The sequence below is a fragment of the Stenotrophomonas forensis genome (genome assembly GCF_028752115.1).
Lineage (GTDB): Bacteria > Pseudomonadota > Gammaproteobacteria > Xanthomonadales > Xanthomonadaceae > Stenotrophomonas > Stenotrophomonas forensis.
In genome coordinates this window covers 3289893-3345538 of record NZ_CP082270.1, presented here as the reverse complement: position 1 = coordinate 3345538, position 55646 = coordinate 3289893, and the positions used below count along the sequence as shown (strand labels likewise).

The window sequence follows — 55646 nt, the reverse complement described above, 5'->3', positions numbered from 1 at the left end:
GAGCAGTGAGAAAGGCATGCATCAGTTCAGGCTGTCGGCCAGGGCGCGCACGCACTGCTTGGCATGCCAGAGCACGTTGCCGATGACACAGCGGTGGTCGCACGCGATCATCAGCAGGCGCGGTTGCTTTCCGGGAATGGCGAGCATCAGTACCTTGCCGTCGGCGGCATCGAGGATCAGCGTGTCGAGCTCACCGAAGTGCAGTTCGCGGCCCAGTGCACTGGCCAGGCCGAGCATCGAGCTGGTCATCGCGGCCAGGCGATCGGCGACATGGCCCTGCGGGCCGGCCTGGGCCAGTGCGAAACCATCGGTGCTGGCAACGACGAGGGCCTGGATGCCGGTGACGTCGCGTACCAGCGCGTCCAATGCCGAAGTGCGGTCGATGTCATGCATGGGTGACCGCCATGGCGTTGCATTCGATCTGGCTCATCAGCAGATCCATCGCGGTGATGGCCTGTGCCATGTCGCGTGGGTCCAGTGGCAGCGCCGGCAGATGCGGTGCATGGTCCTGCAACCAGTCCTGCCAGTGCGGCTGTACCGGATCATCGGTGCTGCCGCATCGGGTGAAGCCGATGACCACCGGCATGCCCGGCGCGCTGTCTGCGATGGCTCTCAGGTGCTGCGCAGCCAGCGTGCTGTCCACGCCGGCGCTGCCATCGATCAGGACGATGGCACCTTCGGCACCGGCCAGCAGGATCGGCCAGATGTATGAAAAGCGCTCCTGCCCGGGCGATCCATACAGGCGCAGGCGGTCACCGCCGGGCAGGTCGATGTCGCCATAGTCCATGGCCACGGTGGTGTACTGCTTGCCCACGGCGGGGTCGGTATTGCGGGCCTCGGTCACCACGGCCTTGCCCCGGGTCAGGGTCTGCACCAGGGTGGACTTGCCTGCGCCGAGGGGGCCCATCACTACGATCTTGTGCTCACGCACGGTCTGCACTCCAGCGGATGCGAAGTTGTCGCCACAGATTGACGAGGCCGTCGGTGGGCGAGGGGCGCACGGGCGCGTCCTCGCCCACGACGGGAAAGGCGTAGGCGGTGAGGAAGGCCGCATTGAAGAATGACTGCACGCTTCGGCGTGGCAGGTCGAGGATGGCGCAGCACGCCTGCACGGATGCGCCCTGCTTGATCAGCAGCGCACACAGCCGGAAGTGATCGGGACGATGTGCCAGGATGCGGAAGTCCGGCCAGCGCCGAAGACGCAGCTTTGTTCCTTCGTGCAGGGGCGACATCGGTGCGCCGTGCCCGGCGGTGGCCAGGGCGATGTTCCACAGCGTCAGGCGCAGTGGAATGTTGCTGGATACCGTCGCACGCTGCACGAACACATCCTGCGTCACCGGCACCAGGCTGAGCGCAGGGTCCGCATCGCCCAGCAGCTTCTGCAGCAGCGTCAGCGTGATCGGCGCGGGTGCAGTGGTCATCATCCGATCGTTCCTGGCATCCAGCCAGCACACGGTGGCGCCGTCATGGATGATCGCGGCATGGGCCGGGCGTCGTTGCTGCGCGCCGTCGCTTGCAAGGTGCAGGCGCAACTGCTGTACGAACGGTAATGCGGCCGTTGGCAGGGCTGCCGGCGCCAGCGGTTCTGCTGCAAAGGGCTCTTGCAGATCCTCAAAAGGTCGACGACGGAAACGGACCATGGGGTGTCCAGTGCAGCGAGTGATCGGAGGTGACTATGTAAGCGGCGCTCCCGGTTTTCTGGAATGAAACTATTGGGAAAATTGCAGCGTCATTCGTGTTTATGCAGTTCGCTGCAACTAATGGAATTGGCCGGTTGATGCTGCTGCGATGACATCAATTGCAGTGCGTGATTGTTAAGTTGACGTGGCCTGGAATGATTACTAGCGTCTTCGCTGCGCACTGCGGCGTGACTATTGACGGGTAATCAGCATGCTCACTCGAATTGCCATTGCGGATGATCATCCACTGGTCCTGCTTGGCACGCGCATCGTGATCGAGGCCGGTGGCCGCCATCGTGTGGTGGCCGAGGCGCGATGTGCGGAAAGCCTGCTGGCGGTGCTGGCCGAAGAACCGGTGGATCTGGTGGTGACTGATTTTTCGATGCCCGATGGTGGCCGCTCGGACGGCCAGGCGATGCTGCAGGCGTTGCGTCGCAATTACCCCAAGGTGCCGGTGATCCTGGCCACGATGGTCACCAATGCCACCACCTTGAACATGGCCATGCGCACCGGAGTGCGTGGGCTGGTGTGCAAGGGCAGTGGCGTGGATGGCATCCGCAGGGCGGTCGACACGGTGTTGAGCGGAGGGATCTACCTGGACCCCGAATTGGCGCACTGCCTGCAGGATGCCGGGCGCGAGCGATCGCTGTCGGTGCTGTCACCGAAGGAACTGGAAGTCCTGCGGCTGTATGTGTCGGGGCCCTCGATCACCGAGATCGCCGCGCAGTTGCGGCGCACGGTCAGTACCATCAGCCGGCAACGCATTTCCGCGATGAGGAAACTGGGCATCAGCAATGACGCCGAACTGTTCGCCTATGCGTTCGAGGAACGGCTGGGCAATGCCAGTGGCATGGGCAGCGGGGCCGAGAACGGCGGTCCATGAGGCCACGTCGGTCCAGTCAGGTCCGGTTGGGTTGTTTGAATGGGGGAAAAACTGCCGTTACGTTTCCCACTGTGCGGCGCGCCGCGAATCCCGGATGCTTGCGCCATCGTATTCATCTGGAGATCTCGATGGGCAAGGCACTCAGCTGGCGCACCCTGGCCTGCACCCTGCTGCCAATGCTGGCGGCCGCAGGCGGCGCCCAGGCGCAGAGCTATGGCTACGGCTATGACGATGACCGCTACGGCGGCCGCGAGGGCGGCGGCATCGTGCGCTGCGAATCGATCAAGAACCGCAGCAACGAGTGCCGCCTGGACGGCCGGGCGCGGATGATCCGCCAGCTGTCCGGATCGCCCTGCGTGGAAGGCGAGACCTGGGGCCAATCGCGCAACGGTGTATGGGTCACCCAGGGCTGCCGTGCGGAGTTCGTCGGCGAGTACCGGCGGGGCGGCTGGGGTGGCGGCCGAGGCAACGGCTGGGGCAACAATGGCAATGGTTGGGGTGGCGGTGAAGTGATCACCTGCCATTCCAATGGGCATCGCCAGGAATACTGCGATGCGCGTATCCGCCGTGGCGTGCGCCTGGTCCGCCAGGATTCGCGCAGCGCGTGCATTGAAGGCCAGACCTGGGGTTGGGATCGCCGTGGCATCTGGGTGAGCGACGGCTGCCGTGCCCAGTTCCAGGTGAATTGAGCGTTCCTCTCGAAAATCAGAATAATCTGATACAGCTCACATTTTGAACGTCGTATCGTCTGCGATCAGGGGCACCTCCGCGTGCTCCTGATTCGTCGCGACAATGCGCGCCGCAATCGGCATGCCTGTCCCGCCCCCGTCGATACGCTGTCTCAAGGAGTGAGCCGCATGTTGATCCGCCTGCAATGCGAGCAGCGCCAGTGGCGCGTGCTGCACCCGGATCGGCCGGAGCCGATCGATTTCCGCGATGGTGCCCGCGCCTTCGATTTTGCGGAAACCCTCGCACGCCTGCACTTCGTCGACACCGGGCAGCGCGCAGCCGTGCGCGTGGAGGCCAGTGGCGCCTTCGTGGAAGCGGTCAGCTACGGCTGAGCGCGCGGCGCGCCAGATCATTTTGCCGGCGCGTCATCCACGCAGGGCGTGGATCGGTCTCCGTTCCCCTGTAGATCCACGCCATGCGTGGATCCACCGGGCCTGCAGCGGCCTCAGCCTGCCGCGCTGAGCGGCGCGCTGCCCACGGCCAGCTCGGGCCAGCGCTTCAGCACGGCAGCGCGGATGCCCGCCGCGTCGATGCCGGCTTCGGCCAGCAGGTCCTCACGGCTGGCGTGGTGCTGGTAGCTGTCGGGCAGGCCGAGGTGCAGGATCGGGCGCAGCACGCCTTCGGCATTGAGCAGTTCGCCAACGCCGGAACCGGCGCCGCCGGCCACCACGTTGTCCTCGATCGTCACCAGGCCTTCGTGCCCGGCGGCCATGGCCAGTACCAGTTCGCGGTCCAGCGGCTTGATGAAGCGCATGTTGACCACGCTCAGGCCCAGGTCGCGGCCGACCTGTTCGGCGGCGGCCACGGTGCTGCCGAAGGCGAGCAGGGCGATACGGCTGCCCTGCAGGCGCAGCTCGCCCTTGCCGATCGGCAGCGTGGACAGGTCGGTACCGGCGGCAACGCCGGTGCCGGTACCGCGCGGATAGCGCACCGCGGCCGGGCCCGGATGCTGCAGGCCGGTGCTGAGCATCTGCCGGCATTCGGCTTCGTTGGACGGCGCCATCACCACCAGGTTCGGCACGCAGCGCAGGAAGCTCAGGTCGAGGTTGCCGGCATGGGTCGCGCCATCCGGGCCGACCACGCCGGCGCGGTCGATCGCGAACAGCACGTCCAGGTCCTGGATCGCCACGTCATGCACCAGCTGGTCGTACGCGCGCTGCAGGAAGGTCGAATAGATCGCCACCACCGGCTTGCCGCCCTGGGTGGCCATGCCGGCAGCGAGAGTGACCGCGTGCTGTTCGGCGATGGCCACGTCGAAATAGCGCTGCGGGTATTCCTTGCTGAAGCGCACCAGGCCCGAGCCTTCGCGCATCGCCGGGGTGATGCCGAACAGGCGCGGCTCGGCGGCGGCGGCGTCGCACAGCCAGTCGCTGAACACGTCGGTGTAGGTCGGCTTCCTGGCACCGGTCTTGGCCACCAAGCCCTTGTCCGGATCGAACGGGCCGACCGCGTGGTAACCGATCTGGTCGCCCTCGGCCGGCTCGTAGCCCTTGCCCTTGGTGGTCATCACGTGCAGCAGCTTCGGGCCCTTGGAGGCGCGCAGCGTCTTCAGCGTGGACAGCAGCGCCGGCATGTCATGGCCATCGATCGGGCCGGTGTAGTGGAAGCCCATTTCCTCGAACATCGTGGACGGCACGAACATGCCTTTCCAGTGCTCTTCCCAGCGCTTCACGAAGCGGGCCGGGTTGTTCTTCTTGTCGCCGAGGATCTTCTTGCCGCCTTCGCGCAGTGCGTTGAGCGTGCGGCTGCCGGTGGCGCGGCCGAGCATCTTGGTCAGGCCGCCGACCGCCTCGGAGATCGACATGTTGTTGTCGTTGAGGATCACCAGCAGGTTCGGCTCCGGTTCCATGCCGCCAGCGTGCATCAGCGCCTCGAAGGCCATGCCGGCGGTCATCGCGCCGTCACCGATCACCGCCACGACCTTGCGGTCGTCGCCTTCGGACTGGCGGGCGATGGCCATGCCGAGCGCGGCCGAGATCGAGGTCGAGGAGTGGCCGACGCCGAAGGTGTCGTATTCGCTCTCTTCGCGCTTCGGGAACGGCGCGACGCCGTCCTTCTGCTTGACGGTGTGGATCTCGTCGCGGCGCCCGGTGAGGATCTTGTGCGGGTAGGTCTGGTGACCGACGTCCCAGACCAGCTGGTCCTGCGGCGTCTGGTACAGGTAGTGCAGGGCCACGGTGAGTTCGATCACGCCCAGGCCGGCAGCGAAATGGCCGCCGCTCTTGCCGACCGATTCGATCAGGTAGGCGCGCAGCTCGTCGGCGACCGCCGTCAATTCGGATTCGTCGAACGTGCGCAGGTCATCCGGTGTCTGGATGCGCGCGAGGCGGGGATAGCGGGCAGAGTCGATCATCGTGTTCGCACTTTTTCTGAACGCCCATTTTCGCCCTCAAACGGGGGTGGGGCAAGCAAACGCCGCCGCCCGTGACAGGACGGTGAGGGTTGCATTTTCGGCCGTTCAGGTGCTCAGTTTCGATCGCTTCGGCAATTGCGCCTTCAGGAAGGCCATCTGGTCGGCCAGGATGTTGCGGTTGGACAGGATCAGGTGCTCGATCCAGCTGGGCCGGTAGGGCACGGCCAGCAGGGGCATTCCCGCCTGCTGCGGGGTGCGGTCGCTCTTGCGCGAGTTGCAGTGGAAGCAGGCGGTGACCACGTTTTCCCAGCAGTCCAGGCCACCCTTGGACAGCGGCATGACGTGGTCGCGGGTGAGGGTAGGGCGGTTGAACTGCTGGCCGCAGTACATGCACAGGTGCGCATCGCGGGCGAACAGGGCCGGGTTGGTCAGGTTCGGCGTGGGGTCGATCGCGCGGGAGCGGGCGTGGCCGCGGGCGGCGATGATCGGGTGCAGGTCCATGCCGCTCTGCAGGCCGCTGAAGCGGTTGGTGCCGCCGTGGATGTGCAGGCAGGGATCGCCCAGCGTCCAGGCTACGGCTTCACGGGCGTAGAGGCAGGCCGCATCCTGCCAGGTGATCCAGTCCAGTACGCGTCCGTGGGCATCCAGCGAGAGCAGCCGGACCGAACCGGGGCGATGCAGCGGGGTGACGTTGGGCGATGCCTCGGCGCCCGGAGCAGAAATCGGAGCTCCGGCTTCGATCAGACCCAAGCGTGTAGTGTCTGTCTCCATCGGGAGAACAGCTTATACCTGAATTGTTGCGTTTTGGGTATCGCCACTTGGGCGATACCCAAAACGCAACAATTCAGGTCCGCGCATTCCTCCTAATCCCCGCGCCGTTGGCGCGCCCCCTTTAGCAACCCAGCCCGCCGTTGGCGCGCTGGGTTGCCCGCGCATTCTTCCTAATCCCCGCGCCTGTCGGCGCGCCCCCTTTAACAAAAGGGGGCTTTTCTCCAGAGAGATGATCGAGGGTCGCCAGGTCGCGGTCGGATCCATTTCCGCAGGAAAGGTCTCAGACCCCTCATCCACGCATGGCGTGGATCTACTGGTGGGATGGGCTCAGGCGCCGAAGCGCTCGTCGTCCATCGCCATCAGCGGGGCGGCGCCGGCCTGGATGGCGGCAGCGTGGCTGAGCGTGCGCGGCAGCACCCGGGCGAAGTAGAACCGAGCGGTCTCGCGCTTGCCCTGGGCGAAGGCGGCGCCGTGCGCGCTGGCATCGGCGGCGGCCACGCTGCGGGCCCACCAGTAGGCCAGCACCACGTAACCCGAATAGAACAGGTAGTCGTAGCTGGCCGCACCCAGTTCGTCCGGGTTGGCGGCTGCGCGCTTCAGCACGTCCATCGTCAGCGCGCCCCACTCGGCGGCCTTGGCGCGCAGCGGGCCGATGAACTCGGCCAGCGCCTCGTTGCCTTCATGTTCCTTGGCGAACGCTTCGATCTCGGCCAGCATCAGCTTCAGGCCGGCGCCCTGGCTGGACGCGGTCTTGCGCCCGATCAGGTCCAGTGCCTGGATGCCGGTGGTGCCTTCGTACAGCGTGGTGATGCGCGCATCGCGGGCCAGCTGTTCCATGCCGTGTTCGCGGATGTAGCCGTGGCCACCGAAGCACTGCAGGGCGTTGTAGGTGTTCTCGATGCCCCATTCGGTCTGGCAGGCCTTCGAGATGGGCGTGAGGAAACTCACCAGGGTGTCGGCGCGCTCGCGCTCGGCGGCGTCTTCGGCGTGGTGGGCCACGTCGATCAGGGTGGCCGCGTGCAGGGCCAGCAGGCGGCTGCCTTCGACCAGCGACTTCACCGTCAGCAGCATGCGGCGCACATCCGGGTGGACCAGGATCGGATCGGCCGGCTTGTCCGGGAACTTGGCACCACTGAGCGCACGCGACTGCAGGCGCTCACGGCTGTACTTCAGCGCGTTCTGGTAGGCGCGCTCGGACAGGCCGATGCCCTGCAGGCCGACGCCCAGGCGTGCGGTGTTCATCATGGTGAACATTGCCTGTAGGCCCTTGTGCGGCTGGCCGACCAGATAGCCCTGCGCGCCATCGAAGTTCATCACGCAGGTGACCGAGCCCTTGATGCCCATCTTGTGCTCGATCGAGCCGCAGCGCAGCGCGTTGCGCTCGCCGACGTTGCCGTCGCGGTCGACCTTGAACTTGGGGGTGACGAACAGCGAGATGCCCTTGGCGCCCGGAGGGGCGTCGGGCAGCTTGGCCAGCACCAGGTGCACGATGTTGCCGGTCAGGTCGTGCTCGCCGGCGGTGATGAAGATCTTGGTGCCGGTGATGGCGTAGCTGCCGTCGGCGTTCGGTTCGGCCTTGGTCTTGAGCAGGCCCAGGTCGGTGCCGCAATGCGGTTCGGTCAGGCACATGGTGCCGGTCCAGCGGCCTTCGATCAGCGGCTTGAGGAAGGCCTCGTGCTGCCACGCTTCGCCATGCTGCTTCAGTGCTTCGATGGCGCCGTGCGAGAGCAGCGGGAAGTTGCCCCATGCCAGGTTGGCGGCGTTGATCATTTCGTTGAGCGGTACGCCCAGGGTATGCGGCAGGCCCTGGCCACCCAGGTCCGGCGAAGCGGTCAGGCCGGTCCAGCCGCCATCGACGAACTGGTCGTAGGCCTGCTTGAAGCCGGGCGGCGTGGTCACCTCACCGGTGGCCTGGTCGAGCACGCAGCCGATCTCGTCACCCACGCTGTTGAGCGGGGCCAGCACGGTGGCGCTGAAGCGCCCGGCTTCTTCCAGCACGGCATCGACCACGTCGGCGGTGGCGTCGGTGAAGCCCAGGCGGGCGAACAGGGGTTCGACCTTGAGCACGTCGTGCAGGGCGAAACGGAGGTCGGAAAGCGGGGCGGTGTAGCTGCTCATCGGTACGTCTCGATTTGATCAGGGGCAGGGGAGCGGCGCCGGGCGCCGCGGCGGAAGCGGGGATTCAGCGCAGCACGCCGGGCAGGCCGGGGGCCTGGTTGAGGGTGCTGCGGCTGCTGATGTCGAAGCTGCGCTGCTTCTTTTCCTGCGGCGTGGCGGCCACCGTTCCCTTCAGGCCGTAGGCCAGGGTGCGGTTGCCGGCCAGCGCGTCGGCCACGATCAGGCGCGCGGCCGAGCTGGGCACAAGGTCGACATTGATGACGTCGGCCGAGGTGCCGCCGATGGAAATGCCCGGCCTGGCCTGCAGGGTGCCGGCTTCGCTGTCGCCAACGGTCAGTGCCAGCGAAACGTCATCGAAGGTCATCGGCATCGAGCTGAAGTTCTGCAGGCGCAGGGCCACGGTCCAGTTGCCATCGGCGCGCACGGTCAGTTGCTGCAGGCTGGCCGCCGGTTCCGAAACACGCTTGACGATGCCGTTGTTGCAGGCAACAAGGGCGAGGGTGCACAGAACGATCAAGGCGATACGGAAACGGTGGAGCATGGGCGCAAGTCCTCTGGAGGGGGTGCGTTGGGATAAGCATACTACGGCGTATGGTTGTTTGGATCGCCGGTGACGACCCGCCGCAGAGGGTAGCGCGTGAAGATGGCGGCCGGGCGTGCGCGGCGCCGGATCGTCCACGTCGGGTGCGCGGCTCGCGCCGCGGTTCAATCGGCAGGCGGTTCGCGCAGCGGTGCCATCTGGCGCAGCGGGCCGAGGTCGTAGCCCATGGATTCGGCCGTTGCCTTGAGCTGTTCGAACCGCGCGCGCTCCATTTCCGGCACGCGCGAGAGAATCCATAGGTATTTGCGACCGGGTTCGCCGACCAGGGCCCACTGGTAGTCCGGGTCCAGCGCCAGCACCCAGTAATCGGCCCAGACCAGCGGTACCCAGCTCAGCCAGTCCGGCACGAAGCGCACCTGCAGTTGGCCGGGGTGGCCGGGTACCGGGCGCGCCACGCCTTCGGCAACCACGCGCTCGCCTTCGCCGTTGCGGCAGGCATTGGTGACGCTGATCCGGCCGTCGCGGCGCAGCCCGTAGTTGGCGGTGATCTCGCCGACGCATTGCTTCTGGAACGAGACCGGCAGGTGCGCGATCTCGTGCCATTGGCCGGCATAGCGATCGATGTCCAGGGTATCGACCGCGCGCACCGGCTCGACGGCGAGCGCAGGGGCGGCGGCCAGCAGCAGGCAAGCGAGCAGGGCGGGGCGCAGGTGCATCGACAGGCTCCAGGCAGGAGTCTGGAGCGTAGGTGGCGCGGCAGGTGCCGGTGTAAATGTTTCGTCAATCCAGCGCTGGCGTCCCCATGCGGGCACGTTGCATGGAAGGAAATCGAAGACAAAAAAAGACCTGCATTTCTGCAGGTCTCTGAAAATGGTGGCCGAAGACGGAATCGAACCGCCGACACGGGGATTTTCAATCCCCTGCTCTACCAACTGAGCTACTCGGCCAAATTGTGTGGCAATCGCGATCACCTGCGATTTCCGGAAAAAAAGACCTGCATTTCTGCAGGCCTTCGAAAGTGGTGGCCGAAGACGGAATCGAACCGCCGACACGGGGATTTTCAATCCCCTGCTCTACCAACTGAGCTACTCGGCCACATGTTTCGTTGCAGCGAGGTCGCTGCCAAGGAGGCGTATAATACGGAGGTCGGTTGTCTTCGGCAAGGGTTTTGCCAAGAATTCTTCACATTGCCGTCTGCGCGCGCGCAAGTGCTTGATCCTCCGTTGTGGGGGCGGGGCGGGCCAATCGATCATCGCCTGCGGTGGAATTCAGCAGGTCGCCGCGATCGCTAAAGCTGCAAGGACAAGGGGTGCGCCGGACGCGCACGGGTCCGGGCAATGGAACGCTGTTTTCGTGGCCGCCACGGGCGGTCGCTGCGGCGTAGTGTCGGCAGTCCTTTCCCGATGCTGGCCACAGCAGAGACCGCCGCCATGTCCGATTCCCCAACCACGTCCCGCATCGTGCTGGCCTCGCGTCCGCAGGGCGCACCGAGCGCGGCGAACTTCCGCCTGGAGCAGGCCGCACTGCCGGCATTGGCGGAAGGAGAGGTGCTGCTGCGCAATCGCTACCTGTCGCTGGACCCGTACATGCGTGGACGCATGGACGAGGGTCCTTCGTACGCGGCGCCGGTGGCGGTGGGTGCGGTGATGGAAGGCCAGACTGTGGCGGAGGTGCTGCAGTCCAACGCCGAGGGCGTAGCCACAGGTGAGCTGGTGCTGGCGCCGGGTGGCTGGCAGACCCACGCGGTGCTGCCGGCCAGGGCACTCGGGCGTCGCCTCGATCCGGCCGGGTTGCCGTTGAGCACGGCGCTGGGCGTGTACGGCATGCCGGGGTTCACTGCGTATTCCAGCCTGCATGAAATCGCCCGGCTGAAACCGGGTGAGACGCTGGTGGTCGCTGCCGCAACCGGGCCGGTGGGCGCAACCGTCGCCCAGCTGGCCAAGCTGCAGGGCGCGCGCGTGGTCGCCATTGCCGGCGGCGAAGCCAAGCGCGCCTATCTGCAGACGCTGGGCGTGGACGTGGCGCTGGATCATCGCGCCGCTGATTTCGCCGCGCAGCTGCGCGCGGCGGTGCCCGCGGGTATCGACGTGTACTTCGAGAATGTGGGCGGGCATGTGCTGGATGCGGTACTGCCGCTGCTCAATGACTTCGCCCGCATTCCGGTGTGCGGCACCATCGCCACCTATAACGATCGCGGCATCGAGCAACCCGGCCCGGACCGGCTGCCGGCACTGTTCAGCCAGATCCTGCGCCAGCGCCTGATCGTGCGGGGTTTCATCGTGCACGACTTCAATCACCTGTGGCCGGACTTCGAACGCGAGATGCCGCAATGGCTGCGCGAGGGCCGTATCCAGTACCGTGAGGATGTGGTGGATGGACTGGAGAATGCGCCGGAAGCGTTCTTCGGACTGCTGAAGGGGCGCAACTTCGGCAAGCTGGTGGTGAAGCTGGATTGAGTGTTCGCCGGGCATGGTCCGGCGCTGTCACAGGGCGTGCCGACCAGGGTCGGCACCCACGTCAGGCAGTCGAGGCCTTTTCCCGGCGCAGCAGTTCGCGCTTGCGCGCGACGCCCCAGGCGTAACCGGACAGGTCGCCATCGCGGCGCACCACGCGGTGGCAGGGCACCGCCACCGCCAGTGGATTGCTTGCACAGGCCCTGGCCACTGCGCGGCTTGAGCGCGGTGCGCCGATGCGCGCGGCGATGTCGGCATACGACGCGGTCTGCCCGCGTGGAATCTGCTGCAGCGCCTGCCAGACCCGCTGCTGGAACGCGGTGCCGCGGATATCCAGCGGCAGCGTGGTGCCACGCGTGGGGTCCTCGACCAGGCCCACCACCTGCGCCACCAGTTGTTCATAGCCGCTGTCGGCGCCGACCAGTTCGGCCTGGCGGAAACGCTGCTGCAGCGACTGCAGCAGTGTCTCCGGATCGTCGCCGAGCAGGATTGCGACCACGCCGGTCCCGCTGCTGGCCACCAGCACGCTGCCCAGCGAGCTTTCGGCAAGCGCGAAGTGGATGACTTCGCCGCGACCACCTGAGCGCCACTGCTTCGGGGTCATGCCCAGCAGGCGCGGGGCGTTCTCGTAGAAGCGCCCGCTGGAACCAAAGCCGGCGTCGTGGAAGGCATCGGTGATGCGCTCCTGTTGCTCCAACCCGGTGCGCAGGCGGTCGGCGCGCAGCGCGGCGGCGTACTGCTTGGGGGTCAGCCCGGTGGCCTGCTTGAACAGGCGATGCAGGCGCGTCGGGCTGCAGCCGGCAATGCCGGCCAGTTCCTGCAGCGAGGGTTCGTCGAGGCTGGCCTGCAGGTGGCGGCAGACCCGTTCGACGCGGGCGTCGAGGGCGGTAGTGGCGGTGCTGTCCATGACCAGATTCTGGCATGTGCCGGTTCTGCGGAAACTCCGTTTCCTGCACCGATCGACGAAGCCCGGAAACGGAGTGTTGGCGGGCCGAAGGCGCGGCATCGTGGCGGCCACTTCACAACCGGTACCACGACCATGCGCCTGAACAACAAGATCGCTCTCATCACCGGTGCCAGCGCCGGCATTGGCCGCTCCAGCGCGCTGCGGTTCGCCGCCGAAGGCGCGAAACTGGTGCTCAACGCGCGGCGGCTGGAACCGCTGCAGTCGCTGGCCGAGCAGATCCGTGCTGCGGGGGGCGAGGTGGTGGTGCATGCCGCCGACGTGGCCGACCCTGACACCGCGCAGGCGCTGGTCGATCTGGCCCGGCACTCATTCGGCGGCCTGGACATCGCCCTCAACAATGCCGGCATGCTCGGCCCCGGTGTACCGGCCGCGGAATTCCCGGTGGATGCCTGGCGCGAGGTGATGGCGACCAACCTGGATGCCGCCTTCCATGCTGCTCGCGCGCAGCTGCCGGCATTGCTGGCACGTGGCGGCGGCTCGCTGGTGTTCGTCGGCACCTTCGTCGGCCATACCGTGGGCTTCCCGGGCATGGCGGCCTATGCGTCGAGCAAGGCCGGGCTGATCGGTCTGAGCCAGGTGATCGCCGCCGAATATGGGGCCCGTGGCGTGCGCAGCAACGTGCTGCTGCCCGGTGGCACCGATACCGAGATGGGCCGCCAGGCTGCGCCCAGTGGCGACGCGCGTGACTTCGTGCGCTCGCTGCACGCGCTCAAGCGCCTGGCCGAGCCGGAGGAGATTGCCAACGCGGCGCTGTTCCTGGCCAGCGATGAAAGCAGCTTCGTCACCGGCACCGCGATGCGCGTGGAGGGTGGGGTGTCGATTACCCGCACCTGAGTGGAGTCATTTGCGGCTGCACGCGCTGTTGGCGCAGGGCTGACCTGCTGATTACCCGGCGATCTCTAGGGTAGGGGTAGCGTCGGTGTCCCGCCGGCGAAGGAGCGATGGATGAGCGAGCGCGAGAAAGACCAGGGCGACCCCAGGCAGGGAGTGCAGGAAAGCCGCCAGGACAAGAAGCAGGACGATGTGGCCAGGCAGCGGCCGGGGCAGCGCGACCAGCAGGTGCGCGATGCGCATTCGCGCGACCCGAAGCGCAAGGATGGCGGGCAGGATCCCGCCTGAACGGGCCACTGAAAAGAAAAAACCCGTAGATCGCAGGATCTACGGGTTCTTCCGAATAGTGGTGGAGCCAAGGAGGATCGAACTCCTGACCTCGTCATTGCGAACGACGCGCTCTCCCAGCTGAGCTATGGCCCCACGGCAGGGCTTCAGTGTAGCGCTGCCCGCCGGGCTTGCCAAGCGCGGGGCCGGGACGGCCGTAACGTTGCGTCTACGGCCGCCCCGGCCTTCAGGACAGCGCCCGGCGCAGCAGCACGCCCGCGCGCTGCGCTGCCACCCGGGTGGAGGCAGCCACTCCGCCAAGATGGACGCAGGCATGGATCATTCCGGGCAGCCTTTCCAGCGTGCAGTCGACGCCCGCAGCTTGCAGGCGCCGCGCGTACTGCTCGGCCTCGTCACGCAGCGGGTCGTGCTCGCAGCTGAGCACCGAGGCGGGGGCCAGCCCCTGCAGATCCGTGGCGTGGGCCGGCGAGGCCAGTGCCGGCGGCGCATCCAGGTCGCCCAGATCGCCCAGGTAGGCCTGCCAGCAGCGTTGCATCAGCTCGGCGCTGAGGTAGAAGCCATTGGCGTACTCGCGGTAGGAGTCGCTGCCCATGCTGGCATCCAGTGCCGGGTACAGCAGCAGCTGGTGGCGCGGCTGCGGCAGGCCGAGATCGCGCAGCAGCAGGCAGCATGCGGCGGCCAGATTGCCGCCAGCGCTGTCGCCACCGATCGCCAGCCGTTGCGGGTCCAGTCCCAGACGCCCGGCATTGGCCTGCAGCCACTGCCAGGCATCGGCAACGTCGTGCAGCGGTACCGGGAAGGGATGTTCCGGCGCGAGCCGATAGCCGACGGCGACGATCACCCAGCCACTGCTATTGGCCAAGGCGCGGCAGGGGCCGTCATAGACCGCCAGCGAACACTGGAACCAGCCACCACCATGGGCGAACAGCAGGGCGGGTGCCGGTCCATCGGGCAGCCCATCCGGTGTGTACAGGCGTAGCTCCAGGGCATGACCGTCGCGCGTGGTCAATGTGTGTTCGATCACGTGTGCGACCGCTTGGGGTGCTCCCTGCAGTTGCGGCAGTGTGCTCTCGCTGATCGCGCGCAGCGCTCGCAGATCATCCGGCAGCGGATGCGCGGCAACGGCGTCGACGAACTGCTGCAGTTCCGCTTCAAGCGGCATGGCGTGCCTCCTGCAGGAACGGCAGCAACTGCGCCAGGAACGCCTGCGGCGCTTCCTCCATGATGAAGTGGCCGCAGCCCGGCACGATGCTGCCGCGCACGTCGTCGGCATGTGGCAGCAGGGTCAGCATCGGCGCATCGCCGGTGGCATGTTCGGCGCCGATCGCCAGTACCGGCATCGCTAGCCGACGCTGCGCACGCTGCTTGTTCTGCCGGATCGTTTCCGGAATCGCGCGGTACCAGGCGAAGCCAGCCCGCAGCGCGCCGGGACGGCTGTAGGCGGCGATGTAGGTATCGGCAGCGACGGCATCGCGACGGTACGACCAGCGATCGAACATGAATTCCAGGTAGGCGCGCTCGCGGCCGCTGATCAGCGCTTCGGGAAGATCGGCGACCTGGTTGAACATGAAATGCCAGAGGAAGATGTTGTCGGCCGGTGCGGCGAATATGCCCGGTTCCGGGGCCAGGCCCGGAATCACCGCCTCGGTGACCGCCAGTTGGCGCACGGCCTGCGGCTGGTCGCTGGCCAGCGCATAGGCGATCCACATGCCGATGTCATGGCCGACCACCTGGTAGCGGTCGTGGCCCAGCGCCTGCATGGTCTGGTGCAGGACGGCGGCGGCGCTGCCAGTGTCGTAGCCGTGTGCGGGGCGATCGGATTCGCCGATGCCGGGCGGATCGACGGCGATGGCTTCGAAGCCGGCCTCGGCCAAGGCGTGCAGCACATGGCGCCAGGCGTACCAGGTCTGCGGCCAGCCGGGAATCAGCAGCACCGGTTCACCGTGGCCGGCGGACACGCAATGCACACGCTGGCCGTCGATGCGCAGGTAGTGGTGGCGCAGGGCGTCGTCGCCGGCAGTGCCGGCGGGAAGGGAAGAAGTCATGGGGGGAAGGCTCTGTTGGGGCTCAGGCGATGCCGAGCATCTGCTGCATCTGTGCGGTGCTGATCGGCGCACCGGCGAAGTCGTCGAAGATCTTGTCGGTGACCGGGATGATGTGGTCGCGGATGAACGCGGCGCCTTCGCGCGCGCCGGCTTCCTGGTCCTTCAGGCAGCACTCCCATTCCAATGTTGCCCAGCCCGGGTAGTCGTACTGGGCCAGCTTGGAGAAGATCGACTTGAAGTCGACCTGGCCATCGCCCAGCGAGCGGAAGCGGCCGGCGCGCTCGGTCCAGTCGGCGTAACCGCCATAGGTGCCCTGGCGGCCGCTGGGGCGGAACTCCGCGTCCTTGACATGGAACATGCGGATCAGCGGGTGGTAGATGTCCAGGTACTGCAGGTAGTCCAGCTGCTGCAGCACGAAGTGGCTGGGATCGAACAGGATGCGGCAGCGTTCGTGCTGGCCGACGCGTTCAAAGAAGCGCTCGAAGCTGGTGCCGTCGTGCAGGTCCTCGCTGGGATGGATCTCGTAGCAGAGGTTGATGCCGTTGTCCTCGCAGGTGTCGAGGATCGGCCGCCAGCGCCGGGCCAGTTCATCGAACGCTGCATCGATCAGGCCCGGCGGACGCTGCGGGAACGGGAACAGGTAGGGCCAGGCGAACGAGCCGGAGAAGGTGCCCATGTCCTGCAGGCCGAGCCGGCGCGAGGCGCGGGTGGCCAGGTGCAGCTGCTGCTGTGCCCATTCGCCGCGGGCCTGCGGGTTGCCGCGCAGCGCTTCCGGTGCGAAGCCGTCGCACAGTTCATCGTAGGCCGGATGCACGGCCACCAGCTGGCCGAGGATGTGGGTCGTCAGCTCGCTGACCTGCAGGCCGTGTTCGGCCAGGGTGCCGCGGATGTCGTCGCAGTAGTCCTGGCTGTCGGCGGCGGTGGCCAGGTCGAACAGGCGCGCATCCCAGGCCGGAATCTGCAGGGCCTTGAAGCCGTGGCCGGCCGCCCATGCGGCAATACCGCCGAGGCTGTTGAACGGGGCCTGGTCGCCGGTGAACTGCGCCAGGTGCAGGCTGGGGCCCTTGAGGGTCTGCATGTGTTGCTCCAATTGTTGGTCGATCAACAAAGAATAGGCGCGACCCTCGCGGTGGTCAACACCCGCGTTACACTGCGCGCCTCACTGGAGCAGGCAGGCAGATGGCAGGGCGACCGCGCGAATTCGACAGGGACCAGGCGTTGCGCAAGGCGATGCTGCTGTTCTGGCAGCACGGCTATGAAGGCACGTCGATGTCGGCGCTGGTCGAAGCACTGGGCATCGCCTCGGCGCGCATCTACGCCGCGTTCGGAAGCAAGGAGCAGCTGTTTCGCGAGGCGGTGGCGCTGTACGAAGAGGGCGAGGGCGGTTTTGCGCCACGTGCGCTGGAGCAGACAACGCTGCGTGAGGCCATCGGCACGATGCTGCGCGAGGCGGTGCTGACCTACACCCGTCGTGGGCGTCCGCATGGCTGCCTGGTGGTGTCTTCGGCCAGCAGCGTGTCACCCGACGGCGAAGGCGTCCGTGACTGGCTGGCCGGCCATCGTCGCCAGCGTACGGCGGCGATCATCGCGCGCTTGCAGCAGGCGCAGGCCGAGGGTGAGCTGGCCGACGACGCGGCGGTGCAGGCGCTGGGCGACCATTTCGCCACGGTGCTGCATGGCATTTCGGTGCAGGCCCGCGATGGCATCAGCCGCGAGCGGCTGCTGGCAATGGTCGATGTGGCGCTGAGCCCGCTTCCCTGAGTCAAGCCCGAAAGGCGTGCCGAATGCCGAGTGACTGTGCCGAAACCGCTTGTTTCACCGGGGTTGGAGCTCGCGCAACGAAATCGTAACAATTTGGGGGATAATGGCGGCTTGCGCAGTTTTCCTCCTTTTTGCCGCCCGGCTCGCGCAGGCCGCACGGACGCCTCCTCAGAGCATTGCATGCCCTCCCATACCGATTCCCGCCGCCTGTCGGGTCTGTCGTCTTCCTTCGTTTCCTTCCGCCGCCACCCGCTGGCCCTGGCCTGTGCCAGCCTGGCCCTGGTCGGCAGCTTCGGCGCCGCCGCGCAGGACAGCGCGCCGACCCCGACCGGGCTGGACACGATCACCGTGACCGCCGAGCACCGCGAGCAGAACCTGCAGGAAGTGCCGGTCTCGGTCGGCGTGGTGCAGGGCGAGCGCATGCGCGACTTCACCGCCGGCGGTGACGACACCCTGCTGGCGCTGTCCGGCCGCGTGCCGAGCCTGTATGCGGAAACCACCACCGGCCGCATCTTCCCGCGCTTCTACATCCGCGGCCTGGGCAACATCGACTTCTACCTGGGTGCCTCGCAGCCGGTGTCGATCATCCAGGACGACGTGGTGCTGGAACACGTGGTGCTGAAGTCCAACCCGGTCTATGACGTGGACCAGGTGGAAGTGCTGCGCGGCCCGCAGGGTTCGCTGTTCGGTCGCAACACCACCGCCGGCATCGTCAAGTTCGACACCCTCAAGCCGACCCAGGACTACACCGGCCGCGTCAGCGCCAGCTACGCGACCTACAACAGCGTGTCGATCGATGGCGGCTTCGGTGGCCCGATCAACGACATCGCGTCGTTCCGCGTGTCGGCCCTGTACCAGCACCGCGATGACTACGTCGACAACACCTACAAGGGCCCGAGCGCCGACGGCACCGTCAGCCCGAAGAAGAACGCGATGGGCGGCTTCGACGACCGCAACGTGCGCGCGCAGCTGCTGCTGACCCCGAGCGACCAGTTCTCGATCCTGGCCTCGGCCCATGCCCGTGACTACGAAGGCACCTCGACCCTGTTCCTGCGCGGTGCGCTGACCAAGGGCTCGAACAAGACCGACGTGCCGCGCGACAAGGTGGCCTACGACGAAGCCGACAACAACCCGCAGGCCTACAAGACCTACGGCGGCTCGGTGAAGGCACGCTACGACTTCGGTGCGATCGACTTCACCTCGATCACTGCCTACGAGACCACCTCCGGCTACAGCCGTGGCGACACCGACGGCGGCGCTGCGGTGAACTTCCCGGTCAATGGCGTGCCGAACGGCTATGGCCAGTCGATGGGCCGCATCCGCGACCTCGACCAGTGGACCCAGGAGTTCCGCCTGGCCAGCCATGACGACAACGCACTGCAGTGGCAGGCCGGTGCGTTCTACTTCAACGGCAGCGACACCACCGACTTCTACCAGCGTGCGTGGTTCCTGCAGGGTGCGGCCCGCAACCCGAACAACTGGGTGCGCCTGCGCAACAAGAACACCTCGTGGGCCGGCTTCGGCCAGCTGAGCTACGCCTTCACCGACAAATTCACCGTTACCGCCGGCCTGCGCCAGACCAAGGACGAGAAGCACACCCGCCTGCTGAAGACCGCGGACACTGCTGCTGGCGTGGTCACCTACAAGGGCCGCACCGACGTCAAGATGTCCGACACCACCCCGAGCTGGGATCTGAGCGCGATGTACCAGATCACGCCGGACGTGAGCGTCTACGCCAAGGTTGCCCGCGGCTTCCGCGGCCCGACCATCCAGGGCCGCTCGGCCGTGTTCAACGCCGACTTCACCACCGCCGATTCCGAGACCATCCTGTCCTGGGAAGCGGGCGTGAAGAGCAGCCTGTGGGACAACCGCCTGCGCCTGAATGCCACCGCGTTCACCTACACGGTCAATGACATCCAGCTCAACGGCAACGATTCGGACGGCAACGGCGTGCTGTTCAACGCTGACAAGGCCAAGGCCTACGGCTTCGAAGCGGACATGGAGCTGCGCCCGATCCCGAACCTGACCCTGAGCGCCGGCCTGAGCCTGCTGCACAGTGAGATCAAGGACAAGCGCGTCTATGCGCAGGTCTGCGGCCTCAACGGCCAGGTGGTCTGCACCGTCGGTGACCCGACCATCAAGGTCGGTGCCAACACCTTCGCGCAGATCGACGGCAACCCGCTGCCGAATGCGCCGAAGTACAACGTCAACCTGGCCGCCCGCTACGACTTCCCGGTCAGCGATGCCGGCACCATGTTCGTGTCCACCGACTGGAACAAGCAGGGTTACACCAGCTTCGTGCTGTACGACACCAAGGAATTCAATTCCAAGGGTGATTTCGAGGGTGGCCTGAAGATCGGCTACTCGGGCAACTACGGTGCCTACGAAGTGGCGCTGTTCGCGCGCAACATCACCAACGAGAAGAACCTCAAGGGTGTGATCGAGAACTACATGGCGGCGGTCTACAACGAACCGCGCACCGTCGGTGTCTCGCTGAACATGAACTGGTAATACGCGATTGCGGTGGCGGTGCATGCCGCCGCCATCGCACTGCATGAATGCAAAGGGCGGCCCGGATTACCGGGCCGCCCTTTTCGTTGCTTCAGACCGCGGTCAGGTCGCTTTCCTGGCTGCGCTGGCCGAAGGTCAGGGCCCAGGTTGCGGTGTCCACCTGCTGCCGGTCCTGCGCCTGCTGCTTGCGCGCACGGCTGGCGCCGAACCAGCGCCCTTCGCCATTGATCAGCGGCGCCATGCGCACCACGTCCACGTACTCCGGGTCGATCTCGCTGGCGCGCTGCAGCCAGGCCAGGGCCAGGAACGCGTTGGCCGGCACGCCGTTGCCGAAGTGGTAGATGTCGGCCAGGTAGCCGGCGGCCCACAGCTTGTCGTCGTCGTCACCGCGCCACCACAGCGGGATCAGCGCGCGTTCGACCGCTTCGCGCTTGTGTGCGTCGTTCTGGCCATCCATCGCCAGGCAGGCCAGGTTGCGGCAGGTGGGGCCCCAGACGCGCTCGCCTGCCTCGGACCCGGCCAGGCAGCGCAGGTACAGTTCACGTGCACGCGCTTCGTTGTGCTCGCCTCCGGCCGCCACCAGGCGCACGCCCAGGTTGTAGGTGGCGATCAGGTCGCCGCCTTCCACCGCACGCTCCTGCCAGTAGGCGGCCTTTTCCGCATCGACGAACTGCGGCTGGTCGCGGCCGCCGAGGCGGCCCTTGTACAGGTCGCACAGTGCCGACATCGCGCCGGCGTCGCCGGCTTCGGCCATGCGCTGCAGCAGCGAGAGTCCGGCGGACTGCGAGACATCGCAGAACAGGTTGGAGGCAAAGGTGACCGCCGAGGTGTTGTCCTGCGGCGCCAGCGTCAGGGCGCGCTGCAGCAGGGCATCGGCGCGCATGGGGTCGGTGGTCTGGCCGAGCAGTCCATGCTCGACGGCGGTGGCGGCCCAGAGCAGGCCGATCGCGGAGTCGCCTTCGCGTGCAGCGTAGTCCACCACCTGCGCGAACAGTGCCTCGGCGCCTTCCACGCGGGCGAACCAGGTGCAGGCTTCGAGGTTGCTGAAGCCTTCGTGCAGCACCATGTCGCGGTCCAGCGCCCACGCCTGCTGCAGATCCTCGAACACCGCCCGCATGTGCCCGGCGTCCCACTGCACCTGGTCTTCGCTGCCTTCGATCCGGCCGAGCCGGTAGCGCAGCCCCGAACGCTGGGCCAGAACCTCAGCGCGCAGGTTGCGGTCCAGGTGCCAGTCCAGGATCTGTGCATACGCACGCTCGTGCACGCCTACCGCGTCGGCATCTTCGCGGTGTGGCAGGTCGGCCATCCAATCCTGTTCCTTTCGCCAACGCAGCGCGTTGCTCTGCGCAAGCTCCAGGCCACGGCACCAGCCTCCTTCGATGAAGTCCTCCATGGCTTCATGGCTGCCGCCCCAGCGCGGGTACAGGTAATAGAGGGTGTCTTCCAGCGTGCTCAGGTCGTCGGCGCGCTGTTCCAGCACCAGGCGCATCCAGTAGGCCAACGGTGCATCGAAATCGTCCTGGCTGCGCTCGCGCAGCACGGGCGGCAGGCTGCCGGGCAGCGTCCGCAGCGGAGCGCCGAAGCGTGACAGCAGCTGCAATGCCTGCGGCCAGGCTTGCGGATAGTGCTCGGCCAGCGCCACTTCCTCGGGCTCGGGCACCTGGCCGGCCTGCAGCGCACGCAGCCAGTCCGGCTCGCGCAGGTAGCTGGTGATGCGCTTGATGCCATCCAGCGCCAATGCCGGTCGCGCCGACAGCGGGATTGCCTGCAGGTAGGCATGCACGGCATGGTCGCGCGCCTGCTGTGCGGCCAGCCACTGGCTGTCTTCGACCAGTGCGGCGACGTCGGCGCTGCGCAGTTCGCCGGCGGCGGATTCCCAGCAGGCGCCGAGGCGCAGGTGCGCGTAGTAGCTGTGCGGCGCGGCAGCGACCCATTGCTGCGCCTGCTGAAGGCGCTCGTCCAGGGTCAGTGCCTTGTCATGCAGGTTGCGCAGGCGCCAGCGGATGCCCGGCAGCGGCCTTTCACCATCCAGCCATGCCTGTTCGTGCGGTGCCAGCAGTGCATCCAGTTCGGCGTAGCGCCGTTCCTGCATTGCGGCGCGCGCTGCTGCACGCCAGGCCAGGTCCTCGGCGGAAAGGCCGTCCTTCGCAATTCCATCTGTCATCTGTTGCAGTCCAACAATAGCGGGGACGCTATTGGACAGGCCCACGCCCGCGTCGGCAAGCGTGGCAGATGCTCGATTCACCGTGCAGGCGCCGGGGCATTCCCGACGCCCGGCACCATCAGCGTGCGGGCAGCAGGGCCTGCAGTCGCGATTCCAGTTCCTGCTGGCGCCAACCGGCCAATGCAGCGGGCCATTGGCGACGTTCCAGATAGCTCTCCAGGTGCTTGCGTGACGCCAGTACCCCATCCGGCAGGCCCAGTTCGCGGCTGCGCTCGGCCACCGCATCCTGCAGCTTCTTCAGCGCCTGCTTGTTGCTGTCGTTGGCCGGCAATGCCAGCGGTGCCTCGGCTTCATCGGCCAGCGGCGTCTGCAGGGCCTGCCACACAGCGCCGGCTAGCTTGCGCGGTGCCTTCGGGAACTGCTCGAACAGCGTGCCCAGCGCGTCGGCGTCGGCCGGTGGCGTGCGCGCCAGGGTGGCGGCCAGTTCGTTGTCCAGGATCCAGCTGCGCGGACGATCGCTGCTGCGCGCCTGCACGTCGCGCCAACGCAGCAGGCGCAGCAGGCGGCGCTGTGCGGCGGCATCGAGGAACTGCGCCGAGCGCATCGCCAGGTGTGGCCAGCGGTCTTCGTCGTTGGCAACGCTGGCCAGCAGGCGCTCGCCATCGTCGTGCAGCCACTGCTGGCGGCCCAGCGCCTGCAGCCTGGCATCGATGGCGTCATGCAGGGCAAACAGGTGCTCTACATCGTCGGCGGCATACTGCAGCTGCGACTCCGAAAGTGGGCGGCGCATCCAGTCCGAACGGGTCTCGCCCTTGGCCAGGGCCACGCCGGTGATTTCCGCCACCAGCTTCTGGTAACCCATGCCACCACCGATGCCGGCCAGCGAGGCACCGATCTGGGTGTCGAACAACGGGCGCGGCAGCACGCCGCAGGCCCACTTGAACGCGACCAGGTCTTCGCTGGCGCTGTGCATCACCTTGGTGATCGATTCATCGGCCAGCCACGGTGCCAGCGCTTCGGTCATGCCGGGAATCAGCGGGTCGATCAGCAGGATGTCCTGCCCGACGGCCATCTGCACCAGCGCCAGCTGTGGCCAGAAGGTGCGTTCACGGATGAATTCGGTGTCGAGGCCGATGCGGCTCGGGCGCTGCTGGAAGTACGCATCCAGCTCGGCGGGGGTGGTGATCCAGGTTGCCACGGGTCAGGGCCTACTACTCGGGTTTGCTCAGGCAGGGGAGAATAGCCTAACGTCGGTCCGCGTCCGTGCAGAAGGAGGTCCTGCTTGCGTTTTCCGTTGTCGCCCGCGCTGTGCACCGCCCTGGCCGTTGCCCTGGCCGGCTGCACACCGTCGCCATCGTCGACGCCGGAGCGCGCCGCTGACGAACCGGCGCGGCCACAGGAAGGCGCGGCGGCGGACCGGACAGCGGCGGCCGGGCAGGGCAGCGTGACCATTGCCGGTGAGGATGCCGCCGAGGACGTGCAGTACTGGACGCCGCCGCGGGTGGACCGGGAGGGACGCAGCCTGGCGCAGCTGCGGCGCGCGGCCGAGCAGGCCTTTGCCGAAGGCCGGCTCTACGAGGATGCCGACGCTGCCATTCCCTTGTGGCTGGCGGTACAGGAGGAGAATCCGGATGACCGCCAGGCCCGGCAGGGCCTGCAGCGCGCCCGCCAGGGCCTGCAACAGCAAGCCGATGCGCTGCTGGTACGGCCGCTGAAGCAGCGCGAGGCACTGGCCGAGGCCAGCCGCCAGGCACTGGTGCTGCTCAGCCTGGCGCCGAAGGACGAGAAAGTGCGCGCACTGCAGGGGCGAGTCGAGACCGCGCAGCGCGTGGTGGCGTACAACCGCGCCGGCGAAGAGGACCTGCGCTCGGACCGGATTGGCGAGGATGGCGACGGCGCCATCGGCAACTTCCGTGAGGCGCTGGCGCTGGATGAGCGCAATGGGCGTGCGCGGCAAGGACTGGCGGCCGCCGAGAGCGGGTTGATCCGTCGTGCCGAGGACGCCGCACGGGCACGGGATTTCGCCGGCGCGGGCACCTGGCTGGCCGAGGCAAGCAAGGTGCGCGATTCGTCGCCGACCATCGCCGACGCGTTCGAACGCATCGAACAGATCCGTGCCGCCACGCTGCTGCGATTGCGTGATGACGGCCTGCGCGACCTGGCGACACCACAGGGACTGAAGCCGGCGCGTGAAAAGCTGGCCGAGGCCCTGCGCATCGCCCTGCCGGGCGATGCGGTGGTGGGCCAGCTGCGCGAACGCATCGACCTGGCCACCCACTACGGCAGCTTCCGTCCCGGGCAGGTGTTCAGCGATGCCATGCGCGATGGCGGGCGGGGGCCACAGATGGTGGTGGTGCCGCATGGTGGTTTCCAGATGGGGGCCGGCGATGCGGAGCCGGGTGCCAGTGATGCCGAGCGTCCGTCGCACTATGTGCGCTTCGATCGCGGCTTCGCGATGGCGATCACCGAGGTCACTGTCAGCGATTTCGAGCGCTACGTGAAGGCGACCAGCGCGCGCCCGCGCGCAACCCGCCGTGGCCATTCGGTGGTCTATGACGAGCGCAGCGGCAACTTCATCCGCCGCAGTGGCGTGGATTGGCGCTCGGACTATGACGGCGGTCGTGCGCTGGGCAACTCACCGGTGATGCACGTGAGCGTGCGTGATGCCGAGAACTACGCGACGTGGCTGTCCGAGCAGACCGGGCGCAGCTACCGCCTGCCCAGCGAGGCCGAGTTCGAATATGCGCTGCGCGCCGGCAGCAGCGGCCGTTACCCCTGGGGGGATGCCGGCACACCACCGCCGGGCAGTGGCAATTTCACCGGCAGCAAGGACGTATCGCCGTCGGGGCGGCACTGGCACAACGCGTTCATCGGCTATGGCGATGGCTGGTGGGGACCGGCGCCAGTCGCCACGTTCCAGGCCAATGCCTTCGGCCTGCACGATATGGGCGGCAATCTGAGCGAATGGGTCGCCGACTGCTGGCACGCCAGCTACCGCCGGGCCCCTTCCGATGGCGCGGCCTGGTTCAACCCGGGTTGCCGGTCCCGGGTCATCCGCGGTGGCAACTGGGCCAACGCGCCGGAGCAGACCCGTGCGGCCTGGCGGCAGTCGCAGGATTCGGATACCACCAACGCACGTATCGGTTTCCGGCTGGTGCGCGGTATCTGAGCGGGCCCGGCTTCACCCTCCAATGGCGTCGGCACACTAAGATTGTGCCGTGCCCGCCGGCCGGCGGGGCCTGCCGGACGACCGCCCGATGCGCAACGATCCCTTTTCCCGCTCGCCCCAAGGCCCGCAGCGGCGTGGCCTGTTCGGCAACATCCGCTGGTGGGTGCTGCTGCTGGCCGCCGGCTACGCGGTGTTCTACTGGTTCTCCAACCGAACGGTCGATCCCTATACCGGCGAGAAGGTGATGATCGACAGCAGCCTGGACGCGCGCCAGGAGACTGCGCTGGGGCTGCAGGCCTACCAGCAGATCCTGTCGCAGGAACGGCCGATGGATCCCAACGCGCCAATCGCACGCGACGTGCGCGACATTGCCCAGCGGCTGATCGCCAAGGTCGATGTGGTGGAGACCGCGCTGGCGCAGGAGCATGGCGTGCAGCCGGCGCATTTCGCACGGGATTTCCAATGGGAAGTGAACGTGATTCCCTCCGACCAAGCCAACGCGTTCTGCCTGCCGGGCGGCAAGATGGCGGTCTATACCGGCCTGGTGCCGGTGGCGCGTACGCGCGATGCGATGGCGGTGGTGATGGGCCACGAGATCGCGCACGCACTGCTGCGGCATGGCGCCCAGCGCATGGCGCAGCAGAAGCTGACCCAGATCGGCCAGGTGGCCGGTGCCGCCAGCGGCATGGATGCACAGCAGCAACAGATGATGATGTCGGCGATGGGCTACGGTTACCTGTTGCCCTACGCGCGCAGCCACGAGACGCAGGCCGACGAAGTGGGGCTGATGCTGGCCGCAGCGGCATGCTTCGATCCGCGCGAGGCGGTGCCGTTGTGGCAGCGCATGGGACAGGCCAGTGGCGGCCAGGCGCCGCCGGAGTTCGCGTCCACCCATCCGAACCCGGGTACGCGCATCCAGAACCTGCAGGCGCTGATGCCGAAGGCGCTCGAGTACCGGCAGAAGTTCTGCGAGCAGGCGAAGTAGGGCGTTGCTCGGCAGGGCTGCGCCCTGCACCCGCCGAAGCCAGAGCAACAGCAACAGCAACAGCGGGTATTCCGTGGGATGGCGGGGTGGGTCCGGTTGCGGGAGACGCCGTAAACCCGTCCATGGGGGCTTGGCCGCGGCATCCATGCCGCGGACACTCCCGCAACCGGACCCACCCCGCCTTCGACAGATTTCCGCGGTCTGCAGTAGATCCACGCCATGCGTGGATGAATCTCCATCGAAATCGAATTTCTCGAATCGAGATCGAAAAGCATCCACGCATGACGTGGATCCATCAGATCGCGGAAATCTGTCAGAGGTGGGGCGGTGTCGGTGTGCGGGGTGTCAGCCGCATGGATGCGGCTGCCAAGCCCCCATGGGTGAGGGCGCTTTGCTTGCGAAGCACTGCTTCGCAAGCGCCCGAACGCACAGCCGCCAGCGGCTGGGCCGGACCCCGGAGGGGGGGTCACGGCGTCCCCGCACTCCGACACCGCCCCGCCATCCCACGGAATGCTCGCTTTTGACGTTGACGTTGCCTTGGCTTGAAGCCTCGGCAGGTGCAGGGCGCAGCCCTGCCGAACAACCCTCTACTTGACCTGCACGTCGATCACGCCGTCGCCGACGCGGGCCTGCAACGCGTCACCCTGCTGCACCTGGTCAACGTGCCGCACCAGGGCGCCATCATCGCTGCGGGTGAGGATGCTGTAGCCACGGGCCACGGTCGCCAGCGGGCTGACCGCTTCCAGTGAGCGTGCCAGCCCGCGCAGGCGCAGTGCATCGCGTTCCAGCAGGCGCTGCATCGCACTCTGCGGACGCCCGCGCAGGGCGGTCAGGCGGCGCTGCATCGCGTCCAGCTGTCGTTGTGGATGGTGCCCGCGCAGCACCGCCGCGGCATGACGCAGGCGCGCGGCACGGCGCTCCTGCTGCTGGTTGAATGCCGCATGCAGGCGCCGGCCGAGGTCCAGCTGGCGGCGACGCAGCAGGTCCAGGCGGGCCTGCGGGCTCTGTGCGTTCAGGCGCAGCAGGGCACGGTCGGCGCGCTGCATGGCCTGCTGCATCGCGTGCCGTTGCAGCTGCACCATGCGCGCCGCGGTGCGGCGCAGGCGCAGCGCCAGTTCGCGCTGGTCCGGTACCAGCAGTTCGGCGGCCACCGATGGCGTCGGCGCGCGCAGGTCGGCAGCGAAGTCGCTGAGGCTGAAGTCGGTCTCGTGGCCTACCGCCGATACCACCGGGGTGCGGCTGGCCGCAATCGCGCGAGCCAGCGCTTCATCGTTGAACGCCCACAGGTCCTCCAGTGAACCGCCACCGCGGGTCAGCAGGATCACGTCGTAGCGGCCGCTGGCATCGGCGGCCTGCAGCAGGCGGGTGATCTGTGCCGCGGCGCTGCTGCCCTGTACCAGGGTCGGCAGCAGGTCCACTTCCAGCAGCGGGAAGCGGCGGCCCAGCACGCTCAGTACGTCGCGCACGGCGGCGCCGGTGGGCGAGGTGATCACCGCCAGGCGCTGCACATGCGCCGGCATCGGCCGCTTGCGTGCCGGGTCGAACAGGCCTTCGGCCTCCAGGCGCGCCTTCAGTTCCTCGAACGCGCGGCGCAGTGCGCCTTCGCCGGCTTCCTCCATGTGGTCCAGCGCCATCTGGTACTCGCCACGGGCGTCGTACAGGGTCACCTTGCCGCGCACCAGCACACGCATGCCTTCGCGCGGCACGAACTTCAGGTACTGCGCCTTCATCCGGAACATGGCTGCACGCAGCTGCGCGCGCGCGTCCTTCAGGGTGAAGTACAGGTGCCCGGAGGCAGGGCGCGCCACGCTGCCCAGTTCGGCCTCCACCCAGATCGCCGGGAAGCTGCCTTCCAGCAGATCGCGGGCCAGGGTGTTGAGCTGGCTGGGGGTGAAAATGTCGTCGTTGCGTGGCTGCATGGGCACGGCATGGGGCGGGTGGAACGGGGGCTCAGGATCGCACGTCAGCGCGCCGCGTGCTGGCCCAGCGCCCACTGCACGTGCTCGCGCACCAGCGGCGAGGGATCGTCGATGCGGGTGTGCAGGGCAGCCAATGCCTCGGCGGACGCAGGCGCATTGCCCAGCGCCACCGCGATGTTGCGCAGCCAGCGCTCATGCCCGCTGCGGCGGATCGGGCTGCCCTCGGTGCGGCGCAGGAATTCGGCCTCGTCCCAGGCGAACAGCTGGTCCAGGCGCGCGGTATCCAGCTGGTTGCGTGCACGGAAATCGGCTTCGTCGGTGCGCCTGGCGAACTTGTTCCAGGGGCAGACCAGCTGGCAATCGTCGCAGCCATAGATGCGGTTGCCGATCAGCGGCCGCATGTCCTCGGGGATGGCGCCGTCGTGCTCGATGGTCAGGTACGAGATGCAGCGCCGCGCATCCAGCCGTTGCGGGCCGATGATGGCCTGGGTGGGGCAGACGTCGATGCAGCGCGTGCAGGTGCCACAGTGGGCGGTGGCCGGGGTATCGATCGGCAGCGGGATATCGATGTAGATCTCACCGATGAAGAACCAGGAGCCGCCGTGACGGTCGATCAGGCAGGTGTGCTTGCCGATCCAGCCGAGCCCGGCGTTGCGCGCCAGTGCACGTTCCAGCACCGGCGCCGAATCGACGAAGACGCGGTAGCCCAGCGGAGCCACCTCGTCGTTGATCTGCGTGGCCAGTTTCTGCAGGCGGTTGCGCATCAGCTTGTGGTAGTCGCGGCCCAGCGCATAGCGCGCCACGTAGGCGCGGCCGGGATCAGCCAGGGTCGCCCAGGCCTCGGTGTCGTCCTTGTGGCTGTAATCCATGCCCACCGAGATCACCCGCACGGTGCCGGGCAGCAGCTCGGCCGGACGCGCGCGCAGGGTGCCGTGGCGCGCCATCCAGTCCATCGTGCCGTACAGGCCCTGGCCCAGCCAGTCGGCCAGGTGCGCCTCATCCTCGCCCAGCTCGATGCCGGCGATGCCGCAGCGCTGGAAGCCATGCGCACGGGCAAGTTCACGGATGCGCTGCACGGCCTGGGCCGGATCGACAGGGGCGGGGACGGGGGACATGTGCACCAGTATAAAATCCCTGCATGCCCGATCTTTCCCTTCTGTTCGATACCGCAGCGGCGCGCGCGCTCGATAGGCGCGCATCGGCGCTGGCCGGTGATGGTGGCTGGAGCCTGATGGCCCAGGCGGGTCTGGCCGGCTGGCAGTGCCTGCTGCAGCAGTGGCCGGAGGCTCTCCAGCTATGCGTGCTGGTCGGTGCCGGCAACAACGGTGGCGACGGCTACGTGCTGGCCAGCCATGCCCTGCGGTCGGGGCGCCAGGTTCAGGTGGTCACGCTGCCTGGCAGGTCGCCCGCCACGGTGCTGGCGGCGCAGGCTGCAGCGGAATTTGCGACGGCCGGTGGCAGTGTCGTCGAGTTCGATGGCCATTTGCCGGACGCTGAGGTCTATGTGGACGCCCTGTTCGGGCTTGGCCTGGACCGGGCGCCGTCCGGCATGGCCCGGGCGCTGATCGAAGCCCTCAATGCGGCGCGTGGGCCGGTACTGGCGATGGACGTGCCCAGTGGCGTTGATGCCGACAGCGGATGTGTGCCCGGCGTGGCGGTGAAGGCCGATGTCACGTTGCAGTTCATCGCGTGCCACCGAGGCCTGTACACCGGTGATGCGCTGGAGCAGGTCGGCCAGCGCCGGCTGGCGCCACTCGAACTGCCTGATCAGGCCTGGGACGGCATCCAGGCCAGCGCGCAGCGCTGGACCGGCGACCGTTTGAAGGCGCTGCTGCCACCGCGACGCGCCAATACCCACAAAGGCGAATCCGGGCACGTGCTGTGCGTTGGCGGCAACCATGGCAGCGGCGGCGCCATCGCAATGGCGGCCGAGGCAGCACTGCGCGCCGGCGCCGGCCTGCTGAGCCTGGGTACCCGTCGCGATCACGTCGGCCCCTTGCTGGCGCGCCTGCCGGAGGCGATGACCCATGCGCTGGAAGACGGCGATGCGCTGCCGGCGCTGCTGGACAGGGCCACGGTGGTGGCGATCGGGCCCGGCCTGGGCCAGGACGAATGGGCGCGCGCGCTGTTTGCGCGGGTGCTGGCGTGTGGCAAGCCGTTGGTGGTCGATGCCGATGCACTGAACCTGCTGGCGCAGGATCCGCGAGCGTTGCCCGGCGCCATCCTTACCCCGCACCCGGGCGAGGCCGCGCGCCTGCTTGGTTGCAGCAGCGCTGACATCCAGGCCAACCGCTATGCCAGCGCGCAGGCGTTGGCCGAGCGCTTCCACGCCGTGGTCGTGCTGAAGGGGGCGGGCAGCATCGTGGCGGCACCCGCGCAGACACCACGGCTGATCGCTGCGGGCAATCCCGGCATGGCGGTGGGCGGAATGGGCGACCTGCTCACCGGCATCATTGCCAGCCTGCGCGCGCAGGGCCTGGCCGCGTTCGACGCGGCCGCGGCCGGCGCCTTGCTGCACGCACTCGCCGGCGATTCCGCTGCCGCCGATGGCGCGCGTGGCCTGCTTCCTACTGACCTGCTGGCGCCGCTGCGGCGACTGGCCAATCCGGACCTCTCTCCATGACCGAATTCTTCCTTGCCGACAGCGATGCCACCGAACTGCTCGGGCAGTGGCTGGCGGCGACCCGGCCGCCGCAGGCGCTGATCGAGCTGCGCGGCGACCTCGGCGCCGGCAAATCCACCACTGCCCGCGCACTGCTGCGCGCACTGGGCGTGCAGGGCGCCATCCGCAGCCCGACCTACACCCTGGTCGAGCGCTACCCGCTGGCCAGTGGCGGCGAGGCATGGCACCTGGACCTGTACCGCATCGGCCAGGCCGGCGAGCTCGATTTCCTCGGCCTGGACGAGGGCAGTGCCGTGTTGTGGCTGGTCGAATGGCCCGAGCGCGGGGCCGGTGCGTTGCCGCCGACCGATCTGGTGGTCGCGCTGGAAATCGAGGACAAGGGGCGTCGTGTTCGTCTCACTGGGGCCAGCGACGCGGGGCGTGAATGGCTGGAACGGCTCCCTCAAGGGGGTGACTTGCAGGCCATTTCTGTCGGCTGACGAGAACAAACATCGGCAGGTTACGGATTATTAAGGAAAAAGGTGTTGCATTCCGTTCAGCGCGGTGATTGAATCCTGAGCCATGCGCCCGGGGAACCGTCTCATCGCCATCTGTGCCGCCGTCGGACTGGGTCTGGCGAGCGTCAGTGCGTGGGCCGGTGAAGTCCGCCAGGTCCTGCTGAACACCGGCGCCACCGGCACCCGTGCCGAGATCTCGCTGATCGGCAGTGGTGGCTACAAGACCCTGTCGCTGGCCGGGCCGAACCGCCTGGTGGTCGATTTCCCGGACTCCAGCGCCATACGCAACCTGAAGATGCCGGCCGCGCAGGGCGTGGTCACGGCGGTGCGTACCGGACAGCCGGTTCCGGGCACGTTCCGTGTCGTTTTCGACCTCGCTGAATCGGTGGCGCCGTTCCGCCCGCAGATGCAGCGCGAGGGCAATGAATCCAAGCTGGTGATCGAATGGCCGGGCGATGGCCCGGCCGTGGCCGCCAGCCGGCCGGCGGTGACCCCGGCGGTGCAGCCACAGGCGCCCGCCAGCACGCCCGCGCCGACTCCGGCCGAGAGCGCGCAGTCGCGCAATGACGCCGCGCGCGCCACCGCGCTGCTGACCGCACAGGTGCAGCAGCAGGCCAGCGCCGCTGCAGCGACCCCGGCCACGCCGACGCCGGCACCGTCCACCGCACCGGCGCAGGTCGCTGCGGCAGGTACCGCGGCCAGCAGCACGCCGTCCTCTTCACCGGCCGCGATCCTCGCCGGCCAGCGCACCGCTGCGGTGGTGACCACGCCGCCGGCCACGGTGCCCGCGCCGGCGCCAACGCCAGTGGAACCTCCACGCCCGGCCATGCCCAGCGATGCCTCGCGCATCCGCATGCAGGCTGGCATGCGCCACCTGGTGGTGGCCATCGATCCGGGCCACGGCGGCCAGGACCCGGGTGCGATAGGCCCGACCGGCAAGCGCGAGAAGGACGTCACCCTGGCGGTGGCACGCGAGCTGGCGCGCCAGGTGAACGCGACGCCGGGCCTGAAGGCCTACCTGACCCGCGACAGCGACGTGTTCATTCCGCTGCCGATGCGTGCGCAGAAGGCGCGTGCGAACAAGGCCGACATCTTCATCTCGATCCACGCCGATGCGGCCGAAAACCGCTCGGCCACCGGTTCGTCGGTGTATGTGCTGTCGACCAAGGGGGCTTCCTCGCAGCGTGCGCGCTGGCTGGCAGACAAGGAAAACGCGGCCGATCTGGTCGGTGGCGTGCGCCTGCAGCAGACCGAAGGCACGCTTGCCAACGTGCTGCTGGACCTGGCCCAGAGCGGCTACATGAAGGCGTCCGAGGACGCAGCCGGCCACGTGCTGGGCGGCCTGAAGCGGATCGGCAACAACCACAAGCCGAACATCGAGCGCGCCAACTTCGCGGTGCTGCGCACCTCGGACATGCCGGCGATGCTGGTGGAAACCGCGTTCATCTCCAACCCGGATGAAGAGCGCCGCCTGATCGACCCGGCCTACCAGCGCAAGATCGCCGGTGCGGTGCTCGATGGCGTGCACACCTTCTTCAGCCGCCAGCCGCCGCCGGGCACGCTGTACGCGGCCCGCGCCCAGGCCGAGATCGACGCTGCAGGCACCATGGCCGGCGGCAGCAAGTAACCCGCCGAAGGCGGGTTTCTGCTTTCTGTAGAGTCGAGCCGCGCTCGACTGGGCCTTGCCGGTAACCCGCCGGTCGAGCATGGCTCGACTCTACCCAGGGCCGCTCCGTTATCATCCCTGCATGACGTCTGCTGCCCATCCGCGCCCGATCCGGCCATTGCCGGACATCCTGATCAACCAGATCGCCGCTGGCGAAGTGGTCGAACGTCCTGCGTCCGTGGTCAAGGAACTGGTCGAGAATGCGATCGATGCCGGTGCCAGCCGCGTCGACATCGATCTTGAAGAAGGCGGTGTGCGCCTGATCCGCATCCGCGACAACGGCAGCGGCATCGCGCCGGAGCAGTTGCCACTGGCGGTCTCGCGCCATGCCACCAGCAAGATCGCCGACCTGGATGATCTTGAATCGGTGGCCACGCTCGGTTTCCGGGGGGAGGCGCTGCCATCGATCGCCTCGGTCAGCCGCTTCACCCTGGCCTCGCGCCGCGCGCACGACGAGCATGGTTCCGCGCTGCAGATCGAAGGCGGCAAGATCGGTGAAGTCACTCCGCGTGCGCATGCACCGGGTACCACCGTGGAAGTGCGCGAACTGTTCTACAACGTGCCGGCGCGGCGCAAGTTCCTGCGCGCCGAGCGCACCGAACTGGGTCATATCGAAGAGTGGCTGCGTTCGCTGGCACTGGCGCGGCCGGATGTCGAACTGCGCGTGTCGCACAACGGCAAGGCCTCGCGCCGCTACAAGCCGGGCGATCTGTATTCCGATGCGCGGCTGGCCGAAACGCTGGGCGAGGACTTCGCCAACCAGGCCGTGCGCGTGGACCACAGCGGTGCCGGCCTGCGCCTGCACGGGTGGATTGCACAGCCGCATTATTCGCGTGCCAGTGCCGACCAGCAGTACCTGTACGTCAACGGCCGTTCGGTGCGCGATCGCAGCGTCGCCCATGCGGTGAAGATGGCCTATGGCGACGTGCTGTACCACGGTCGCCAACCGGCCTACGTGCTGTTCCTGGAACTGGACCCGACCCGGGTCGACGTCAACGTGCATCCGGCCAAGCACGAGGTGCGCTTCCGTGATTCGCGGCTGGTCCATGATTTCGTCTACCGCACGCTGAAGGACGCGCTGGCCGACACCCGTGCCGGCATGTCGGCGCAGGAGATCGGTGCCGTACCTGCGCATCCGGTGGATGCGTCCGCGACACCGATGGCGTCCAGCGCAGGCGCTTCTGGATTCGGACTGGTGCGCGGTCCTGCGCCGGGTTCCGGCTCAGGCGGCGGGGGGGGATTCTCAGGCTGGCGGCCGCAGCAGCCGCTGGGCCTGCAGGTGGCCGACGCCCCGGCCGCCTATACCGCGTTGTATGCCGCACCGTCCGGTGCCGAACGCGGGGCGACGCTGCCGCCGATGCCGAGCGAGAATGGACTGCCGGTGACCAGCGCCGATGCGGGCGTGCCGCCGTTGGGCTATGCGATCGCGCAGCTGCACGGCATCTACATCCTGGCCGAAAACGCCGAAGGCCTGATCGTGGTCGACATGCACGCCGCGCACGAGCGCATCGGCTACGAGCGCCTGAAGAATGCGCACGATGGCATCGGCCTGCAGTCGCAACCGCTGCTGGTGCCGATCACCCTTGCCGTGGGCGAGCGCGAGGCCGACACCGCTGAAAGCGAAGCCGAAACGCTGGCCGCGCTCGGCTTCGAAGTGACCCGTGCCGGCCCCGGTTCGCTGCATGTGCGCAGCATTCCGGCGCTGCTGGCGCATGCCGAGCCGGAAGGGCTGCTGCGCGACGTGCTGACCGACCTGCGCGAACACGGCCAGAGCCGGCGCGTGGCGAGTGCGCGCGACGAACTGCTGTCGACCATGGCCTGCCATGGCGCGGTGCGCGCCAATCGGCGCCTGACCGTTCCGGAGATGAACGCGCTGTTGCGCGACATGGAAATCACCGAGCGGTCCGGCCAGTGCAACCATGGCCGGCCGACCTGGGCCCGTTTTTCACTGGCGGAGATCGACCGCTGGTTCCTGCGCGGACGTTGAGGGGAGCATCGATGCGTTATCGGGGAATGGGCGGGCTGCTGGCCGCCATGGTGTTGGCTGCCTGCAGCCCGGCGACACCGCCGGCGCCGACGGTCACTGAAGATCCGGCCTTTGCCGCCGCGCAGCAGCAATGGCGCGTGGCGCGCTACCAGGACCTGACCCGGCCCGATGGCTGGACGGCGCTGGTCGGCCTGCATTGGCTGCAGAACAAGTCGCACTTCGTCGGCAGCGGCGCCACCAACGGCATCCGCCTGGCGGTCGGCCCGGGCAAGCTGGGCCTGCTGCGCCGTGAGGGTACCCAGTGGTGGTTCACGCCGGAGGCCGGTGCCGAGGTCAGCAATGAGGGCCAACCGGTACGCGGTCGTATCCGCGTCGACACCGACAAGGATGCACAGCCGACCCTGTTGTCTTTCGATGCCGGCAAGGGCCAGCTCAGCATCATCCGCCGTGGGCCGCGCGATGCACTGCGGGTCAAGCACGCCGATGCGCCGGCACGCCGCGATTTCGCTGGCCTGGAGTACTGGCCGGGTGGCCCCGACTGGCAGGTGCAGGCACGCTTCATCGCGCACCCGCCGGGCAAGACGCTGCCGATCGTCGACATCACCGGCCTGACCACCGAGATGCCCAATGCGGGCGCGGTCGAGTTCCAGCGCGATGGCCGCAACTGGCGTCTGGAAGCGATCGGTGCCCCCGGGCAGCCGCTGTTCCTGATCTTCGCCGACCGCACCAGTGGCCGCGGCAGCTATCCGGCCGGCCGCTACCTGGACACCGATGCACCCGCTGCCGACGGCACGGTGCGCATCGATTTCAACCATGCCTACAACCCGCCGTGTGCATTCACCGCCTACGCGACCTGCCCGCTGGCGCCACCGGAAAACCGGCTGGACCTGCGCGTGGAAGCGGGCGAGAAGGCCTACCACCTGCCTGAAGGAGAAGGCTGAAATGCCGATCAGAGACCTGTTCCGTGCCGCTACCCTGCTGCTGGCCTGCGCGGTCGCACCGCTGGTTGCGGCGCGCAATGCGCCCGCCGTTGACCCGGCCGCTGCCGCCGCCGCTGCCAAGCCACCGGTGCCGCTGCTGTGGAAAGTGACCGGTCCAGGCGATTCGCGCCTCTATCTGCTCGGTTCGTTCCATCTGCTGAAACCGCAGGACTATCCGCTGTCGCCGGATGTCGAACAGGCCTTCGAGGCCTCGCAGCGCATTGTGTTCGAGCTCTCGCCGGAAGACATGCAGTCACCGCAGCTGGCCAGCCGCATGGTGCAGGCGGCGGTCCGCACCGATGGCAGCGAACTCAAGCGCGACCTGGATGCGGCCACCTGGCAGAAGCTGCAGGCGTTCGCGGCGCAGAACGCGCTGCCGCTGGCGCAGATGCAGGGCATGAAGCCCTGGTTCGTTGGCCTGAGCATTTCGATCGGGCAGATGCAGAAGCTGGGCCTGGACCCGGCGCTGGGCCTGGATCGCCATTTCATGGAGCGTGCGCAGAAGACCGGCCGCAAGACGGCCGGCCTGGAAGACATCGATACGCAGATCGGCATGCTCGATGGCATGACGGTGCAGGAACAGCGGCAGATGCTGTCCGAGGCGCTGGACCAGGCGGGCAAGGGCGATGAGCAGGCGCGCCTGCTGCACGATGCCTGGCGCCGGGGCGACGAACGCCTGTTGTGGACCAAGATGGCGGCGGAAATGCGCCAGCAGTATCCGCAGCTTTACCAGCGCATCAATACCGGCCGCAATGACGCATGGGTGCCGAAGCTGCTGCCGTACCTGCAGGCCGGGCAGGGCGGAACGCTGGTGGTGGTCGGCACGCTGCACCTGCTCGGCAACGATGGCGTGGTCGAGAAGCTGAAGGCCAAGGGCTACAAGGTCGAGCGCGTGTGCACGGGGTGCAGGGCCAAGCGCTGAGGCATCGCGGGCGCGATGCATGAAAAAAAACGGCGCGCCCAGGGCGCGCCGTTTTCGTATCCACCGCGGTGATGGCTCAGCGGCGGGTCTTGCCGCCGGTGCCGCTCCCCGGTTCGTTGGGCTTGTTGCCGGTGCCGGTGCCGGTACCCGTTCCGGTGCCGCCCGGGCGCGGGCCACCGAAACCGCTGCCCATGCTGCGCTGGAATTCCTGCCACAGCTCCAGGTTGCGCTCGGTCAGCTGGTTCATCATCGCCCACGGGGTCTGCCCCAGCAGGTTGCCCATCTGCTGGCGGAACTGCTGCTGCTGGTCGAGGAAGACCTGCATGCTGCGCTCCAGGTAATTGCCCATGAAGCCCTGCAGGGAATCGCCGTAGAAGCGGATCAGCTGGCTCAGCAGCTGGGTGGACAGCATCGGCTCGCCGTCCTGTTCCTGGTCGGCGATGATCTGCAGCAGGACCGATCGAGTGAGGTCGTCGCCGCTCTTGGCGTCGCGGACTTCGAAGTCTTCACCGTCCAGGATCAGCTGGCGCACGTCCTCGATGGTGATGTAGCTGGAGATCTCGGTGTCGTAGAGACGGCGGTTCGGATACTTCTTGATGATGCGGGTCGCAGCCATGAAGCGGTACTCGTCACAGTAGACGCGCAGCATGGCGCAGTGCAGCAGCCGTTGCAACCGCCTCAGCCCCCGCCAGGCTTGGCTTTCGGCGGCGATCATGTTGCGCAGCAAGGGTTTGCGTGCTGCGCAGCATGACTCTTGGCAGGGGCCGGCGGCGTTCGCCGTGACGGTCCGCTGCGCGGCTTACCAGCCCATGTGGTGGCCGCCGTTGATGTCCAGGTTGCTGCCGGTAATCCAGGCGGCCTCGTCGGCCACCAGGAAGGACACGCCGTAGGCGATTTCCTCCGGCTTGCCGAGGCGCCCGGTGGGGATGTCGGCGATGATCTTGGCGCGCACGTCCTCCGGCACCGCCATCACCATGTCGGTCGCCACGTAACCGGGCGAAATGGTGTTGACGGTGATGCCGAAGCCCGCGTTCTCGCGGGCCAGCGAGATGGTGAAGCCATGCATGCCGGCCTTGGCGGCGGCATAGTTGGCCTGGCCGTACTGGCCCTTCAGGCCGTTGATCGAGCTGATCTGGATGACCCGGCCCCAGCCGCGGCGGCGCATGCCCTCGATAACCGGGCGGGTGACGTTGAATACCGAATTGAGGTTGGTGTTGATCACATCGTGCCACTGGTCCACGCGCATGCGATGGAAGGTGGTGTCACGGGTGATGCCGGCGTTGTTGACCAGGATCTCGACCGGGCCCAGCTCGGCCTCGACCGCGCGTACCAGCGCTTCGGCGCTGCCGGGGTCGGAGACATCGCCGGGGAAGATCGACACCGTGTAACCGCGTTGGGTCATCGCCTGCTGCCAGGCACGTGCCTTGGCTTCGTCGCGGTAATTGGTGGCGACCCGATGGCCCTGGTCGGCCAGTCGTTGGCAGATGGCGGTACCGATGCCGCCGGTTCCGCCGGTGACCAGTGCGACGCGAGATGTCATGGAATGCTGTCCGGGTATCAGGTGGGGGAAGGGGGATTCTGCAACATCGGCGTGGAAAGTGCGCCGGGCGGCAACAGGATGTCGGTGCGCGGCAGGCGCGCCGGGTCGAAGGCCCGTTGCGCCGAGGCCAGCAGGGCATCCAGATCGTGTGCCTGCTCCAGCGCCGCAGGGGCCTGGCCGAGCAGCTGCCAGAGCTGGCGCAGCACCGGCAGCGGGCGCGCACTGTCCACCGGCAGCGCCGCCAGCGACTTCGAGAGTTTGTGGCCTGGCGCGTCCAGCAGCAGCGGCAGGTGCCAGTAGCGTGGCACCGCAAGCCCCAGTGCCTGCTGCAGCAGGATCTGCCGCGCGGTGGAGTCGAGCAGGTCGGCGCCGCGCACCACTTCGGTCACGCCCTGCGCAGCGTCGTCGACCACCACCGCCAGCTGGTAGGCCCAGCAGCCGTCGGCACGGCGCAGCACGAAGTCGCCGACTTCGGCATGCACGTCCTGCTGCTGCGGGCCGCGCAGTCCATCGTCGAACTGCACGACGCTGCCGGCCGGTACACGGAAGCGGACGGCGGGGTCCGGTCGAGCCTGCCGCGCGACGCAGCGATGGTGGATGCCGCCACTGGCGGCCAGTTCGCTGCGGCTGCAGTGGCAGATGAAGGCCAGGTCGCTGGCCAGCAACACATCCAGTGCGGCCTGGTAGGCCCCGCCGCGGGTGCTCTGCCAGAGGATCGGACCATCGTGGACCAGGCCGAACGCGGCCAGTGCCTGCAGTTGCGAATCCGCTGCACCGGGTACGGTGCGCGGCGGGTCGACGTCTTCGATGCGCAGACGCCACAGGCCGCCGTGATGGCGGGCGAGCAACCAGCTGCCGAACGCGGCGAGCAGGGATCCGGGGTGGAGCAGGCCGGTCGGCGAGGGCGCGAAACGCCCGGTGGGAATAGGGGAGGTCATGCTGGCTGAATCGTCGGTCAGGTTGGCGCTTGAATTCAAGCTGACCACACCGCAAATTGACCGATATCGACCCTTTCCGAGCCGGATTTTCCCATGTTCACCCGTATAGCCCTCTTCCTGGCCACGAACTTTGCCGTGCTGATCCTGGCCAGCATCGTGATGTCGCTGTTGGGAACCGATCCCAGCAAGATGAGCGGCCTGCTGATCATGGCCGGCATCTTCGGTTTCGGTGGTTCCTTCATCTCGCTGCTGCTGTCCAAGTGGATGGCCAAGCGTTCCACCGGCGCGGTGGTGATCACCGAGCCGCGCAACCAGACCGAGCGCTGGCTGCTGGCCACCGTCGAGCGCCAGGCCAAGGCCGCCGGCATCGGCATGCCGGAAGTGGCGGTGTATGAGGGCCCGGAGATCAACGCCTTCGCCACCGGTGCCAACCGCAACAACGCGCTGGTGGCGGTGTCCACCGGCCTGCTGCACAACATGAGCGAGGACGAGGCCGAAGCGGTGCTGGGCCACGAGATCGCCCACGTCGCCAACGGTGACATGATCACCATGGCGCTGCTGCAGGGTGTGCTGAACACCTTCGTGATCGTGCTGGCCCGCGTGGTCGGCGGCATCATCGACAGCGCGCTGTCGGGCAACCGCGAAGGCGGCGGCCGCGGCTTCGCCTACTACATCATCGTGTTCGTGCTGGAGATGGTGTTCGGCCTGTTCGCCACCATGATCTCGATGTGGTTCTCGCGCCACCGCGAGTTCCGCGCCGACGCCGGCGGTGCCTCGCTGGCCGGCCGCCAGAAGATGATCGCCGCGCTGGAGCGCCTGCAGCTCAACCACGGCCAGAGCACGCTGCCGACCCAGATTGCCGCGTTCGGTATTGCCGGTTCGACGGCGAAGAAGCTGTTCATGAGCCACCCGCCGCTGGAAGAGCGCATCGCCGCGCTGCGGGCGTCGACGGTGGCGTAAGCCTCCGTGCTTTCACGGTAGTGCAGGAACGCCTGGCCCCGCGCCGGGCGTTTTTGTTTGTGCGCCGACGAGAGTCATTTCCGCGACCGCGGAGGGGTGTCACTTTCTTTGCTCGTGCAAAGAAAGTAACCAAAGAAACACGCCGCCGGGGCGCGAGCCGATGCTGCGCATCGGTACCCTGCGCTCCTCGGTCCGTCGAGGGGCGGTGCGGGAACTCGCTGCGCTCAGACACCCGCACCTCTTCGCCCTCGCCGGACCTGCGGTGCTCGGCTCGCTCAAGGCGGACCCAAGGTCAAATGCCACAGCTGCACCCAGTAGGTCCACGCCATGCGTGGATGCTGTTGCCGTTGATCTTGACCTTCCAGTCCGCCTTGAGCGAGCCGAGCATCGCAGGTGAATCAGGGGCGAAGAGGCGCCGGTGTTTGAGCGCAGCGAGTTCGGCGCCGTCCCCTGATTCGCCGAGAAGCGCAGGGTACCGGCGCGTAGCGACGGCTCGCGGCTGGCGGAGCGTTTCTTTGGTTACTTTCTTTGCGCGCAAAGAAAGTGACACCCCTCCGCGGTCGCGGAAACGAATCTCCCAGCGCACAAACGAAAACGGCACCTCGCAGGTGCCGTCTCCATGAACCGCGACTATGCGCAGATCAGAACTTCGCGTCGAACTCGGCGGCGTAGCCAGTGTTCACCAGCACCTTCTGCAGCGACTCTGCCACCTTCAGGTTGCCGGCGACGATCTGGTGGGTCTCCGGGCCGCGGTTGTCCATGCGGCCCAGGGGCGCGCCCTTGAAGTCGCAGACCTTGCCGCCCGCTTCGCGGACCAGCAGCAGGCCGGCGGCGATGTCCCACGCCTTCACGCCGGCCTCGAAGTAGGCGTCGGCACGGCCGCAGGCCACGTAGGCCAGGTCGAGCGCGGCCGAACCGGTGCGGCGGATGTCCTCGCCGTGCACCAGCAGGGCGTCGACCGCCTTCAGCTGGGCACTGGCGCGGGCGCGTTCGCGCGGGGCGAAGCCGGTGTGGATCATGGTGCCGTCCAGGTCCTTGCGGTCGGCCACGCGGATGCGGCGGTCGTTCAGCACGGCACCGGCGCCACGGCTGGCAGTGAACAGCTCATTGCGCAGCGGGTCGAAGATGACCGCATCGGTCGGTTCGCCGTTCTCGACCAGCGCGATCGACACGCAGTAGTGCGGCACGCCACGCAGGTAGTTGCTGGTGCCATCGAGCGGGTCGATGACCCACATCTGGCGACGTTCGCCCTGCACGCCGCCTTCTTCGCCGAAGATGCCGTATTCGGGGTAGGCGCGCTTGAGTTCCTTGACGATGACCTTTTCCGCGTCCGCATCCACTTCGCTGGCGTAGTCCATCCGGCCCTTCTGCACCACGTTCAGTGCCTCGAGCTTGTTGATGTTGCGCAACAGGACGTTGCCGGCGAGGCGGGCGGCCTTGACCATGACGGTGACGGCGGGTTTCTGCATGGCGTGGGCTCCCGGAAAGGCAGAAGAGATGGACTGGCGGGGGAAAAGAGCAGGTCCGGCGCAGTGGCCGGCCGCACAGTTTACCATTGGTCATCGTCCAGCTCGACCTTTTCCCTGTTCATGTCCCAGTTTCCTGCCGCCACCCGCCTCCGATTCGTCCTGGTCGGTACCCAGCACCCCGGCAACATGGGGGCTGCCGCCCGCGCCCTGAAGACCATGGGCCTGGCCCGCCTGGTGCTGGTCGCCCCCGAAAAGCCACTGGACGAGGAGGCCTTCCGCCGCTCGGCCGGTGCCGAAGACGTACTGGGGGACGCCCCGGTGGTGGCCACCCTGGCCGAGGCGGTGGCCGACTGCCGGCTGGTGCTGGGCTGCACCGCCCGGGCCCGACGCGTCCAGCTGGAGGAGTACCTGCCGGCCGACGCCGCTGCGCGTGCGGTGGCCAAGGCAAGCGAGGGCGCCGAAGTGGCGCTGGTGTTCGGCCGCGAGCGCACCGGCCTGACCAACGAGGAACTGCAGCTCTGCCACGCCGCGGTGCACATCCCGTCCGATCCGGAGTTCAGCTCGCTCAACCTGGCCGCGGCCGTGCAGGTGCTGGCCTATGAAACGCGCATGCAGCTGCTGGGCGCACAGCCGGCGGCCGCGGCAGAGCCGGGCTTCCGCGAGCAGGTGGCCAGCCATGAGCAGATGGAGAGCTTCTTCGCCCAGCTTGGCGATACCCTGGACGAGATCGATTTCCACAAGGGCCGCGCCCCGGAATCGGCGATGCGCAAGCTGCGCCGCCTGTTCCTGCGCAGCGAGCCGAGCGAGCAGGAAGTGCGCCTGCTGCGCGGCATCCTCGCCGACACCCAGCGCATGGCGCGACTGGCGCAGGCGGGCAGCAAGGACAGCTGACGACGTTCTCATTTTTTCGGGTAGTCTGTCTGGATACCCAGGGGGGATGAAGCCTGTGTCGGGTCTGCGAAAGGCAATGCAGGGGGCACTGCTGAGCCTGGCCATGGTCCTGCTGGCCGGGACGGTGCGTGCAGCGCCGGACCCGGTGCTGGTGCTGGGCCGGATCAGCGATGATCCCAAGGCCCATTACGAGCAGCTGCAGCCCCTGCTGGATTATGTGGTGGCCCGCATGCACGACGTCGGCATCAGGGAGGGGAGGATCCTGATGGCGCGCGATCCGCAGCAGATGGCCAGCTATCTGCGGCGGGGGCGGGTCGACTGGGTCACGGAAACGGCGGGCACGGCGGTGGCGCTGGGCCAGCGCAGCGGCGCAAGGCCCTTGCTGCTGACCGAACGCAATGGCGTGCGCGAGTACCAGACAGTGTTTTTCGTGCGCAACGACAGCCCGATCCAGCGCATGCGGGACCTGCCTGGGCATCGCCTGGCGCTGCAGAACACGGCGTCCACCAGCGCCTACCTGGTGCCGGTGATGACCTTGCTGCAGGAGGGGTTGTCGCCGCAGATCCTGGCCGGCGACTGGGACATGCCGGGGCGGGACAGCGTGGGGTATGTGTTCGCGCGCAGCGAGTTGAACATCGCGACGTTCGTGCACAAGGGGGTGGTCGACGTAGGCGCGGTGAGCAGCGTGGACTGGAACGACGAGCGGCGGGTGCCGGCCGCGTTCCGGCGCGACTTCCGCGAGCTGCTGCGCACCGAGCCGTACCCGCGTGCGGTGGAGATGGTCCGCTCCGACCTTGATCCGCGCGTGCGCGATCGCCTGCAGGAAGTGCTGCTGCAGGCGGCCAGCGACCCGCGGGCGCAGGGAGCGTTGCATCGGTTTTTTGGCACTTCCGGTTTCCACCGTGTCGATGCGCATGCGCAGCAGCGGTTGGATGAATTGAAACAAGGATTGACGCGCGTGCGGATGGAAGTGGAATGAAGTGGCTCGGCTCTGGAATGCAGGCCCGGTTCCTGCTGGCGATGGGCGGGGCAATGGTCGTGGTGGTCGCGATCCTGGCAGTGCTGCTGGGGCGCCAGACGGCGATGCAGGGCGAGGTGCGCAGCCTCAGTGGCGGTGTCATCCACGAACTGTTCGACCGCAGCGTGCGCAGCCGCGGCGAGGCGATGGCGCGCGAGTTGTCCGACTCGCTGGCCAACCCGTTGTACTACCGCGACCTGGACCAGGTCGGCGCACTGGTGCGCGGTACCGCGCGGCAGCCGGTGGTGCGCTATGTCCTGGTGTTCGACGAACGTGGGCGGTTGGTGCATGACGGCTCGATCGAGGTCGCCGGCTTCGGCCAGCAGATGGCCGACCCGCTGGCGCCCAAGGCCGCCGCCGCACAGGCACTGGTGGTGCAGGAATCGCCCAAAGTGCTCGACAACACGATGCCGATCATGATCGGCAACCAGCGCATCGGCGGTGTCCGCGTCGGCATGGCGCTCGACGAGGTGCAACAGCGCGAGCAGGCCGCCAATGCCACCCTCGGCGAACGCCTGCAGCAGGCCGGCAGCCGTCATCTGGGCTGGCTGCTGCTGATGCTGGGCCTGCTGGTGGTGATCGGCGTAGTGGTGATCCTGTACGTGCAGCGGACCCTGGTCGCGCCGATCCGCGATCTGGCCGCGGCCGCCCGCCGCATCGAGGCCGGCGACTACCAGACGCCGCTGGCGGAGAACACCCGCGATGACGAAGTGGGCGAACTGGTGCGTGGCTTTGCCCGCATGCGCGATGCGATCGCCCGCCATGACCGCGAAGTGCGGCACATGGCCTACACCGACGCGCTGACCGGATTGACCAATCGACTGGCCTTCCGCGAGGCACTTGACCATCGGTTGATGGCCGCGCGCGCGTCCAACCATCGGCTGGGCCTGCTGTTCGCCGACATCGACGATTTCAAGCGGGTCAATGACACCCTCGGTCATGAAGCCGGCGATGAAGCATTGCTGCAGTTCGCGCAGCGCATCGGCCGTGCGGTGACCGAAGCCGGTGGCGACGAGGCCCTGCTGGCGCGCTTCGGTGGCGACGAATTCGTGATCCTGGTTGGCGACGGTGACGTTGCTGCCAACGCGCGGCTGCTGGCCGAAGTGCTGGTACGCGAACTGGGCAAACCGCTGGTGGTGCAGGGCCGGGAGCTGTTCCTTGGCACGTCCATCGGCGTGACCCTGTTCCCGGACGATGCGGCGGATGCGACCACGCTGCTGAAGAACGGTGACATCGCCATGTACCAGGCGAAGATGGCCGGCAAGAATTGCTACCGCTACTACAGCCGGGCGATGGACCATGCGGTCGAGCGCCGCGTGCACATGGAGCAGGAACTGCGCGGGGCCTGGGAGCGCGGCGAACTGCGCCTGGCCTACCAGCCGATCTTCCGCATGCGCGACCGCCGCATGGTCGGTGTCGAGGTGCTGCTGCGCTGGCAGCATCCGACCCTGGGCACGATCCCGCCGTCGGTATTCATCGAGGTGGCCGAGCAGAGCGGGCTGATCGAGATCATCGGCCCGAAGGTGCTGCGCGCTGCGTGCATGGAGGCTGCGCAGTGGCCGCGCGGGGTGGCCGGGGACGACCTGTTCGTGTCGGTCAACGTGTCGCCGCGGCAGCTGCGGGGCGGCGAACTGCCGGCGCTGGTCGCACAGTGCCTGCATGAGTCCGGGCTGCCGGCTTCGCGCCTGCACCTGGAGCTGACCGAGACCGCGGTGATCGGCGATGAAATGGTCGCCGCGCAGCTGCTGGACAAGCTGCACCGGACCGGCGTGAAGGTCTGGCTGGATGATTTCGGCACCGGCTTCTCCGGGCTCAGCCATCTGCGCCAGGTGCCGGTGGACGGGGTGAAGATCGACAAGAGCTTCGTGGCCGACATGCAGCGTGATCCCGACGACCTGGCACTGACCACGGCGATCATCGCGATGGCCCACGCACTGGGCATCACCGTGGTTGCCGAAGGCATCGAGCAGCAGGCGCAGTTCGAGCTGCTGGCCCAGCGTGGCTGCGACCTCGGCCAGGGCTACTGGCTGAGCCACCCGGTGACCGCCACCGAAGTGGTACGCATGATCGAATCGGGCGTCTGACAGATTGACGTTGTGCGGGGGTCAGATCCCTTTCCCGCGGGAAAAGGGATCTGACCCCGGTAGTGCTCTTACACCGGGCGCTTGCTCGGATCGCCAGGCAGTTCGCGCACCAGCTTCGGGATCAGGTAACCGGACAGGCGTGCGGTGAGGCCGGCAATCAGCGCCTTGGCCTGGGTATCGTCCACTTCGAAGTGGGCCACGCCTTCCACCTTGTCCAGCTGGTGCAGGTAATAGGGCAGCACGCCGGCGGCGAAGCTGCGCTCGCTGAGGTCCTGCAGGGCCTGCACGCTGTCGTTGACCCCGCGCAGCAGCACCGCCTGGTTCAGCAGCTGCGCACCCGTACCGCGCAGGCGCGCCATCGCCGCGTCCACGTTGGCATCGAATTCATTGGCATGGTTGGCGTGGACCACGATCGCCAGCGGCCACGGCAGGCTGCCCAGCCAGGCCAGCAGTTCCTCGTCCACGCGTTCGGGCAGCACGATCGGCAGGCGGCTGTGGATGCGCAGGCGGCGGATGTGCGGGATCGCGCGCAGTGCGTCGGTCAGTTCGACCAGCTTGTGCGTGGCCAGCGACAACGGGTCGCCGCCGGACAGGATCACCTCGTCGATGTCCGGATCGGCCGCGATGGCGGCGACCGCTTCCTGCCAGCCGCCCTTGGCCGCATTCTCCGCGCCGTAGTCGAAGTGGCGGCGGAAGCAGTAGCGGCAATTGATCGCGCAGCTGCCGGTGGCGACCAGCAGGGCGCGGCCGCGGTATTTCTGGATGACCCCGGTGGCCTTTTTGGCCGCACCATCACCCACCGCATCGAAGCTGAACCCGGGCGCCGGGCGCATTTCCTCGTCGATCGGCAGCACTTGGCGCAGCAGCGGGTCGGCGGCGTCGCCCGTGCGCATGCGGGCCACGAAGCCCTCGGGTACGCGCAGCGCGAACTGGGCGATGGCCGCTTCCGAGACGCCCAGCGCGGCCGGGTCCAGCTGCAGCCGGGCCAGCAGGGCGTGCGGGTCGCGCAGCGCCTGGCGCCAGAGCTGCTGCCAGCGCGCGGGCGCGCCTGGCGACTGGGGCCGGGGGAAGGCGGAAAGCTGCATGGAGAGGGGGCCTGCGGTTATCATGGGGGCAGAAAAACTGTCGCCCACCGGCCTTCGGTGGGCTTTCCATTCTAACGGCTCGCCGCACCCGCGGCGTTTTTGCCACTCAGGAGTTTACGCATGGCCAGCTACGGCATGAACGACGTCAAGAACGGGATGAAGATCCTGGTCAACAACCAACCGGCTGTCATCATCGACACCGAATACGTCAAGCCGGGCAAGGGCCAGGCCTTCACCCGCGTGAAGTACCGCCTGATCAAGGACGGCCGTACCCAGGAAGTGACCATGAAGTCGACCGACTCGCTGGATGCAGCCGACGTCGTCGATACCGACATGAACTTCATGTACAGCGACGGCGAGTACTGGCACTTCATGGACCCGGAATCCTTCGAGCAGGTCCAGGCCACCAAGGCCGGCATGGGCGGCGCCGAGAAGTGGCTGAAGGGCGAAGAGTCCTGCGTGGTGACCCTGTGGAACGGCGAGCCGATCTTCGTGCAGCCGCCGAACTTCGTCGAACTGAAGATCACCGAAACCGATCCGGGCGTCCGTGGCGACACCTCGGGCGGCGGCGGCAAGCCGGCCACCCTGGAAACCGGCGCCGTGGTCCGCGTGCCGCTGTTCGTCAACCAGGATGAAATCATCAAGGTTGATACCCGTTCGGGCGAATACTCCGCACGTGTCAAATAAGGTTCCGGCCGTAGTCCGACCTTACTGTAGTGCCGGCCGCTGGCCGGCAACCCCGCGGCCTCGAGGGCTGCGGGACGGCGCCGGGCATCGCCCGGCGCCATGACCACGATCCATCCCCGATGGATCGTAGGCCCGCCACCCCCCCCCAGCCAGTGAGCCCGCATGAGCGATAGCCCGCACCTCCCCGAAGCCTGCGACCTGCTCATCGAAGCCGGCTATGTCGTTCCGATCGAGCCACATGCGGTGGTGCTGGAGGACCATGCCGTCGCCGTGCGTGGCAGCGAGATCGTGGCCATCCTGCCGCGCGCCGAGGCCCGCGCGCGCTTCCGCGCCGCCCAGGTGGTCAGCCGCCCCGAGGCCGCGCTGATGCCGGGCCTGGTCAACGCGCACACCCACAACCCGATGACCCTGCTGCGCGGCGTCGCCGACGACCTGCCGCTGATGACCTGGCTGCAGCAGCACATCTGGCCGGTGGAAGCGGCGGTGATCGGCCCCGAGTTCGTCGCCGACGGCACCACGCTGGCCATCGCCGAGATGCTGCGTGGTGGTACCACCTGCGCCAACGAGAACTACTTCTTCGGTGACGTGCAGGCCGCGGTCTACAAGAAGCACGGTTTCCGCGCGCTGGTCGGCGCGGTGATCATCGATTTCCCCACCGCCTGGGCCAAGACCGACGACGAGTACTTCGCCAAGGCCGGTGAACTGCATGACCAGTGGCGCACCGATCCGCTGATCGGCACCGCGTTCGCGCCGCATGCGCCGTACACCGTCAACGACGCCAACTTCGAGCGGGTGCGGATGCTGTCCGACCAGCTCGACATGCAGGTGCACCTGCACACCCACGAGACCGCGCAGGAGATCACCGATTCGATCAAGCTGCACGGCCAGCGCCCGCTGGCGCGGCTGGACCGGCTTGGCCTGGTCAACGACCGCCTGATCGCGGTGCACATGACCCAGCTGACCGATGCGGAAATCCACCTGTGTGCCGAGCGCGGCGTCAGCGTGGTGCACTGCCCGGAATCGAACCTGAAGCTGGCCTCCGGCTTCTGCCCGGCCTGCGCCCTGCAGCGCGCAGGCGTGAACCTGGCGATCGGCACCGATGGCTGCGCCAGCAACAACGACCTGGACATGTTCAGCGAGAACCGCACCGCGGCGATCCTGGCCAAGGCCGTGGCCGACGATGCCACCGCGCTGGATGCGGCCACCACGCTGCGTGCGTCCACGCTGGGCGGTGCGCGCGCGCTGGGCTTCGGTGACCGCATCGGCTCGATCGAAGTCGGCAAGCAGGCCGACCTGGTCTGCGTCGACCTGTCCGCACTGGAAACCCAGCCGCTGCACAACGTGCTGTCGCAGCTGGTCTACGCCACCGGCCGCCAGCAGGTCAGCGATGTCTGGATTGCCGGCAAGCCGAAGCTGGTGCAGCGCGAGCTGGTCGGCATGGACCTGCCGGGCATCATCGCCAACGCGCGCCAGTGGCGCGAGCGCATCCGTCATATCCGCGCCTGAACCTTGGCGCTGCAAGGACTCCCTCATGACTGCCCCCCACGCTTCTTCCAATTTCGATCAGGCCGAGCTGAACAAGTTCGCCGCGCTGGCCAACCGCTGGTGGGACGCTGACGGCCCGCAGAAGCCGCTGCATGCGCTGAACCCGGTGCGGCTGAAGTACGTGGCCGACCGCGTGCCACTGCGCGGTGCGCGCGTGCTCGACATCGGTTGCGGTGGTGGCCTGCTGAGCGAGGCATTGGCGCAGGCCGGTGCCGACGTCACCGCCATCGACCTGGCCCCGGAACTTGTCAAGGTCGCGCGCCTGCATGCGCTGGAAAGCAGCGCCACGGTCGATTACCGCGTGCAGGCCGCCGAGGACCTGGCCGCCGAGCAGCCGGGCAGCTTCGACGTGGTCACCTGCATGGAAATGCTTGAGCACGTGCCCGACCCGGGCGCGATCATCGAGGCCTGCAAGCGCCTGCTGAAGCCGGGTGGCCATCTGTTCCTGTCCACCATCAACCGCACCGCGGCGGCCTTCGCAGTGGCCATCGTCGGTGCCGAATACGTGGCGCGGCTGCTGCCCAAGGGCACCCACCACTACCAGGAATTCATCAAGCCGGCCGAACTGGCGCGCTGGCTGCGCGAGGCCGACATGCAGCTGGTGGATGTCAGCGGCATGGCCTACGAGCCGTGGCGCAACCATGCCCGCCTGAGCAGCCGCACCGACATCAACTACCTGGCCTACGCGGTCAAGCCGGCATGACCACGGCCGGCTTCCCGCGCGCGGTGCTGTTCGACCTGGATGGCACCCTGCTGGACAGTGCGCCGGACTTCGTCGCCACCTGCAATGCGATGCTGGCCGAGCGGGGCCGTGCGCCGATCGATCCGGCGCTGTTGCGCCCGGTGGTGTCGAAGGGTTCGCGGGCGATGGTGTCGGCGGCCTTCCCGGAACTGGATGCCGCCGCGCGCGATGCGCTGATCCCGGAGTTCCTGCAGCGCTACGAAGCGCTGATCGGCCAGCATGCGGTGCTGTTCGATGGCGTGGCCGGCATGCTGGCGGCACTGGATGAGGCCGGTACGGTGTGGGGCATCGTCACCAACAAGCCGGAGTACCTGGCGCGCCTGATCCTGCCGCAGTACGGCTGGCAGCAGCGCTGCGCGGTGCTGGTCGGCGGTGACACGCTGGCCGAACGCAAGCCGCATCCGCTGCCCCTGCTGCACGCCGCACAGGCCATCGGCATTACCGCCGAAGATTGCGTGTACGTGGGCGACGACGAGCGCGACATCCTCGCCGCGCGTGCCGCCGCCATGCCCTCGGTGGCGGCGCTGTGGGGCTACCGCCTGCACAGTGACGACCCGCTGGCCTGGCAGGCCGACGTGCTTGTCGAGAACGCCGGACTTCTGCAACTGGCCAGCCTCTGGCCGACCCGGCCGGCAGCCCCGGCCCAGCCGTAAGGAATGACGTAGTGAGCAGTACCGCGCTGGACAGTTTCCTCGACAAGTGGCGCAGCCGCTGGCCGGAATGGTCGGTGGCCGCGCCGTTCGTGGCCGAATCGCAACGCGAGATCGCGGTCGCGTGGTTCGCGCTGCTGCAGGAATTCGACGACATGCTCAACACCGGCGGCGATCCGTTGCCGGCCGACGCCAAGCTGGCCTGGTGGGGCGAGGAACTGCGCAGCTGGGCTGCGCATCGTTCGCGCCACCCGCTGGGTCGCCTGCTGGAGCCGGCGCGTGCACCGTGGGCGCAGCTGGCCGAGGCGCTGCCGGATCTGGTTGAAGCGCGCACGGTCGCGCTGGATGCGGCCGGCGCCGAACGCGCACTGGCCAACTATTCCGACGCGGTGGCGGCGGTGGAAGCGGCGTTGTTCAACGACAAGCCGCGTACCGGTGCCGGTCGTGCGGTGCAGCTGCAGACCCTGGCCCAGCGTCTGCAGGATGCCGGCGTGGCGGGCGTACCGCGCAGCCTGCTGGATGAGGACGCCGGCACGGCCGCGCAGCGTTGGGCGCAGTATCTGCTGAAGGGCTGGGGCACCCGTGTGCCGGGCCCGCGCCCGCGCCGCGTCTGGTCAAGCCTGGCGCGCGCCCGCGTGGCCGCACAGGCTGCGGGCAAGCCGATCGAGGCCACCCCGGTGCGCACGCTGCTGCGTGTGTGGTGGGCCGCGCGCGGTTGATTGATTCGGGTGGGTGCGGACCTTGGTCCGCACGCTCTTCGAGATTGTGCCGACCAAGGTCGGCACCCACCAAGGCGCATTGCGCGCGTTATTTGCGCTCCAGCACCAGCAGCGGGTCGATGCGGGTATCGAACCAGTTCATGCCCCAGTGCAGGTGCGGGCCGGTGGCACGGCCGGTGGCGCCGACGGCGGCGATCACCTGGCCCTGTTCGACACGGTCACCGACCTTCACGTCGATGCGCGACAGGTGCAGGAAGTTGGAGCTGACCCCGAAGCCGTGGTCGAGCAGCAGCGTGCCACCGGTCAGGTACAGGTCCGGACCGGCGAAGGTGACGATGCCGGCGGCCGGCGCCTTCACCGGCGTGCCGGTCGGCACCGCGATGTCCATGCCGGAATGACCTGCACCGGGCTGCCCGTTGTACACGCGCGCATTGCCGAAGCGGCCGCTGATGCGGCCCTGCACCGGCCAGATGAAGGTCTGGGTGAAGTCGGTGCGGTCGTCATCGCGGGCACGCGCGGCAGTCACCTGCGCCTGTTCGCGCTTGATCCGCTCGGCAATCGCCGGTGGCGGGTTGACCGTCTTCGGCGGCACGCCGTTGACCCGTTCGGTGGGCCAGTCGCGTGGCGTCACCGCGATGGTCGCGGTCTCGCTGCCACCATCGGGGCGCTGCACCTGCACGCGCAGCGGGCCCTTCTCGTCGCGGCCGATACCGAACACCACGCTGCCATAGCCGCTCACCCGCAACTGCCGGCCGGCGTACTGCACGCGGCTGCGGGCGGGCACCTTGCCGATCACCAGCGCGCCCTGCGACGCGCTGGCCGGAAACACCACGCGGCTGTCGATCAGGCTGCCGATGCCATCCTGTGCCTGCGCCGGGGGTGCAGAAAACAGGGGCGCGGCCAGCAGCAGCGCCCCGATCATCAGTGCCGGGCGCATCAGCGGTCGTAGGTCATGCGCTGGCCGGCGGGCTCGCCCACCAGCTTGCTGCCGTCCCACACCTGCTGGCCGTTGACCCAGGTGGAGGCAATGCGCGAACGGAAGGTGGTGCCTTCGAACGGCGACCAGCCGCACTTGGACAGCACGTCCTCGCGCTTGACGGTGAACGGCACGTCCTCGACCAGCACCAGGTCGGCGAAGTAGCCCTCGCGCAGGAAGCCGCGCTCCTCGACATCGAACAGCTGTGCCGGGGCGTGGGCGAACTTCTGCACCACCTGCTCGCGGGTCAGCTTGCCTTCGTGCACGCGCTCCAGCGCGGCTACCAGCGCGTACTGCACCAGCGGCAGGCCCGACGGCGCCTGCGCATAGGGCTTCTGCTTCTCTTCCCAGGTATGCGGGGCGTGGTCGGTGGCCAGCACGTCCAGCACGTCATCGGCCAGCGCGGCGGTGATCGCCTCGCGGTCGGACACTTCCTTGATTGCCGGATTGCACTTGATCAGGTTGCCTTTGGTCGCATAGTCCGGGCGTGCGAAGTGCAGGAAGTGCACGCAGGTTTCGGCGGTGATCTGCTTGCGGCTGCCGTCGGCGCGGATCAGCGGGCCCTTCTCGAACAGCGCCAGCTCGTCGGCGGTGGAGATGTGCAGCACGTGCAGGCGGGTGCCGTGCTTGCGTGCCAGCGACATCGCCAGCCGGGTCGACTTGATGCAGGCTTCGCGCGAACGGATGTCCGGGTGCATGTCCGGGGTCAGTGCGTCGCCGTACTTTTCCTGGAAGGCCTTCAGATTGGCATCGATCATCGGCGTGTCTTCGCAGTGCGTGATGATCGGGGTCGGGCATTCGCGGAAGATCGCGTCCAGCGTTTCCGGGTTGTCCACCAGCATGTTGCCGGTCGAAGCGCCCATGAACACCTTCACGCCGGGCGCCTTCTTCGGGTCCAGCGCACGGATTGCTTCCAGGTTGTCATTGCTGGCGCCGTGGTAGAAGCCGTAGTTGGCCCACGCGCGGCCGCGCGCCAGTTCGTACTTGGCTTCCAGGATGGTCGAATCCAGCGTCGGCGGATTGGTGTTGGGCATGTCCATGAAGCTGGTCAGGCCACCGGCCACGGCGGCAGCCGATTCGCTGGCGATGTCGCCCTTGTGGGTCAGGCCCGGTTCGCGGAAGTGCACCTGGTCGTCGATCATGCCGGGCAGCAGCCAGCGCCCGGCCGCATCCACCACCTGCTCGCCGTCGCGCGGCGTCAACCCGCTGCCGATCTGCGCGATGCGGCCGTTCTCGATGCGCAGGTCACCATCGAAGGTGCGGCCTTCGTTGACCATGCGGGCGTTGGTGATGAGGGTGGAGGACATGTCAGTGTTTTCCTGTGCAACGGCAAGAGGGGGCGTTGGGGGACTCGGGCACGGGGTCGAAGCCGCCGGGATGGAACGGATGGCAGCGTCCCAGGCGGCGCGCAGCCAGCCAGCTGCCGCGCAGCGGGCCATGCAGGGAGATGGCCTCCATCGCGTATTCAGAACAACTGGGCACGAAACGGCAGCGCGGCCCCAGCAGGGGGCTGATGAAGCGCTTGTAGAAGCGCAGCAGGGCAATGAGCAGGCGCGAGATCACCCAGTCATCTTATGCCAGTTGGCATGAAGGCCGCATTTGTGCAGGATGGGCCGTTGGTCGCATGTCGCCGATGGCCTGCGACCGGTACCAGCACCTTCGGGTGCTGGCCAGGTTCCGTACCGCGCAAGGCGGTCCGTGTTCGTCGGACCGCCCCTTGGCTGGCTTGGCTCCAGGACTGAATGGAGCAGGGCCGCTGAGGTTGCTGCTGCGGGTCGGGTAGGCTATAAAGGCCCGCTTTCCCGGGCCCCGGGGAATCCAAGGAAGAGCGTTTCGTGGCTGCTAAAAAAACTGCAAAGAAGGCCGCAACGGCCGCCAAGAAAACCGCCAAGCCTGTTGTGAAGAAGTTGGCGGCAAAGCCCATTGCCAAGAAGCCGGCCAGCAAGCCGGCGACCAAGGCAGCGTCCTCGCAACCGGCGGCCAGGAAGGCCACCGCAAAGAAAGCGCCGGTCAAGGCAACCAAGCCGGTGGCGAAGAAGGCCGCCGCGCCCGCCAAGGCCAAGCCTGCCGCCGCCAGCAAGAAGGCGCCGGTGGTGAAGAAGGCTGCCAGCAAGGCCGCGCCGGTCAAGAAGGCCGCCGCCAAGCCGGTAGCGAAGAAGGCAGCAGCCAAGCCGGCGCCGAAGGCGGTGGTGAAGAAGGCTGCGGCCAAGCCGGTCGCCAAGCCTGCAGCGAAGAAGGTGGCTGCGGCTAAACCGGCGGCCACACCTGCCGCTGTAAAGAAGGTCACCAAGAATGTTGCTGCGCCGGCCGTAAAGCCGAGCCCGGCCCCAGTAGTGAAGTCCGCACCGAAGCCGGCTGCCAAGCCGGCTCCGGCCAAGCCTGTCCCGGCCAAGACCGTGGCAGTGGCAGCAGCCCAACCGGCCCCCAAGCCGGCCCCGGCCGCCGCACCTGTTGCTTCGAAGGCCCCGCAATCCAAGAATCCCGTGCCCGTTTCGAAATCGCCTGCCAAAACCGCCGTGAAATCCGATTCCGCCCCGAAGACCGTGTCGCGCCCTGTCGGCAAGGTTGCCGTGGCCGTCGCCGCCCGTTCGGCTGCACCGGCCCCGCGCAGCAAGTACAAGGTGGTCGAGTACAAGACCGACGAGGCCACCGGCCGCCCGATCCTGCCGGCTGGCTACAAGCCGTCCTCGGAAGAGGAGTACATGAGCCCGCTGCAGCAGGAATATTTCCGCCAGCGCCTGCAGAACTGGCGTGCGGACCTGGTGGAAGAGTCCAAGCAGACCATCGAGAACCTGCGCGAGGAAGTGCGTGACATCGGCGATGAAGCCGAGCGCGCGACCCGCGAAACCGAGAACTCGCTGGAACTGCGTACCCGCGACCGCTACCGCAAGCTGATCGGCAAGATCGACAGCACCCTCAAGCGCCTGGAAGCCGGCGACTATGGCTACTGCGTGGATACCGGTGAAGAGATCGGCCTGGAGCGCCTGGAAGCGCGACTGACCGCCGAGCGCACCATCGACGCCCAGGAGCGTTGGGAGCACCTGCAGAAGCAGCAGGGCGACTGATTCCCGGTCGTTGTCTGGTCATGCGAAAAACCCGGCCTCGGCCGGGTTTTTTGTTGGGCTTCCTGGCTTTTGTAGAGTCGAGCCATGCTCGACTGGCGCCTCTGAAAAGCAGTCGAGCATGGCTCGACTCTACAGAACAGCTACTGCAGGTCGCGAAGATTCAACTTCCGCAGCGTCGGGTTCTTCCACGCCGTGATCCCGGCCACGCTCAGCACCGCGAACCCACCCAGCACCACCGCCGGCACCAGGCCCAGCAGCCGGGCCATCGTGCCAGCGTAGAACGCGCCCAGTTCGTTGGACGAGCTGATGAAGATGCCGTTGATCGACGACACCCGTCCGCGCATTTCCTCCGGCGTGGCCAGCTGCAGGATGGTCGAGCGGATCACCACCGACACGCCGTCGAACGCCCCGTAGAACAGCAGGATCAGCGCCGAC

Annotated in this window: 51 protein-coding genes and 3 tRNA genes (1 of these 54 only partly in view); 26 read left to right on the top strand and 28 right to left on the bottom strand. The window is 67.7% G+C overall.

The window, feature by feature from the left end:
* Positions 1-21: 21 nt before the first annotated feature.
* Genes K5L94_RS15520 through K5L94_RS15510 form a run of 3 tightly spaced genes read right to left on the bottom strand, consistent with a single transcriptional unit; the run spans position 22 to position 1640 of the window.
* Entirely contained in the window at positions 22-393 is a 372-nt protein-coding gene (locus K5L94_RS15520; protein WP_053450357.1) for a roadblock/LC7 domain-containing protein, read from the bottom strand.
* On the bottom strand, positions 386-931 hold the full coding sequence (locus K5L94_RS15515) for a GTP-binding protein (RefSeq protein ID WP_238581820.1): 546 nt from the start codon (positions 929-931) through the stop codon (positions 386-388). The genes K5L94_RS15520 and K5L94_RS15515 overlap by 8 nt, the downstream gene beginning before the upstream one ends.
* On the bottom strand, positions 924-1640 hold the full coding sequence (locus tag K5L94_RS15510; RefSeq protein WP_053450356.1) for a hypothetical protein: 717 nt from the start codon (positions 1638-1640) through the stop codon (positions 924-926). Before K5L94_RS15510 ends, K5L94_RS15515 begins: the two co-directional genes overlap by 8 nt.
* Before the next feature lie 250 nt (positions 1641-1890).
* Between K5L94_RS15510 and K5L94_RS15505 the strand changes: the two genes are divergently transcribed.
* The 3 genes from K5L94_RS15505 (at position 1891) to K5L94_RS15495 (ending at position 3623) form a co-directional block, all read left to right on the top strand.
* The gene (locus tag K5L94_RS15505) at positions 1891-2562 is read left to right on the top strand and encodes a response regulator (RefSeq protein WP_053450355.1); all 672 of its coding nucleotides are present in this window, start codon (positions 1891-1893) and stop codon (positions 2560-2562) included.
* Between the two features lie 128 nt (positions 2563-2690).
* Positions 2691-3251 (top strand): DUF3011 domain-containing protein, encoded by a 561-nt coding sequence (locus tag K5L94_RS15500; RefSeq protein ID WP_053450354.1) that lies wholly within the window; start codon positions 2691-2693, stop codon positions 3249-3251.
* 168 nt (positions 3252-3419) lie between these two features.
* Positions 3420-3623 (top strand): hypothetical protein, encoded by a 204-nt coding sequence (locus K5L94_RS15495; RefSeq protein WP_005410416.1) that lies wholly within the window; start codon positions 3420-3422, stop codon positions 3621-3623.
* Positions 3624-3736: 113 nt separating this feature from the next.
* Here the strand turns inward: K5L94_RS15495 and dxs are convergent, their stop codons facing one another.
* From dxs to K5L94_RS15460, 7 genes are all read right to left on the bottom strand, one after another.
* Positions 3737-5644 (bottom strand): 1-deoxy-D-xylulose-5-phosphate synthase, encoded by a 1908-nt coding sequence (dxs, locus tag K5L94_RS15490; RefSeq protein WP_274510825.1) that lies wholly within the window; start codon positions 5642-5644, stop codon positions 3737-3739.
* Between the two features lie 105 nt (positions 5645-5749).
* Positions 5750-6415 carry an HNH endonuclease gene (locus K5L94_RS15485; RefSeq protein ID WP_006457729.1) on the bottom strand — a complete coding sequence of 222 codons (666 nt, stop codon included), beginning with the start codon at positions 6413-6415 and terminating at the stop codon, positions 5750-5752.
* Between the two features lie 327 nt (positions 6416-6742).
* The gene (locus tag K5L94_RS15480) at positions 6743-8533 is read right to left on the bottom strand and encodes an acyl-CoA dehydrogenase C-terminal domain-containing protein (protein WP_274510824.1); all 1791 of its coding nucleotides are present in this window, start codon (positions 8531-8533) and stop codon (positions 6743-6745) included.
* 64 nt (positions 8534-8597) lie between these two features.
* Complete coding sequence (locus tag K5L94_RS15475) at positions 8598-9074, bottom strand: LEA/WHy family protein (protein ID WP_006457727.1); 477 nt, start codon at positions 9072-9074, stop codon at positions 8598-8600.
* 164 nt (positions 9075-9238) lie between these two features.
* Positions 9239-9790 carry a lipocalin family protein gene (locus K5L94_RS15470; protein ID WP_164242568.1) on the bottom strand — a complete coding sequence of 184 codons (552 nt, stop codon included), beginning with the start codon at positions 9788-9790 and terminating at the stop codon, positions 9239-9241.
* A 155-nt stretch (positions 9791-9945) separates the two neighbouring features.
* Positions 9946-10021, bottom strand: a tRNA-Phe gene (locus K5L94_RS15465).
* 72 nt (positions 10022-10093) lie between these two features.
* Positions 10094-10169, bottom strand: a tRNA-Phe gene (locus K5L94_RS15460).
* A gap of 335 nt (positions 10170-10504) precedes the next feature.
* Here K5L94_RS15460 and K5L94_RS15455 point away from each other — a divergent pair.
* Entirely contained in the window at positions 10505-11530 is a 1026-nt protein-coding gene (locus tag K5L94_RS15455; protein WP_274510823.1) for an NADP-dependent oxidoreductase, read from the top strand.
* A 61-nt stretch (positions 11531-11591) separates the two neighbouring features.
* Here K5L94_RS15455 and K5L94_RS15450 read toward each other — a convergent pair whose 3' ends face one another.
* Positions 11592-12434, bottom strand: a complete 843-nt coding sequence (locus K5L94_RS15450) for a bifunctional transcriptional activator/DNA repair enzyme AdaA (protein ID WP_053450348.1) — start codon at positions 12432-12434, stop codon at positions 11592-11594.
* Between the two features lie 132 nt (positions 12435-12566).
* On the opposite strand from K5L94_RS15450, the gene K5L94_RS15445 reads away from it, so the two are divergent.
* Complete coding sequence (locus K5L94_RS15445) at positions 12567-13328, top strand: SDR family oxidoreductase (protein ID WP_053450347.1); 762 nt, start codon at positions 12567-12569, stop codon at positions 13326-13328.
* A 111-nt stretch (positions 13329-13439) separates the two neighbouring features.
* Entirely contained in the window at positions 13440-13613 is a 174-nt protein-coding gene (locus tag K5L94_RS15440) for a hypothetical protein (RefSeq protein ID WP_195842667.1), read from the top strand.
* Positions 13614-13672: 59 nt separating this feature from the next.
* Here the strand turns inward: K5L94_RS15440 and K5L94_RS15435 are convergent.
* From K5L94_RS15435 to K5L94_RS15420, 4 genes are all read right to left on the bottom strand, one after another.
* Positions 13673-13748: transfer RNA gene (locus K5L94_RS15435), tRNA-Ala, on the bottom strand.
* Positions 13749-13839: 91 nt separating this feature from the next.
* Complete coding sequence (locus K5L94_RS15430) at positions 13840-14775, bottom strand: alpha/beta hydrolase (protein ID WP_053450346.1); 936 nt, start codon at positions 14773-14775, stop codon at positions 13840-13842.
* A complete protein-coding gene (locus K5L94_RS15425; RefSeq protein ID WP_053450345.1) occupies positions 14765-15658 on the bottom strand; it encodes an alpha/beta fold hydrolase in 894 nt (297 codons plus the stop codon). Before K5L94_RS15425 ends, K5L94_RS15430 begins: the two co-directional genes overlap by 11 nt.
* Positions 15659-15680: 22 nt before the next feature.
* Positions 15681-16736, bottom strand: a complete 1056-nt coding sequence (locus K5L94_RS15420; protein ID WP_053450344.1) for a sugar phosphate isomerase/epimerase family protein — start codon at positions 16734-16736, stop codon at positions 15681-15683.
* Between the two features lie 101 nt (positions 16737-16837).
* Here K5L94_RS15420 and K5L94_RS15415 point away from each other — a divergent pair, with 101 nt between their 5' ends.
* The gene (locus K5L94_RS15415) at positions 16838-17419 is read left to right on the top strand and encodes a TetR/AcrR family transcriptional regulator (protein WP_053450343.1); all 582 of its coding nucleotides are present in this window, start codon (positions 16838-16840) and stop codon (positions 17417-17419) included.
* A gap of 180 nt (positions 17420-17599) precedes the next feature.
* A complete protein-coding gene (locus K5L94_RS15410) occupies positions 17600-19930 on the top strand; it encodes a TonB-dependent receptor (protein ID WP_053450342.1) in 2331 nt (776 codons plus the stop codon).
* A 91-nt stretch (positions 19931-20021) separates the two neighbouring features.
* On the opposite strand, the gene K5L94_RS15405 is transcribed toward K5L94_RS15410, so the two are convergent.
* Both K5L94_RS15405 and rnd read right to left on the bottom strand, forming a co-directional pair.
* The gene (locus K5L94_RS15405; RefSeq protein WP_053450341.1) at positions 20022-22094 is read right to left on the bottom strand and encodes a DUF4034 domain-containing protein; all 2073 of its coding nucleotides are present in this window, start codon (positions 22092-22094) and stop codon (positions 20022-20024) included.
* Positions 22095-22212: 118 nt separating this feature from the next.
* On the bottom strand, positions 22213-23292 hold the full coding sequence (gene rnd, locus K5L94_RS15400; RefSeq protein ID WP_053450340.1) for a ribonuclease D: 1080 nt from the start codon (positions 23290-23292) through the stop codon (positions 22213-22215).
* Positions 23293-23376: 84 nt separating this feature from the next.
* On the opposite strand from rnd, the gene K5L94_RS15395 reads away from it, so the two are divergent.
* Complete coding sequence (locus tag K5L94_RS15395; protein ID WP_053450339.1) at positions 23377-25263, top strand: formylglycine-generating enzyme family protein; 1887 nt, start codon at positions 23377-23379, stop codon at positions 25261-25263.
* Between the two features lie 88 nt (positions 25264-25351).
* Positions 25352-26248, top strand: coding sequence for a M48 family metallopeptidase (locus tag K5L94_RS15390; RefSeq protein WP_008268686.1), 897 nt, complete (start codon positions 25352-25354; stop codon positions 26246-26248).
* Between the two features lie 587 nt (positions 26249-26835).
* On the opposite strand, the gene xseA is transcribed toward K5L94_RS15390, so the two are convergent.
* Both xseA and queG read right to left on the bottom strand, forming a co-directional pair.
* Complete coding sequence (gene xseA, locus K5L94_RS15385; protein ID WP_053450338.1) at positions 26836-28167, bottom strand: exodeoxyribonuclease VII large subunit; 1332 nt, start codon at positions 28165-28167, stop codon at positions 26836-26838.
* 44 nt (positions 28168-28211) lie between these two features.
* The gene (queG, locus tag K5L94_RS15380) at positions 28212-29282 is read right to left on the bottom strand and encodes a tRNA epoxyqueuosine(34) reductase QueG (protein ID WP_040007382.1); all 1071 of its coding nucleotides are present in this window, start codon (positions 29280-29282) and stop codon (positions 28212-28214) included.
* 23 nt (positions 29283-29305) lie between these two features.
* Between queG and K5L94_RS15375 the strand changes: the two genes are divergently transcribed.
* The 6 genes from K5L94_RS15375 (at position 29306) to K5L94_RS15350 (ending at position 36842) form a co-directional block, all read left to right on the top strand.
* Entirely contained in the window at positions 29306-30790 is a 1485-nt protein-coding gene (locus tag K5L94_RS15375; RefSeq protein WP_274510822.1) for an NAD(P)H-hydrate dehydratase, read from the top strand.
* Positions 30787-31269, top strand: coding sequence for a tRNA (adenosine(37)-N6)-threonylcarbamoyltransferase complex ATPase subunit type 1 TsaE (tsaE, locus tag K5L94_RS15370; RefSeq protein ID WP_053450336.1), 483 nt, complete (start codon positions 30787-30789; stop codon positions 31267-31269). Before K5L94_RS15375 ends, tsaE begins: the two co-directional genes overlap by 4 nt.
* A gap of 82 nt (positions 31270-31351) precedes the next feature.
* Complete coding sequence (locus K5L94_RS15365) at positions 31352-32914, top strand: N-acetylmuramoyl-L-alanine amidase (protein ID WP_274510821.1); 1563 nt, start codon at positions 31352-31354, stop codon at positions 32912-32914.
* A gap of 121 nt (positions 32915-33035) precedes the next feature.
* The gene (mutL, locus tag K5L94_RS15360) at positions 33036-34940 is read left to right on the top strand and encodes a DNA mismatch repair endonuclease MutL (protein WP_274510820.1); all 1905 of its coding nucleotides are present in this window, start codon (positions 33036-33038) and stop codon (positions 34938-34940) included.
* Between the two features lie 11 nt (positions 34941-34951).
* Entirely contained in the window at positions 34952-35881 is a 930-nt protein-coding gene (locus K5L94_RS15355; RefSeq protein WP_053450333.1) for a DUF1684 domain-containing protein, read from the top strand.
* Position 35882: 1 nt separating this feature from the next.
* A complete protein-coding gene (locus K5L94_RS15350; RefSeq protein ID WP_053450332.1) occupies positions 35883-36842 on the top strand; it encodes a TraB/GumN family protein in 960 nt (319 codons plus the stop codon).
* Positions 36843-36918: 76 nt separating this feature from the next.
* Here the strand turns inward: K5L94_RS15350 and phaR are convergent, their stop codons facing one another.
* The 3 genes from phaR to gluQRS form a co-directional block, all read right to left on the bottom strand.
* Positions 36919-37458: a polyhydroxyalkanoate synthesis repressor PhaR gene (gene phaR, locus K5L94_RS15345; RefSeq protein WP_053451352.1), complete on the bottom strand. Its 540-nt coding sequence runs from the start codon at positions 37456-37458 to the stop codon at positions 36919-36921.
* 183 nt (positions 37459-37641) lie between these two features.
* Positions 37642-38382: an acetoacetyl-CoA reductase gene (gene phbB, locus K5L94_RS15340; protein WP_274510819.1), complete on the bottom strand. Its 741-nt coding sequence runs from the start codon at positions 38380-38382 to the stop codon at positions 37642-37644.
* A gap of 17 nt (positions 38383-38399) precedes the next feature.
* Positions 38400-39320 carry a tRNA glutamyl-Q(34) synthetase GluQRS gene (gluQRS, locus tag K5L94_RS15335; RefSeq protein WP_053450330.1) on the bottom strand — a complete coding sequence of 307 codons (921 nt, stop codon included), beginning with the start codon at positions 39318-39320 and terminating at the stop codon, positions 38400-38402.
* Positions 39321-39413: 93 nt separating this feature from the next.
* Between gluQRS and htpX the strand changes: the two genes are divergently transcribed.
* Positions 39414-40280, top strand: coding sequence for a protease HtpX (gene htpX / locus K5L94_RS15330; RefSeq protein WP_049457138.1), 867 nt, complete (start codon positions 39414-39416; stop codon positions 40278-40280).
* A 641-nt stretch (positions 40281-40921) separates the two neighbouring features.
* Here htpX and K5L94_RS15325 read toward each other — a convergent pair.
* Positions 40922-41749, bottom strand: a complete 828-nt coding sequence (locus K5L94_RS15325) for an inositol monophosphatase family protein (RefSeq protein WP_274510818.1) — start codon at positions 41747-41749, stop codon at positions 40922-40924.
* A gap of 120 nt (positions 41750-41869) precedes the next feature.
* Here K5L94_RS15325 and K5L94_RS15320 point away from each other — a divergent pair, with 120 nt between their 5' ends.
* The 3 genes from K5L94_RS15320 to K5L94_RS15310 are packed head-to-tail and all read left to right on the top strand — an operon-like array spanning position 41870 to position 45742.
* Positions 41870-42640, top strand: a complete 771-nt coding sequence (locus tag K5L94_RS15320; RefSeq protein ID WP_004153813.1) for an RNA methyltransferase — start codon at positions 41870-41872, stop codon at positions 42638-42640.
* 46 nt (positions 42641-42686) lie between these two features.
* Positions 42687-43619 carry a phosphate/phosphite/phosphonate ABC transporter substrate-binding protein gene (locus tag K5L94_RS15315; RefSeq protein ID WP_414554549.1) on the top strand — a complete coding sequence of 311 codons (933 nt, stop codon included), beginning with the start codon at positions 42687-42689 and terminating at the stop codon, positions 43617-43619.
* Complete coding sequence (locus K5L94_RS15310; protein ID WP_053511835.1) at positions 43616-45742, top strand: putative bifunctional diguanylate cyclase/phosphodiesterase; 2127 nt, start codon at positions 43616-43618, stop codon at positions 45740-45742. Before K5L94_RS15315 ends, K5L94_RS15310 begins: the two co-directional genes overlap by 4 nt.
* A 68-nt stretch (positions 45743-45810) precedes the next feature.
* On the opposite strand, the gene epmB is transcribed toward K5L94_RS15310, so the two are convergent.
* Positions 45811-46851 (bottom strand): EF-P beta-lysylation protein EpmB, encoded by a 1041-nt coding sequence (gene epmB / locus K5L94_RS15305; RefSeq protein WP_271262377.1) that lies wholly within the window; start codon positions 46849-46851, stop codon positions 45811-45813.
* A gap of 96 nt (positions 46852-46947) precedes the next feature.
* On the opposite strand from epmB, the gene efp reads away from it, so the two are divergent.
* From efp to K5L94_RS15280, 5 genes are all read left to right on the top strand, one after another.
* Entirely contained in the window at positions 46948-47514 is a 567-nt protein-coding gene (gene efp / locus K5L94_RS15300) for an elongation factor P (RefSeq protein WP_006457340.1), read from the top strand.
* Between the two features lie 162 nt (positions 47515-47676).
* Positions 47677-49020: a TRZ/ATZ family hydrolase gene (locus tag K5L94_RS15295; protein ID WP_006457248.1), complete on the top strand. Its 1344-nt coding sequence runs from the start codon at positions 47677-47679 to the stop codon at positions 49018-49020.
* Between the two features lie 25 nt (positions 49021-49045).
* Positions 49046-49762 (top strand): bifunctional 2-polyprenyl-6-hydroxyphenol methylase/3-demethylubiquinol 3-O-methyltransferase UbiG, encoded by a 717-nt coding sequence (gene ubiG, locus K5L94_RS15290; RefSeq protein ID WP_274510816.1) that lies wholly within the window; start codon positions 49046-49048, stop codon positions 49760-49762.
* Complete coding sequence (locus tag K5L94_RS15285) at positions 49759-50454, top strand: phosphoglycolate phosphatase (protein WP_053450324.1); 696 nt, start codon at positions 49759-49761, stop codon at positions 50452-50454. The genes ubiG and K5L94_RS15285 overlap by 4 nt, the downstream gene beginning before the upstream one ends.
* An 11-nt stretch (positions 50455-50465) precedes the next feature.
* The gene (locus K5L94_RS15280; RefSeq protein WP_053450323.1) at positions 50466-51170 is read left to right on the top strand and encodes a squalene/phytoene synthase family protein; all 705 of its coding nucleotides are present in this window, start codon (positions 50466-50468) and stop codon (positions 51168-51170) included.
* 88 nt (positions 51171-51258) lie between these two features.
* Here the strand turns inward: K5L94_RS15280 and K5L94_RS15275 are convergent, their stop codons facing one another.
* The 3 genes from K5L94_RS15275 to yidD are packed head-to-tail and all read right to left on the bottom strand — an operon-like array spanning position 51259 to position 53709.
* Positions 51259-52107, bottom strand: a complete 849-nt coding sequence (locus tag K5L94_RS15275; protein ID WP_053450322.1) for a M23 family metallopeptidase — start codon at positions 52105-52107, stop codon at positions 51259-51261.
* A complete protein-coding gene (locus K5L94_RS15270) occupies positions 52107-53453 on the bottom strand; it encodes a dihydroorotase (protein ID WP_006457238.1) in 1347 nt (448 codons plus the stop codon). The genes K5L94_RS15275 and K5L94_RS15270 overlap by 1 nt, the downstream gene beginning before the upstream one ends.
* A 1-nt stretch (position 53454) precedes the next feature.
* Positions 53455-53709 carry a membrane protein insertion efficiency factor YidD gene (gene yidD, locus K5L94_RS15265; protein ID WP_008266150.1) on the bottom strand — a complete coding sequence of 85 codons (255 nt, stop codon included), beginning with the start codon at positions 53707-53709 and terminating at the stop codon, positions 53455-53457.
* A 272-nt stretch (positions 53710-53981) separates the two neighbouring features.
* Here yidD and dksA point away from each other — a divergent pair, with 272 nt between their 5' ends.
* Positions 53982-55211, top strand: coding sequence for an RNA polymerase-binding protein DksA (gene dksA / locus K5L94_RS15260; protein ID WP_274510815.1), 1230 nt, complete (start codon positions 53982-53984; stop codon positions 55209-55211).
* A gap of 140 nt (positions 55212-55351) precedes the next feature.
* Here the strand turns inward: dksA and K5L94_RS15255 are convergent, their stop codons facing one another.
* A protein-coding gene (locus K5L94_RS15255; RefSeq protein ID WP_006457191.1) for an MFS transporter crosses the window boundary here: on the bottom strand, positions 55352-55646 show its 3' end. Its footprint extends 953 nt past the window's final position; 295 of the gene's 1248 nt are visible here — the last part of the coding sequence; its start codon lies off the right edge, out of view; it ends in the stop codon at positions 55352-55354.

What these genes read in the sequence shown, in the direction of transcription:
- K5L94_RS15520 (WP_053450357.1), bottom strand. Translation starts at nt 393, where the DNA reads ATGCATGACATCGACCGCACTTCGGCATTGGACGCGCTGGTACGCGAC.
- K5L94_RS15510 (WP_053450356.1), bottom strand. Translation starts at nt 1,640, where the DNA reads ATGGTCCGTTTCCGTCGTCGACCTTTTGAGGATCTGCAAGAGCCCTTT.
- K5L94_RS15505 (WP_053450355.1), top strand. Translation starts at nt 1,891, where the DNA reads ATGCTCACTCGAATTGCCATTGCGGATGATCATCCACTGGTCCTGCTT.
- K5L94_RS15500 (WP_053450354.1), top strand. Translation starts at nt 2,691, where the DNA reads ATGGGCAAGGCACTCAGCTGGCGCACCCTGGCCTGCACCCTGCTGCCA.
- K5L94_RS15495 (WP_005410416.1), top strand. Translation starts at nt 3,420, where the DNA reads ATGTTGATCCGCCTGCAATGCGAGCAGCGCCAGTGGCGCGTGCTGCAC.
- dxs (WP_274510825.1), bottom strand. Translation starts at nt 5,644, where the DNA reads ATGATCGACTCTGCCCGCTATCCCCGCCTCGCGCGCATCCAGACACCG.
- K5L94_RS15485 (WP_006457729.1), bottom strand. Translation starts at nt 6,415, where the DNA reads ATGGAGACAGACACTACACGCTTGGGTCTGATCGAAGCCGGAGCTCCG.
- K5L94_RS15480 (WP_274510824.1), bottom strand. Translation starts at nt 8,533, where the DNA reads ATGAGCAGCTACACCGCCCCGCTTTCCGACCTCCGTTTCGCCCTGCAC.
- K5L94_RS15475 (WP_006457727.1), bottom strand. Translation starts at nt 9,074, where the DNA reads ATGCTCCACCGTTTCCGTATCGCCTTGATCGTTCTGTGCACCCTCGCC.
- K5L94_RS15470 (WP_164242568.1), bottom strand. Translation starts at nt 9,790, where the DNA reads ATGCACCTGCGCCCCGCCCTGCTCGCTTGCCTGCTGCTGGCCGCCGCC.
- K5L94_RS15455 (WP_274510823.1), top strand. Translation starts at nt 10,505, where the DNA reads ATGTCCGATTCCCCAACCACGTCCCGCATCGTGCTGGCCTCGCGTCCG.
- K5L94_RS15450 (WP_053450348.1), bottom strand. Translation starts at nt 12,434, where the DNA reads ATGGACAGCACCGCCACTACCGCCCTCGACGCCCGCGTCGAACGGGTC.
- K5L94_RS15445 (WP_053450347.1), top strand. Translation starts at nt 12,567, where the DNA reads ATGCGCCTGAACAACAAGATCGCTCTCATCACCGGTGCCAGCGCCGGC.
- K5L94_RS15440 (WP_195842667.1), top strand. Translation starts at nt 13,440, where the DNA reads ATGAGCGAGCGCGAGAAAGACCAGGGCGACCCCAGGCAGGGAGTGCAG.
- K5L94_RS15430 (WP_053450346.1), bottom strand. Translation starts at nt 14,775, where the DNA reads ATGCCGCTTGAAGCGGAACTGCAGCAGTTCGTCGACGCCGTTGCCGCG.
- K5L94_RS15425 (WP_053450345.1), bottom strand. Translation starts at nt 15,658, where the DNA reads ATGACTTCTTCCCTTCCCGCCGGCACTGCCGGCGACGACGCCCTGCGC.
- K5L94_RS15420 (WP_053450344.1), bottom strand. Translation starts at nt 16,736, where the DNA reads ATGCAGACCCTCAAGGGCCCCAGCCTGCACCTGGCGCAGTTCACCGGC.
- K5L94_RS15415 (WP_053450343.1), top strand. Translation starts at nt 16,838, where the DNA reads ATGGCAGGGCGACCGCGCGAATTCGACAGGGACCAGGCGTTGCGCAAG.
- K5L94_RS15410 (WP_053450342.1), top strand. Translation starts at nt 17,600, where the DNA reads ATGCCCTCCCATACCGATTCCCGCCGCCTGTCGGGTCTGTCGTCTTCC.
- K5L94_RS15405 (WP_053450341.1), bottom strand. Translation starts at nt 22,094, where the DNA reads ATGACAGATGGAATTGCGAAGGACGGCCTTTCCGCCGAGGACCTGGCC.
- K5L94_RS15390 (WP_008268686.1), top strand. Translation starts at nt 25,352, where the DNA reads ATGCGCAACGATCCCTTTTCCCGCTCGCCCCAAGGCCCGCAGCGGCGT.
- xseA (WP_053450338.1), bottom strand. Translation starts at nt 28,167, where the DNA reads ATGCAGCCACGCAACGACGACATTTTCACCCCCAGCCAGCTCAACACC.
- queG (WP_040007382.1), bottom strand. Translation starts at nt 29,282, where the DNA reads ATGTCCCCCGTCCCCGCCCCTGTCGATCCGGCCCAGGCCGTGCAGCGC.
- K5L94_RS15375 (WP_274510822.1), top strand. Translation starts at nt 29,306, where the DNA reads ATGCCCGATCTTTCCCTTCTGTTCGATACCGCAGCGGCGCGCGCGCTC.
- tsaE (WP_053450336.1), top strand. Translation starts at nt 30,787, where the DNA reads ATGACCGAATTCTTCCTTGCCGACAGCGATGCCACCGAACTGCTCGGG.
- K5L94_RS15365 (WP_274510821.1), top strand. Translation starts at nt 31,352, where the DNA reads ATGCGCCCGGGGAACCGTCTCATCGCCATCTGTGCCGCCGTCGGACTG.
- mutL (WP_274510820.1), top strand. Translation starts at nt 33,036, where the DNA reads ATGACGTCTGCTGCCCATCCGCGCCCGATCCGGCCATTGCCGGACATC.
- K5L94_RS15355 (WP_053450333.1), top strand. Translation starts at nt 34,952, where the DNA reads ATGCGTTATCGGGGAATGGGCGGGCTGCTGGCCGCCATGGTGTTGGCT.
- K5L94_RS15350 (WP_053450332.1), top strand. Translation starts at nt 35,883, where the DNA reads ATGCCGATCAGAGACCTGTTCCGTGCCGCTACCCTGCTGCTGGCCTGC.
- phaR (WP_053451352.1), bottom strand. Translation starts at nt 37,458, where the DNA reads ATGGCTGCGACCCGCATCATCAAGAAGTATCCGAACCGCCGTCTCTAC.
- phbB (WP_274510819.1), bottom strand. Translation starts at nt 38,382, where the DNA reads ATGACATCTCGCGTCGCACTGGTCACCGGCGGAACCGGCGGCATCGGT.
- gluQRS (WP_053450330.1), bottom strand. Translation starts at nt 39,320, where the DNA reads ATGACCTCCCCTATTCCCACCGGGCGTTTCGCGCCCTCGCCGACCGGC.
- htpX (WP_049457138.1), top strand. Translation starts at nt 39,414, where the DNA reads ATGTTCACCCGTATAGCCCTCTTCCTGGCCACGAACTTTGCCGTGCTG.
- K5L94_RS15325 (WP_274510818.1), bottom strand. Translation starts at nt 41,749, where the DNA reads ATGCAGAAACCCGCCGTCACCGTCATGGTCAAGGCCGCCCGCCTCGCC.
- K5L94_RS15320 (WP_004153813.1), top strand. Translation starts at nt 41,870, where the DNA reads ATGTCCCAGTTTCCTGCCGCCACCCGCCTCCGATTCGTCCTGGTCGGT.
- K5L94_RS15315 (WP_414554549.1), top strand. Translation starts at nt 42,687, where the DNA reads ATGAAGCCTGTGTCGGGTCTGCGAAAGGCAATGCAGGGGGCACTGCTG.
- K5L94_RS15310 (WP_053511835.1), top strand. Translation starts at nt 43,616, where the DNA reads ATGAAGTGGCTCGGCTCTGGAATGCAGGCCCGGTTCCTGCTGGCGATG.
- epmB (WP_271262377.1), bottom strand. Translation starts at nt 46,851, where the DNA reads ATGATAACCGCAGGCCCCCTCTCCATGCAGCTTTCCGCCTTCCCCCGG.
- efp (WP_006457340.1), top strand. Translation starts at nt 46,948, where the DNA reads ATGGCCAGCTACGGCATGAACGACGTCAAGAACGGGATGAAGATCCTG.
- K5L94_RS15295 (WP_006457248.1), top strand. Translation starts at nt 47,677, where the DNA reads ATGAGCGATAGCCCGCACCTCCCCGAAGCCTGCGACCTGCTCATCGAA.
- ubiG (WP_274510816.1), top strand. Translation starts at nt 49,046, where the DNA reads ATGACTGCCCCCCACGCTTCTTCCAATTTCGATCAGGCCGAGCTGAAC.
- K5L94_RS15285 (WP_053450324.1), top strand. Translation starts at nt 49,759, where the DNA reads ATGACCACGGCCGGCTTCCCGCGCGCGGTGCTGTTCGACCTGGATGGC.
- K5L94_RS15275 (WP_053450322.1), bottom strand. Translation starts at nt 52,107, where the DNA reads ATGCGCCCGGCACTGATGATCGGGGCGCTGCTGCTGGCCGCGCCCCTG.
- K5L94_RS15270 (WP_006457238.1), bottom strand. Translation starts at nt 53,453, where the DNA reads ATGTCCTCCACCCTCATCACCAACGCCCGCATGGTCAACGAAGGCCGC.